This is a genomic window from Rhizocola hellebori, assembly GCF_016862955.1.
In the GTDB taxonomy this organism is placed as follows: Bacteria; Actinomycetota; Actinomycetes; order Mycobacteriales; family Micromonosporaceae; genus Rhizocola; species Rhizocola hellebori.
The window spans coordinates 1-57,671 of sequence record NZ_BONY01000038.1 but is presented as its reverse complement, the minus strand read 5'-3'; the positions used below and the strand labels follow the sequence as shown (position 1 = coordinate 57,671).

Sequence of the window (57,671 nt, the reverse complement as noted above, 5' to 3'; positions counted from 1 at the left end):
CCTCCTACCTCACCGTGCCGATCACCGTTCCCGGCCAGACCGGCGCCATTGGCAGCGTCGGTGGCCGATGCTGGGACACCGTCGGTGGCAGCGCTGCCAACGGCACCGCGGTGCACCTTTGGGACTGCCACGGCTACGGCAGTCAGCAATGGCGCTACAACCTGGACACCCTCACCTTCAAGAACCTCAACTCCAATCGGTGCCTGCAAGCCATGGGTACCGCCAACAGCTCCGCCGTGCAGATTCGTGATTGCACCGGCGGCACCGCCCAGACCTGGGTCTACCAACCCGACGGTTCGCTGCGTAACCTGATCTCCGGGCGCTGCCTGATCACCACCGGGTGGGGGTTGGCCAACGGGACCCTGCTGGCCATTTGGGACTGCCTGGGCGTGTGGAGCCAGGTGTGGCAGCAATCCCCGGCCGGCACGGTCTTCTCCCCGCAGAGCCGTCGCTGCATCGACGCGCTCGGGACGGCCGACCAAAGCATGGTCGCGACGTGGACGTGCTACGGCCCCGCCTCGCAGCAATGGACCTACCAATCCTCCGGGTCGAGCCTGAAGAACCCGGTCAGCGGCAAATGCTTGGACGTCGCGAGCAGCGGCACCGCCAACGGGTCGCTTGTCCAGCTGTATACGTGCAACAACACCGGGGCGCAGATCTGGGTGGCGCAAGCTGACGGGACTTTGAAGAATCCGCAGTCCGGCCGCTGCCTCGACGCGCTCAGCCCGCCGGCACACGGCACTCAGCTCGCCATCTGGGACTGCAACGCCGGAGCCACTCAGCAATTCGCTCACCAAATCACCGACGCGCTCAGCCTGGGCGGGCAGCCGCGCGAGGAGTTCACGCTCGACGGGCCGAGCACGGTGCTGGCCTCCACCATTCACACCTACACGCAGACCCTCACCGGCACCCGGTCCACCCCGGCCCCCGGCGGGCAGGATCTGCGCGCCTACCAGACCCGCGAGACCAACACCAAGGCCCGCACCCAGATCGCGGCCACGTCCTCGTGGCGGTGGACCAACGCTGACACCACCTACGACTCATACGGCCTGCCGGTGGACGCACGCAACTACGCCGACATGGCCATCGCCTCCGACGACACCTGCACCCACACCGACTACAACCGGAATCTCACCTCCTACCTGATCAACACGGCCAAGGAGACCATCACCACCACTTGTGCCACCACCCCCACCGACGCCGACTACCTTGGCGGCACCCATGTCTTCTACGACGGCGCGACGTCCGACACCGCACCCACTCTGGGGCTGCCCACCAGATCCAACCTGCTGTCGTCTGTGGTGGGTGGCGTCAAGGCCTGGACGCAGACCACCCGCAACGTCTACGACAGCCATGGCCGCGTGCTCGACTCCTTCGACGCCCTGAACCGTAAGACTTCTACCGCCTACACCCCGGCCTCCGGCGCGCCGATCACCTCTTTCACCGTCACCGGCCCGATGGGCGCAGGCTGGGTCACCACCACCGCGCTCGAGCCCGGTCACGGCACCACCAAATCGGCGACCGACATCAACGGCAAGGCCACCACCGCCACCTATGACCCGCTGGGCCGACTGGCCAAGGTGTGGCTCGACAACAGATCCACCGCGGGCACACCCAACCGGCAATACACCTACCTGCTGGCCAATCCGAGCTGGGTTCAGACGCAGACGCTGGGCCCCAACGGAAACCAGATCTCGTCCTACGACATCTTCGACGGTCGGCTCCGCCCGCGGCAGACGCAGTCCACCGCGCCCGATGGGAAACGCACCATCACCGACACCCGCTACGACGGGCGAGGCCTGACGGCGAAGCAAACCACCTTCTACAACGGATCCTCCGGCCCGGCCGCGCAAATCGTGGCGTTCTCCGACATCGACGTTCCACGGCAGCTGCGCTTCGTCTACGACACGCTGGGGCGCAAGACCAAGGACCAGATCTACAACGCCAACGTCTTCCAATTCGACAGCACCACCTTCTACGACGGCGACCGCATTGGCACGGTGCCGCCAACCGGAGGCACCGCCACCCAAGACCTGTCTGATGTCCGGGGCAACGTCATCGAGAAGCGGCAGTATCAGTCGGGCTCTTTGAGCGGCACCTTTGCCAAAACCCTCTACGGGTACGACCGGCTGAGCCGGCTCACGTCGATGACCGACCCAGCTAACAACCAGTGGGTCAACAAATACGACCTGCTGGGCCGCAAAACCGAAACCACCGACCCCGACGCGGGCATCTCCTCCACCGCGTACGACGATGCGGGCCAGGCCACGTCGACGACCGACGCTCGCGGCCAGCGCCTCTTCTTCGAATACGACCTGTTGGGCCGCAAGACGATCCAGCGCGCCGACACCGCCACCGGGCCTGTCCTGGCGTCATCCACCTACGACACCCTGGCCAAGGGCCAGCTCACCTCCGCGTCGCGCTTCCAGGGGACCGACACCTACACCTCCGCTGTCACCTCGTACGACGACGGCTACCGGCCGCTGTCCACTATCGACACGATCCCCGGTTTTGGCGCCGGCGGCGCCACCCTGAGCTATCAGGTGAACCGCACCTTCCGCTCAGACGGCACGCCCGCGACAGTCGCTCTTCCCGGCGTCGGTGGCCTGCCCGCCGAGACCCTCACCTACACCTACACCGACCAGGGCATGCCTGACACCGTCAGCTCCGGGCAGGCGGTGTACGTCGCCGACACGGTGCACGACTATGAGGGTTTGATTGTCGAACAGCGCCTCGGTGCCGTCGGCAAGCAGGTCAAGCTCACCAATCAGTTCGACCCCACCTTCCGCCGCCTCCAGGCCCAGAGTGTGTACACCGAGTCCCCAACCACGGTCGGCGACTTCGGCCTCATGCGCCACGGCATTGACTACGGATACGACCGAGTCGGGAACATCGTGTTCGCCGCCACCTATAGCGAAGGTGTCCGCGACCAAGCCGAGTGCTTCCGCTACGACTATCTGCGCCGCCTCACCGAATCGTGGGTCCAGCCCAGCATTGGCGCCGGATGCGTTACCCCGCAACGTGCCGGCAGCGATCCCTACTGGCGGCAATGGACCTTCGACAGCGTGGGCAACCGGCTCACCCAGACCGACAAGAATCCCACCGCAGGTGACTCCGCTTGGACCTACCAGGTCGGCGCTGCCGGCGCGGTCAAACCGCACCAGGTCAAGCAGATCACCTCCACCGGCCCGCTCGCGTCACCGACCCGCACCTTCACCTATGACCCGTCCGGCAACACTCTTTCGCGGACCACCGACACCGGCGCTGCGCAAACGCTGACCTGGGACAAAGAGGGCCACCTAGCCAGCCTCACCGACACTGGGGTCACCACCACCTACGTCTACGACCCGTCCGGCCGCCGCCTAGTCTCGTCCGCCCCCACCAAGAAGACCCTCTACCTGCCCGACGGCACCGAGCTGGAAAAGCTCGGCACCGCCGACCCCCTCGGCCGCCGCCACTACGGCACCGCCGTGCGCGACGCCACCGGCCTCAAATGGGTGTTCGCCAACCACCAAGCCTCATCCACAGTCCAGATCGACGCGATCACCCTCACCGTCGCCCGCCGCCGCTTCCTGCCCTACGGCGAGCCTCGTGGCCCACAGCCGTCGGGTTGGCTTGGCTCCAAAGGTTTCGTCAACGGCACCAAAGACGACACCGGCCTGACCCACCTCGGCGCCCGCGAATACGACCCCGGTCTGGGCCGCTTCATCTCCGTCGACCCCATCATGGACCTCACCGATCCGCAGCAGTGGCACGCCTACAGCTACGCCAACGCCTCACCCGTCATCAATAGCGACCCCTCCGGCGCCTTGAAGAAGGAAGCGAGCGAAAAAGGCGCCGTCACCAGGCCGGTCTTGGAATCCATTGGCCGGGGCCTCTTCAACGGTTGGCGGCGGGTCAACAGTGCTCCCATTGAGGGAGCTTGGTCGATGGTCACCGGCATGTATCAGCAGACCAAGTCGCAGTACGAAGCCGTCATCAATGGCGAGAAGTCCATCGGTCAGGCCTACTTCGATTGGCAGATGTACAGCGCTTCGATGTCCATCCAGGCCCTGATCAGTCCGATCACCACGGTCCAAGAAATGATCGTGGAAGGCAGCCGCGCCATCGACGACGCCAAGTCCGGCGATTGGCAAGCCGCCGCCGAACACGCAACCGTAGCCAGTGCCGACTTCGCGTACACGGTCACGACTGTCGTGGCTGCGGGACAGGGGCTCAAGGCCCTGGTGAAGGGCGGTTACAAGCACAGCGGAGAGACACCAACCAATCTACATGCATTTGGAAATGCGTCGGGTCCACGGGCTCCGCGAGAGGGTATTGATTTCCACGTTGGTGATGACGGAATGGTGATTCCACAGTCGGGGCCATCGCCCTTGGGCGCTTCGACTTTCGGTGATCCTGCCCATGCGCCCTTGTCGGGTCCGTATCACGTCATTCCAGGGGGCACACGATTGCCGAGGGGATTCGGAGTCGTCGCCGATGGAGAGGATGTGCTACCGGGTTCCGGACAGCCACCAACGCACCATACGATATACCCAACCGAACCGATGACGCCCCAAGATTTCATCGATGATTTCCTCGGTCTCCCTTGGACGAGGGCTGGGAAGAAGTGATCATGGATAGTGATTCCGAGCAGCTCTGGCTCGCGTTTGTGCAGGCTGAGCAGGCGTATCGTGAGGCGATGGGGGCGCTCCGGCGCACCAACATGGAGGAGGTGCTTCGCGAGGGCCTTGAGCGGCTGCCCTGGCGGCGCCAAGCCCTAGCTGTTCTTGGCGCGAGCAACGTAGAGATCAGCGAGCGATTACTCCCTGAGCTATTCGAGTTAGCTGGCGTATCCCATTCGCTTATCGACGAGGTACGGCGCTGTATTTCTCGGATTCCCCGTGATGTTTTGGAGCGGAAGCTCCCTGGGTTCGTTGCCGTATTGATAGCTAATCCAAAAAGCGATTACGAGGCATATAGGCGAACCGCAGAACTACTTCGTTTGTTGGAGATGGGTGACCTCCTGAGTGAGCTGGTAGATGCGGCTGCAATGTCACCAGACTCAGATATCCGAGAGGTAGCAGTAGACTTTCAGCGCGGATAGCATCTGATTGCGCAAGGTACGCGCCTGGACATCAAGTGCCGCGATTTGTGGCGCGGGAGGAACTTCGTAGAACGCTAATCCATGAGGAACTTCACCATCGTTGGGTTGCGCGTGGTCTGAGTGACCATCATCCTCGGCTTGGCTCGGGGTCATCTGAGCGGTTCTATAGTATCGTCCAACGATACATGTCTATCAGAGGCTGGTCATGAGTGAACAGGCTGCCAGGCTCCTCGGCAATTGTCAGAATTGCGGGAGACCGTGCGACGGATGGGTTGTGCAATTGATCCGCGACAATCGGATTCGCTGGGAGTCGGAGTGGAATTGTAGCGCGTGCGGAATAGTTTCGGATGATGGGGACTGGGGTCCGGCTCCCGCTGAGTTGCGAGACCAACTGTTAATCCAGAATGGACCCTATTGTCTGCGACTTGTGGACAACGATTCGGTGAGCGGCGGAGTTCTGAAGACGTTTCGGCAGGTCTATAACGGCAGCATAAAAGATGCCTTGGAATCCGCAAACCAACTGAGGCAAGATGGATATCTGGGGACCTATGTGGAAACCAATTTGCTGAGCGTCCTGCTAAGACAAGAGGGTGTGCTAAGTGAGGTACATCGATTATCTATCGGTTAACGCATCGCTTTGTATTCGAGCGCCTCATGTGCAAAGGCGCCATTAGCTGGAGTTCTTCCGGTCATGGCAGGGATCTCGCACTACGTTGATAAACAAGCCCCAAGAAGGCTACTAGTCAATGGATCTGGAGCGACGATGTTCTTGTCCCGCGAGTTCTGAACTCTACAGGATGGTTCAAAGGTCGATTTCTCGAAATAGTCGGAACTAGGGCCGATTCGGGTGGTGCGCGGGGACAATGAGCGACACAGATTTGGGCCAAGTAGTTATTCAACGGGTTGACTGGAGTCGGTATTGGACCAGCACGGGCAGCCCGGAGCTGTTCGGCAACATACTTTCGAAGCTGCTCCAAGCCGGAACCCCGGATGAGTCGAGAGAGGTATGGAACGGCATCGAGAATTCAGTGTTTGCACAGGACACGATCTTTAGTGCGGTGGAGCCCACAATCGACGTGATCCCTGCGGCACTGGTCGAGGACCGCCCCTAGGCACGTGAAAGATCACTCTGGTAGATCTATTGTTCCTAGTGCTCATTGATGGATATCGGTCACATTGGCGGGAAGGTCCGTACGCACGCAGATCTGCTGGGCCGCAGAAGGGCCATAAAATCAAGCTATCGATTGTCATGAGTACGTGAGCCAGTGCGCACTCTACCGGCGCTGTACTGATCTCATAAGCCGACCACAATGTGTCTCGGCCAGGAAATTGGCATTGTCAACGGGCTAGGCCCAGCAACGGCACCAAGGTCACAGGACCGAAACGAACGCAAGAACCAACCCTCAGTCGTTTTCTGGGTTCATTTTGGCGCGGATCGCTTTGACGTCCCAGAGCCGAGGATCGTCCGCCGCCGAGGTCGCGTTCTTGCGCTCGAAGTACTCGCCGGACAAGCTCTTGAGCAGGCAGACCAGGGCAGTCGCGCCCGCCGCCACGAAGATGATCTCCGCCGTGAAGTAGCCCCAAGGGAGCCAGGCGGGGTAGAGCAGATCGCTGACCGTGTCAGCGGTGTCGGGGGATGAGCCGGAGACGAGCATGCCGACCTGGACGACGGCGGAGGAATCGCCGCCGATTTGTAGGAGTTCCAGGCCGAGGGCGACGCTGAGGACGGCGAAGGCGCCGCGGCGGGCCCAGAGGCGGCCCAGGTGGACTGGGCGGAGGATGATCGCGGCGCCCACGACGGTGATGGCGCTGAGGACGATGAGGGAGCGGGCGCTGCCGTTGAGTTCGTCGACGGCCTTGAGGTGTTCGACGCCGGGGAAGGTCCGCAGCAGTTCAGGCGTGGTGCGGGCGAGCTGCGCGAGCTCGATGGAGCCGAACACGATCTGCAAGAGGCTGATCAGGGCGAGGGCGAGCAGCGCCCAGACGGCGATGGTGACCTGCTTCGGGACAGCGCGAATCGTCGACACAAGGGCGAAGGTATCCGGCCCGGCGGCCCGAGCGCGAGCGATATAAGAGACGGTGAGGTGGGCAACACCTAGGGCAGGGGGATGAGGACGCCGGGGTTGAGGATGCCGTGCGGGTCGAGGCGGCGTTTGGCTGCGCGCAGGGTGTCGATGGCCAGCTCTCCGACCTCGCGGACGTACCAGTCGCGGTGGTCTGTGCCGACGCCGTGGTGATGGCTGATGGTGCCGCCGTTGGCGAGGATCGCGTCGCTCACGGCCGCTTTGACCTCGGACCAGTGAGCGGGGCTGATCATGGGGCCGACGGCGGTGAAGTAGAGAGAGGCGCCGGTTTCGTAGACGTGGGAGATGTGACAAAGGAGGAGGAAAGTGTCGCCGAAGGCGTCGCGGACAGCACGGTAGAGCTGGGGGAGGCGGGACCAGAAAGCTGCCGTTTCAAGGGTTTCCACGAAGGCGCCGGCGTCGAGGAGAGCATCGCGAAGGTAGGGGCCGGAATATCGCCCGCGAAGCCACTTCTCACCGATCTCCGGGCCAAGTCCCGTAGCACCGGGGAGGGGGTGGGGGTGGGGGTGGGGGGTGGCGACGATGAGGAGGGCGCCGTCGGTGGAGTATTGGAGGGTGGATTCCAGCTCGTCGGAGAGGCGCAGGACTGTCGGGAGTGGACCGTCTTGGGCTAGGGCTCGCACGGCATCGAGGCCTTCGTCGAAGGTGGGAAAACTCCAGCCGTGGTAGGTGGTTTCGGGGGGAAGCGGCCGCAGGCGCACGGTGACCGAGGTGATGATGCCGAGGGTGCCTTCGGAGCCGAGGAACAGCTGGCGCAGGTCGGGGCCGGCGGCGGAGGCGGGGGCTCGGCCTACGGTGAGGGAGCCGGCGGGGGTGGCGACGGTGAGGGCGACGACCATGGCGTCGAAGCGGCCGTAGCCTGCGGAGGCTTGGCCTGATGAGCGGGTGGCGGCGAAGCCGCCGATGGTGGCGTATTCGAAGGATTGCGGGAAGTGGCCGAGCGTGAATCCTTGCTGGTTAAGGATAGTTTCGGCGTCAGGGGCGCGCATTCCGGCCGAAAGCGTGGCGATGCGCGAAACCGGGTCGAGGTCGACGAGGGAGTTTAGACGCCACAAGTCAATGGCGACCACTCCAGCATATCGGTCCGCTTGCGGCGACAGGCCTCCTACAACCGAAGTGCCTCCTCCGTGGGGTACCACGGCCAGCCGCGCCGACGAGCAAAAGGTAAGCAGGGCCTGCACTTCGTCGTGAGTGGACGGGCAGACCACCACATCGGGCGCGGAGCTGACCTCGCCTGCCCGCTGGCGAAGCAGGTCAGGGGTGGACTTTCCGCCGCTGCGCCGCAGGCGGGTCGCGTCGTCGGTGTGGACGTGGGCCGCCCCGACGATGTCGCGAAGAGGGCCGGGGTCTACCCGGCTGGGGGCGGGACGCAGATCGGCTAGCGGTGTGGCGGGCGCGGGGGCTGTGTTTAGTACCCCCAAAAGGGATTGGATGGAAGGCGGTAAAGCCATCGCGTTGGCCGGGTCGCCCCAACCTCCCCACAGGTGTTCCGCTCGCTCCGCCATGTGTGACATAATGACATCCAATGTCACAGCGACGCAACTCCTCACTCAACAGAGCTCGCCGGGCCCGCGAGCTGCAAGAACTTGCCGAAACCCAGGTGGACGTGCTGGTGGTGGGGCTCGGTGTCACCGGCGCCGGGGTGGCGCTCGATGCGGCCAGCCGCGGGCTGAGCGTGGCCGCGGTCGACGCGCATGATCTCGCTTTTGGCACGTCGCGGTGGAGCTCGAAGCTGGTCCACGGCGGGCTGCGCTACCTGGCGCACGGCGATGTCGGCCTCGCGTATGAAAGCGCGGTCGAGCGCGGGCTGCTCATGCGGCACATCGCGCCGCACCTGGTGCGGCCGCTGCCGGCGATCCTGCCGTTCGCAGAGTCGGTGTCGCCCAAGGCTTTCGCCCAGGCGCGCGCCGGGGTGGCCGCCGGTGATCTGCTGCGGCTGGCGGCGCGCACGCCGCGGGCCATCCTGCCCAGGCCACGCAAGCTGTCCCGGGTGGAGACGCTGGCGATGGCTCCTGCCTTGCAGCGCAACGGCTTGCGAGGTGGTCTGCTGGCCTGGGACGGGCAGCTGTGCGACGACGCGCGGCTCGTGGTCGGTCTGGCCAGGGCGGCAGCGGGTTTCGGGGCGCGCATCATCACGCGTTGCCGGGCCGTGACGCGGGAGACGCTGCGCGATGAGCTGACCGGGTCTACGTTCACTGTGCGGGCGCGGGTCGTCGTGAACGCTACCGGGGTCTGGGCTGCCACTCTTGCCCCGCAGCTTTCCCTGCGTCCATCGATTGGTTCGCATCTGGTGTTGCCCGGGCGAGTCTTCGGTGGGCTTGGGGCGGGCTTGACCATTCCGGTACCAGGGGCGACCTCGCGCTACGTGCTTGCTCTGCCGCAGCGCGATGGCCGCGTCTATGTCGGCTTGACAGACGAGCCTTTCGACGGGCCGATCCCCGACGAGCCGGTAGCCCCCGAGGCCGACGCCGATTTCCTGCTGGGCGTGCTCAATTCTGTTCTGGAGCACAAAATTTCGCGCTCCGACGTGATCGGATCCTATGCGGGGCTGCGGCCGCTGCTTGGCGCCGAGGGCCAGACGGCGGACCTCTCGCGGAGACATGTCGTGCAGGTGGGCGAAGACGGCGTCGTCACCGTCGTCGGCGGCAAACTGACCACGTACCGGCGGATGGCTGAAGACGCCGTGGATACCGCTGTTCGTGTGGCGGGGCTCAACGCCGGCCCGTGCCGCACGAAGCGGCTCCCGTTGCCCGGCGCCCCCGGCGGGGTGGGCCGTAGGGGCGGCGCGGCAGGTGGGGGTGAGGCGGCCAGCGGTCGGGTGGGCGGCGCGCTGAGCAGCGGTGGCGGTGGGCTGGACAAGACGATGGCGCTGTTGCGGGCTCGCTACGGGCTGGAGGCGGAAGCTGTTGCAGCGCTGGGGGTTTCGGAGGTAGCCCCGGGGGTCACCGAGGGAGAGCTGCGCTGGGGAGTGCTGCACGAAGGGGCGCTCGACGAGGCGGACCTGCTGGAACGGCGCACCAGAGCGGGGCTGGTGCCCACCGACCGGGAAGCGGCACTGCCCGCAGCGGTCCGCGTGCTCGCCGAGGGGTGACACGGTGCTGTGGGCGGGGGAGGGGTTGACGGGTGGAATGGGGGGTGGTTAGCGTGATGCTGGCTGATGCGGCCGGCCGCTTGCGCCCGCTTTGGGTTTGGTGAATGCATCGTTTGGGATTTGGCGCACCGATCCATCCGTCGGCGAACGAATCAGCAATGCAGGCGCTGAGACACAGGGACATTCCTGTGGCGTTCGCTGGATCATGGAGGATCGAAGAGTATGCGCACGTTTCGTGATGCGAAGCTGATGGCGAAGGCGCTGCGGGCCGAAGCCTTGGCACGTAAGCAGATCGACCTATCACACAGCGAGTGCCTGGAAATCGTGGCCCGTCAGTTCGGCTTCGACGACTGGAACATTCTCGCGGCGAAAATCGAGCAGAGCGCGAAGAGCCGCATTGTGCGAGCTGAGGTGGACGGCCCTGAGGTCACCGACCCGCGCCGGGCGACCAGCACCACGATCCCGATATTGAGGATCTTCTCAGAGGCGAAGGCGCTGGAGTTCTATCTGGAGTTCCTCGGCTTCGACCTGGATTTCGGCGGCCCATCGGGCGGGCCGGGGACGCCGTTCTACGGCCAGGTTATCCGGGCCCACAGCACTTTTCAGCTGGCCGAGCAGCCCTACGACCCGGGGCACGGTGCGACGGTTTCGATTTCCCTGGCCGACCTCGACGCGTTGCACCACGAGCTCTCGCTGCGCCGCGGCGAGATGGGCAGCCGGGTGTGGGGGCCGGCGGTGTGGGTGCCCGACATCGAGGCCGTGCCGTGGGGCGCGCGGGTGCTGACCATCGCCGACCCGTTCGGCAACCATCTGCGTTTCCTTGAGCCTAACGATCCGTTGGCCCGCAAGGGTTTGCCGCGCTGGATCGGGTAGCCGCAAAAGGCCGCCCGCAAGTGGAGCGGGCGGCCTTTTGCTGTTTGATCAGATGCCGCAGTTGGGCGCGGACCAGAACTGCCCAGACTTGTTGGCCACGTGGGTGTGGTCGTTGTGGTCGGGGTAGCCGGGGCCGAGAATCTCCCGGAAGCCGTGGTTGCGGGCCTGCTGGGCAAGCCTGCAGAACGATACCGAGCCGGTGAGGTCGACAGCGTCACCGTAGAGGTGGCGGCTGGTGGAGGAGCCGCCCGCGGCGTTGTTGCACGCGACGCTGCGGAAGGCGCTGCTGATGGTGATCGGCACGTCGCCTAGTGCGTGCCGCATCGCCTCCAGCTTCCACATGTTCACCAGTGCGTTGAACTTTGCGGTGGCGGCGGATACGTTGCCGCCGGCCCAGGTGCTGTTGCAGTTGTTGAGTTCACCGTAGGTGAAGTGGATGGGGGTGCAGTCGTCGTCTTGCAGGGCATAAATCTTGCTGTAGGTCTGCGGGCCGGCGATGCCGTCGGCGCCGAGACCCCAGGCTTGCTGGAACCGGATTACTGCCGAGCGCGTGGCCGGGCCGAAGACCCCGTCGAGGTCGATGACCGCGCCGTAGCCTGGGTATCCGGACACCCGGATCTGCAGCTGGCGCACGTCCTCGCCCGAGGTGCCCTGGGACAGGGTGCGTCCCCAGGTGTAGCAGCCGTCGGCCAGCGCGGGGCTTTGTGTGGTGACCACCACTGCGGCTGACGCCGCGATGGTCAGCGCAATGGAGGAAAGAACTCTGACTGTGCGTCGAAGCATTTACGCCTCCACATCGGACTGAAACTAGGCTCATCGATAGTGGAAGATGTCCGGCGTTTCGTCAATAATTTTCGATTTAAATTCCTCTAGATGTTGCTAATTAACGGTCCGCTCTGCGAACCGCACGCGATGTGAACAAACGCGACGATGCCCTGGCCGTGGCGATGAGGCTGGAGCCGACCAGGATCCCGAGCGCGACCGAGACGACGGTGAGGAAGGCGTTGATCAGGTTGTCCGCGCCCTGTGAGGTGCCTCCGCCGAGGTCGACCAGGCCGGAGACGCCGGACAGGCCGAGTGCTCCCGGTACCAAGAGCCAGAAAGCGGGCAAGGAGGCGACCTGTGCCGGGGGACCGTGCAGCCGCTGCACCAGCGTCGCGATCGGCACCACCACCAGGCCGCCGGTGAACGCGCCGAACAAGCCGCCCACGGCGACAAGGTTGCCCGCCTGCTGCGCGCCCCAGGCGCAGAACAGCATCAGCATGAGCCACAGCAGCGCCCCTTTCGGCGCGGAGCTGTTGAAATACATGCCGACGCCGAAGACGACGACTCCGACGACCGGCGCCCAAGTGGGAAGGCCGGTCTGCTCGATGGGCGGGTGCGCCGTGCCGGCGATCTGCGCGCCGGCGAAAATACCAAAACTTAGCAATAGAAGCATGTATACGCCTGAGACGATCCGGCTCGCGCCGCTGATCATCGACCGGGTGGCCATCTCCTGCGCGCCGAGGGTCAGGGCGGCCCCGGGCAGGAAGGTGACCAGCGGGGGAATGAGCAAAGTAGACGGTTCCACCCCCATCTGCGGCCCGTACCGGTAGGCCAGCCCGGTCACCAGCATGGCCGCCGCGACGGGCAGGGCGAGGGAGAGCACCAGGACCCGTTCGGCGACAAGGCGCAGCACGCCAACGACGAGCCCAAGCACGGCGAGCGCGATGAGCGCGTTGCGGTCGCGCACCAGCAGCAGACCCAGCCCGACGGTGAGCACGGCATGGCCGAGGATGCGGTTGAACCAGTTGAAGCGCGGCTTGGCCCGCACGATGGTCTTGAGCCGGTCGATCGCCTCGTCGGGCGGGATCGGCTTGCGCTTAACCTCGTCGATGAGCTTGTACAGCGCGTCGACCTGGTCCAGGCGCAGCGGAGGCCCGTCGGCGTTCATGAAGTCGACGGTGACCGCACCGATGTGGTCGTCGACAACGCGCACGAAAACACCGGTCGGCACCACCAGAAACTCGCAATCGCCTATCCCGTAGGCGTCGGCGATCGCTTCCATCTCGTCGGGGATGCGGCTGGCGGCCTCGCCGGCGAGGCAGAGCGCGACTCCGCACCGGCGGAGGAACTCGAGGAGATCATCACTGGGGACCGTCGTCGTCACGACGAGCAGTATTGTCCATCACCCGCCCAGCGGGAAGATCAGACAACTGGAGGTGGCATGGGCGACCAGCCGGCCCGCCTCATCCTTGAGCTCGGCCTGCGCCAGGGCGATACGGCGGCCGCGCTGGATTACCTTGCCTTCGCAGGTGAGCAGGCCTGACTCGAGCGTCACCGGGCGCAGGAACTTCGTCGTCAGATCGAGCGAGGTATATCTCTCGCCGACCGCGAGCGTGCTGTGCACGGCGCATCCGGTGGCGGTGTCGAGCAGGGTGGCGATCACCCCGCCGTGCATGCTGCCTAGCGGGTTGTAGTGGAACTCCTGCACCCGCATGGTCACCACGACCCGGGACGCCTCGGCGTGGAAGCTCGCCATATCGACAAGATCCATGATCGGTGGCCGGGGCGCTTCGCCCGACATCATGGCCTGCAGCTGCTCCAGCCCATTGAGCTGAACCATCTTGGCCAGGTCGACGTCTCCCGGCGACACCCACGAGAAGGTCCTTGTCGGCTGAGTCTGGGTCATAGACGCAGACTCGCAGAGGTTGCTGAGTCTGTCAACGAGACTTAGCCTGAGCGGCATGAGACCTCCAGCACTGCAGTGGTCCGCCGAGAACTGCACCGTGGGAAGGGCGATGGCCATCCTCGGTGAGCGGTGGACTTTTGTCGTGCTGCGCGAAGTATTCAACGGCGTGCGCAGATTCGACGACATGCGCGAGCGCACCGACATCCCGCGGCAGGTGCTGACCAACCGGCTCGCGGTGCTGGTCGAGCAGGGCATTCTGCACCGGGTGCCGTATCGGCCGCCGGGGGAGCGCACCCGCCACGAATACCGGCTCACTGAAAAAGGCTTTGACCTTTATCCGGTACTGGTTGCGGTCTGGCAATGGGGCGACCGTTACCTGGCTGACCCGGCGGGCTCGCCCGTGGAGATGGCGCACAAGGACTGCGGGGCCGTGGTGGGCGCCCAACTGTCCTGTGCCGACGGACATTCCATCGGCTCGCCGCGCGACATCGTGTCCCGGCCCGGTCCGGGCGCGATTCGTCGCAAGTAGACTTCTGCGCGGCGGCTTCCCTGAACTGAGACTTTCTGTCAACATGGCGGACACGCATCGGTGTCGATGTATAGGAGACCCCCGCCATGTTTCTCCGTCGATTGGCCCTAACCGGGGCTGTCATCGTCACGACCGCACTTATCGCCGTGCCACAAGCTCAGGCGGCAGCCCCCGCCTATACGGCGATAGGTGATTCCTACTCCTCTGGAACGGGGACCCGTGAGTACTACGCCGACAGCGGCGGGTGCCAGCGCTCTCCGCACGCCTATCCCGTCATCGACGCCGGGCGGCTGGGCGCTGCATTGACCTTCGCGGCCTGCTCAGGCGCCAAAATTCCGGCCATCCTAAGTGGACAGTTGGGCAGCCTCAACGCCTCGACCGCCTACGTCACCGTTTCCGCCGGTGGTAACGACCTGGGTTGGTCGGCTGTCATCATCCAATGCGCCAAGCCGTGGCCGTACACCTGCTGGGGTGACATCGATCGCGCTGAGGCGTACATTCGCAGCACCCTTCCAGGGCAGCTCGATCAGCTCTACAGCGAAATTCGGCAACGTGCACCGAACGCCCGAGTGGTGGCGGTGGGCTACCCGAACCTGTTCAACGGTCAGGAATGCAATGCGATTGCCCGTATCTCGCCGGGGGAACAGTCCCGGCTCAACGCGGCCGCTGACCTGCTTGCGACGACCACAGCGGCCAGAGCGGCAGCGAACGGCTTCAGCTTTGCCGACGCCCGGCCGGCCTTCACCGGCCACACCGTGTGCGGCAACCCTGAATGGATCAACGGCACCTCATGGCCCATCGGCGAGTCGTATCACCCCAACCGAAATGGGCACGTGGGGTATGCCGCAATAGTCGAAAGCGCGCTGCGGGCGTGAGAAACCCGCGAGCGCCGTTCCCCAAGTGGGAGTGATGTCAATGCGTAAATACGTGGCCGAGTTCATCGGCACGTTCTTCCTCACCTTCACCGTCTGCTGCGCTGTTCTCACGGCGCAGCCGTTGGCCCCGCTCGCCATCGGCGCGGTGTTGGTGGCGATGGTGTTCGCCGGCGGTCATATCTCCGGCGCGCACTTCAATCCCGCGGTGACCCTTGCCGTGTACCTGCGCGGCAGGATAGAAGCCCGCGACGTGTTGCCCTACATGGGCGCACAGCTGGCCGCCGGTCTCATCGCCGCCGGGATCTCCCGGTATGTCGTGATCGAGAAGCCCACGGCGGCGTTGAACCTCTCCGACCGCGCGCTCATCGGCGCGGTGATAGTCGAGCTGCTCATCACGTTCGCCCTCGCCTACGTGGTGCTCAACGTCGCCACGAGCAAGGACCACCCGAACAACTCCTTCTACGGTGTGGCCATCGGCTTCACCGTGCTGGCGGGAGCCGTCGCGGTGGGCACCCTCTCGGGTGGGGCGTTCAACCCCGCGGTCGGCCTCGCGGTCACCGTCGCCGGGTTGGCGAGCTGGAAGATGCTGGTCGTGTACGTGCTCGCGACCCTGGCCGGCGGCGCCGGGGCCGGGTTCGTCTTCCGCTGGCTCAACCCCGGCGACGTCGAGGAGCTGCGGCTGCCCAAGCCGCGAGTGGGCGCGCTGCGAACGGGTGCGTCGCGAAAGTAAGCGCGTTGTAGGCCCCGCCCACGCGGCGCGGGAAGGCCGAGCACACCCGGGCCTTCCCGCGCCGCATACGCTATGCGGATGAGTGAGATCTCCCGTGCCCTCTCGCGGGCCGGCGCCGGCAAGGCCCTCGACCTGGACGAGGCCACTGCGCTGCTGGCCGCGCGCGGCGACGAGCTGGAACAACTGCTCGCCATCGCCGGTGCGGTGCGCGATGCCGGCCTGCGCGACACGGGCCGCCCGGGAGTGATCACCTTTTCCAAGAAGGTCTTCATCCCGCTTTCTCGCCTGTGCCGGGACAGGTGCCACTACTGCACCTTCGCCACCGTGCCGCATCGGCTGCCCGCCGCCTACCTCGACCGCGAGGAGGTGCTGGAGATCGCGCGGGCCGGAGCGGCCCTGGGCTGCAAGGAAGCCCTGTTCACGCTCGGTGATCGGCCGGAGGAACGCTGGCCACAGGCAGCGGCGTGGCTCGATGAGCGGGGCTACGGCTCCACCCTGGACTATCTGCGCGCCGTCTCCATCGCCGTGCTGGAGGAGACCGGGCTGCTGCCACACCTCAACCCGGGCGTGCTGAGCTGGGCCGAGCTGCAGCGGCTGCGCCCGGTGGCGCCCAGCATGGGCATGATGCTGGAGACGACCGCCACCAGGCTGTGGTCCGAGCCGGGTGGGCCGCACTACGGCTCTCCGGACAAGGAGCCCGCGGTGCGGCTTCGGGTGCTGGAGGACGCGGGCCGGGTCAATGTGCCCTTTACCACCGGAATCCTCATCGGCATCGGGGAGACCCCGGCCGAGCGGGTGGAGTCGCTGTTCGCGATCCGCAAAACCCACCGGCAGTACGGGCACCTGCAAGAGGTGATCATTCAGAACTTCCGGGCCAAGCCGGACACGGCCATGCGATCGGCCCCCGACGCCGAGGTCGCCGACCTCGCCGCGACGGTCGCGGTGGCCCGGCTGCTGCTCGGCCCCGGCATGCGGCTGCAGGCGCCGCCCAACCTCATCGACGGTTCGTTCGAGCTGCTGGTCAAAGCGGGAATCGACGACTGGGGCGGGGTTTCGCCGCTCACGCCCGACCACGTGAACCCGGAGCGGCCCTGGCCGCATCTCGATGAGCTGGCGGCGGCCACCGCGGCGGCGGGTTACACCCTGCGGGAACGGCTCACCGCTTATCCGTCCTATGTGGTCGGTGCCGAGCGCTGGATCGACCCGCGGCTGCACGCCCATGTCTTCGCGCTGGCCGATCGGGACGGGCTGGCCGACGAGCAGGCGGCGGTGACCGGACGCAGCTGGCAGGAGCCCTCGTCGGAAGACCTGGTCTTCGGGCGCACCGACCTGCACGCCACCATCGACACCACGGGCCGCAGCGGCGACCGGCGCGGCGACTTCGACAACGTCTACGGCGACTGGAACTCGCTCAATGTGCCCTCGGTGACCCTGCCCACCGGCGACACGGCCGCAGGTTTGCGTCTGGCGCTGAAGAATCCGGCGGCTCTGCTCGATCCAGCCAGCGAAAGCCTTGCGCTGGCGCTTTTCACCGCCGATGGCCCGGCGCTGGAAGAGCTGTGCCGTATAGCCGACGACCTGCGCGCCCAGGTGTGTGGGCCGGACGTGACCTATGTGGTCAACCGGAACATCAACTTCTCGAACGTGTGCTACGTGGGTTGCCGGTTCTGCGCTTTCGCCCAGCGGGAGTCCGACGCCGACGCCTATCGCCTCTCCGTCGAGCAGGTGGCCGACCGTGCGCAGGAGGCGTGGGACTCCGGTGCGACCGAGGTGTGCCTGCAGGGCGGCATCGACCCGAAGCTTCCCGTCACCATCTACGCGGAGCTGGTGCGGGCCATCAAGGCCCGCACCCCCGGCATGCACGTGCACGCCTTCTCACCGATGGAGATCGTCACCGCCTCGGCCAAGGCCGGGGTGTCCATCCGCGACTGGCTGGTCATGCTGAAGGAGGCGGGGCTGGACACCATCCCGGGCACCGCCGCCGAGATCCTCGACGACGAGGTGCGCTGGGTGCTGACCAAGGGCAAGCTGCCCACCTCGGCGTGGGTGGAGGTGGTGCAGACCGCGCACGAGCTCGGCATCCGATCCTCGTCGACCATGATGTACGGCCACGTCGACAACCCGCGACACTGGCTGGGCCACTTCCGGGTGCTGGCCGGGATCCAGGACCAGACCGGCGGTTTCACCGAGTTCGTCGCGCTGCCCTTCGTGCACACCAACGCCCCTATCTATCTGGCCGGTGTGGCCAAGGCCGGGCCGACCTGGCAGGAGAACCGCGCCGTGCACGCGATGGCACGAATCCTCCTGCACGGCCGGATCGACAACATGCAATGCTCCTGGGTCAAGCTCGGTGACGAGGGGACGGTCGCCATGCTCAACGGCGGCTGCAACGATCTCGGCGGCACCCTGATGGAGGAGACCATCTCGCGGATGGCGGGCTCCACCAACGGATCCAACCGCACGATCGAGCAGCTGCAGGCGATCGCCGCCGCGGCGGGCAGGCCGTCGCGCCAGCGCACCACCAGCTACAGCCTCAAAGATCGGTGACGAGAATCTGACCAAGGCTCGCCTTGGCCGGGCAGGCTGATCAAGATGGCAGCCATGAGAGTTAAGGCGATCCTGCTTGCCCTTGCCACCGCGGCGGCGTTGAGTGCCTGCGGCACCGAGACCCCGGTCGCGACGCCGGACACCACCTCCAACCCCGGCGCCACCACCGGCGCCCCGGCGGGCGGCGGTGACCGCGACAGCTGCCTCATGGGCACCTGGAAGGTCGATGTCAACAACATCGCCCAGCAGACCGCGTCGATGATCGGCAGCGGCGCCGTGGGCACGGGCGCCGGCACCCTCACCGTGGCCTTCGGCAGCGAGATGAAGGTCACCTACGGCAACACCGTCTCCATGGACATGAAGATCGGTGACAAGACGATGAACATGAAGAGCACCTTCGCCGGCGACGCCACCAGTACCAACTGGAAGACCAAGGACGGCAAGCTAACCGGCACGATGTCGTCGAACAACGTGACCAACAGCGCGGTCGCCACGGTTGGCGGGGTCACCGTGCCGACCCCCACGAGTGTCCCGTTCAGCGCTCTCAATCTCTCCGAGACGGTGAACTACACCTGTAGCGGCAGCAACGCGACCATCTCCGGCTCGGGTGTCAGCTGGAAGCTGACCAAGGCGTGAGCCCTGCGATGGACGGGTGCCCCCGTGGTGGGAGCACCCGTCCATCGTCTCAAAGGTCGTGCACGGACACCGCGCGAGCCAGCCGGACCAGGCGGTTGGCCTGGGCCCGAGCCGCCTGCAGGGTCACCTCGCCGACCGGGATCGGCGCCGCTGTTCCGAGCACATGTGAAGTCCCGTAAGGGTTTCCGTCGACCAGCTTGACCGGGTCGGAGTAGCCGGGCGGCACCACTATCCCGCCGAAGTGGTAGATCATGTTGTAGATCGCGACCAGCGTGGTCTCCATCCCGCCGTGGATGGTGGTGCCCGATGTGAACGCGGTGTAGGCCTTGTCGGCGAGCCTGCCCTGCACCCACAGTGGACCGAGCGTGTCGATGAACTGCTTGAGCTGGGCCGCCACGTTGCCGAACCGGCTCGGGGTGCCGAAGGCGATCCCGTCGGCCCAGGTCACGTCGTCGGCCGAGACGACCGGTACGTCATGGGTCTCAGCAAGGTGCGCCGCCCACGCCGGCTTGGTGTCGATGGCGGCGCGCGGCGCCAGCTCGGCCGCCTTGCGCAGGCGCACCTGGGCTCCGGCCTTCTCCGCCGACTCGGCTATCTCCTGGGCTATCCGGTAGATCGTCCCGGTGGAGGAGTAGTAGATGACCGCGATGTTCACATCGTTGTTTTCCATGGATGACCTCTCATCAGGCATGGCAGTCAGGAAGACGGCCGTGGTGGGCGACCATTTCTCCGAACGCGGCGGCAACGTCGATCCGTGCGCCGGGGGCAAGCCCGGCCAGCTCGGCGTAGGCCCGGTGGAGGTTGCCGACCAGCCGCTCGGGATCGAGCAGACCGGCGAACTCCCCGAGATCGGTCTTGCTCGCCACCTCCAATGTGGACAGTCCGCTGGCGTGCCCGTCGCGGGCGATATCCTGGATCCACCGAAGGTAGGCCTCGTTCGCATCGAACAGCTCCGGGCCGCCCACATCCCCGTGGCCGGGAACGATGAGCACCGGATCGAGCTCGCGCAGGCGCTCGATGACCTGTAGCGATCCCGCGATCGAACCCATCAGGCAGAAGGGCGTCACCCCGTTCCACAGCACGTCTCCGGCGAACAGCACCCGGCTTTCCGGTACCCACACAAAAATGTCATTGGTGGTGTGAGCGGGACCGAGGTGCATCAGCTCTATCCGGGTCTGCCCGGCATGGATCGTGATCGCGTCGTGGAAGGTCAGGGTCGGCGGGGTAAGCGGCGTCTCGCCCCACTCAACCTGTGGCCAGAGCTGGCGAAGCCCAAGCCCCGCCTCGATTATCTCGGTGCGGGCCACCTCGTGGGCCACGATGGTGGCCGGCGGGCTGAACTGGGCGTTGCCGAAGTGATGATCCCCGTGAAAGTGCGTGTTGACAAGCAGGTTCGGGGTTCGGAGGGAGACCTTGGCGATCTCCTCCCGGAGAAGACGAGCCCGCCGCTCGGTGGCGGCGGTGTCGATGACCACGGTGGTGTCCTCGCCGATCACCACTCCGGCGTTGTTGATGCACCAGCCGCCGTCGGGCTGGACATAGGCATAGATGCCTGGCGCTAGCTGCTGCATTCTTGGGGTCTTCACCGGCACATGGTTGCGGGCCAAACTCGAGGCGCGGTTGAGTTGTCCGCCGCGATTCCAGGGCTTTTCTAGGCCGGTGGCAAAACCTCTGCGGAATGACGTGCACTTCCCTCCGCAGTCGGGCGATCTGCGCCGGCATCCCCCGGCCGGCATTTCCGGCAGACGCCTGACCCGGGTGCCCAGCGCGTCAGCGGCGCTGGGCACCCCACTAACGTTGACGAGGAGTGCCAGCATGCGTTATCCGCTTTGGGAATTGCTCGCCCCACCGAGCCGGTTCGGCAATCAGGCCCGCACCGCGGTGCGGGCGCAGGGAACCAGAATCCTCTACGGGGACGGCACGTGGCGGCTGTGTGCCACCAGCGGGCTGTGGAACGTGAACCTCGGCTACGGCAATGTCGCGGTCGCCGACGCAGTCCATCGCAGCCTCATCGATGCCTCCTACCTGCCCCTGTTTCGGTCCGGCCACGAGTACGCGGTAGCCGCGGCCACGGCGCTGATCGAGGTGGCCGGTCCGGAGCAGTTCGGCCGGGTGCTCTTCTCGACCTCGGGCAGCGCCGCCAACGACATGATGATGAAACTGGTGCGGCAGCACTGGACCGTGCAGGGCCAGCCGCAGCGCAACCTGGTCGTCGGGCTCAAGGGCAGCTATCACGGCCTGACCTACGGCAGCCACGCGCTGACCGGCGAACCCCTCATGCAGGACCTGTACGGCGTAGACCGGAGCCTGGTGCGCCACGTCGAGCACACCAGCGACGGCGAGCTGCGAGCCCTGCTCGCCGCAGAAGGTGACCGGATAGCGGCGCTGGTGATGGAGCCCGTGCTCGGCACCGGGGCGTATCCGGTCTCGCCCGCGCTGCTGGCCTCGGTCGAAGAACTGCGCCGCCAGTACGGCTTCCTGCTCGTGGCCGACGAGGTGGCCACCGGTTTCGGCCGCACTGGCGCCTTCTTCGCCTCGGAGCACTGGCGTCCCGACCTTCTGCTGGCCTCCAAGGGGCTGACCAACGGCACCTGCGCGGCCGCGGTGATCCTGGTGTCGCACGGGGTCTGCGACGTGTTCGACGCCGCGGACGCGATGCTCATGCACGCTGAAACGCAAGCCGGTACCCCCTCGACGTGTGCCGCGATCCTGGCGACACTGTCCGAAATGGAGCGACTAGAGGCCCTGAAACGGGCCGGGGTCGTCATTTCGCAGCTCGACGGGCTGCTGGCCGGGCTCGCCGACCATCCGCTGGTGGCCGGCGACGACGGCCTGGGCCTGTTCCGTGCGGTGAGGCTGGGGCTGCCCGACGGTGGTGGCCCTCTGCCGTTCCCCGCGCTGATCACCGTGCTCAACGAGATCCGGGAAGCCGGCGCGGTGGTCCAACCCGGGCCCAGCTGCGCCCAGCTGGTTCCCGCGCTCGTCTACGAGCAGGAGGACATCGATCAGCTGGCCATGTCGCTGCGACAGGGCCTGGATCGGGCTTTGGAGAAGCTATGACTGCTGTGCTGGAACGTCCCGTCGCGCATGATTCGGCGGAAACCTTTGTGCCGTCTCATGGCCGGGCCCGCCGTGAGTTGGCCGCCGCGAGCGTCGGTGGTGTGGTCGAGGGCTACGACTGGATGATTTACGCTGTGATGGCACCGTATTTCGCCATCCAGATGTTCCCCGGTGACGACCCGGTCGCCAAATTGCTTGCCGCCTATGTCGGCTTCGCGGTCGGTTTCATCGCCCGCCCGCTGGGCAGCATCCTCATTGGACGATGGGCCGACAAACACGGCCGCCGTTCGGCTCTGGTGCTGAGCATGGTGACGATCGCCGCGGCGAACCTGGTCATCGCGCTCACCCCCACCTCGGCCGCGATCGGCTTCGCCGCCGCTCTGGTCCTCGTGTTGTCGCGCATCGTCATGGGGATCTCGTTCGGTGGGGAGCTGCCCAGCGCATCGGCCTACATCACCGAGACCGCCCCGGCCAAGCGCCGTTTCCTTTACAGCGGAATCGCTTCGCTCGGCGGCGTGATCGGGCCCATCCTCGCCTTCATCACGCTCGCCATTTTGCTTGGCACGATGGGTGCCTCCGGGGTCGAGAACGGCGGCTGGCGGATAGCTTTCGTGGTGGCCGCGGTCGCCGGTCTGGTGGCGCTCTGGATCCGTTCCGGCGTCGACGAAAGCCACGTCTTCAAGCAGACCGAGGCTCAGCCCAGACCGCCGGCGTGGCCACTGCTGCGCAGCAACCTGCGGCTGATCACGGCCGTGTTCGTGGGCTGCGCCGGGGGCACCATAGCCTTCTATCTCGGCACCGTCTACCTGCCGGTCTACGCCGACGCGCATGGGGTCATCGAGCGGGCCGCCGCCGAGAAGATGATGCCCGCCGCGCTGCTGGTGATGATGGTGGCGATGGTGGTCAGCGGCTGGCTTGCCGACAGGTTCGGCGGATTCGCAATTTTCCGTCTCGGCTATATCCTGCTGGCGATCGGGACCGGGCCGCTGCTGCTCCTGCTCGCGGCCGGGAAGATTTCCTTCCTGCTCACAGCCGTCATCTACCTCGCCTGCTTCTCGCTCGCACTGGCACAGGCCAACGTGATTTTCTCGCAGCTTTTCCCGACCGCGATCCGGGTCATCGGCTACGGGATCCCTTACACCATATCGGCGGCCATCTTCGGCGGCACGACGCCGCTGGTGGCCCAATCCTTTGCGGCTGCTGGCCACACTTCCTGGCTTATGTGGTACGCGGCCGGCGCCGCCATCGTCTCGATGCTGGCCACGCTGCTGGTAAGGCCCGCAGATATCAAGGTGAAGTCCTAGAAAGATAGGGGTTGGAACAATGTCAGAAAAGCCCTTTGCGGGTCAGACCGTCGTGGTCACCGGTGGTGGCACGGGCATCGGCCGGGCCACCGCGCTGGCCTTCGCCGACGCCGGCGCCGCGCATGTCATCGTCACCGGCCGCCGCCAGAGCCGCCTGGACCAGATCGCCGCGCTGAGCCCGGCCATTGTCAAGGTGCAGGCCGACGTGCGCACCGAAGAGGGCGCGGAGCAGGTCGCGCAAGCCGCTCAGAAGCACGGCGGCAAGGTCGACGTGCTGGTGCACAACGCGGGCATCTACCGGCAGACGCCGGTCGGCGAGGCCGACATCCAGCTGGCCCGGGACATGGTGGAAACCAACATCATCGGGCCGGTGCTGCTGACCAAGGTGCTGTTGCCCCTGATCACCGCCCCCGGCGGGAGCATCGTCTTCGTCTCCAGCGTGGCCGGGCACAACCCGGAGCCGTACGCGGCCATGTACGCGGTGACCAAGGCGGGCGCGCACAGCCTGACTCTGACCTGGGCCAAAGAGCTTGCCAACCGGGGCATCAGGGTCAACGCGGTCGCGCCGTCAGCGGTGCGCACCGAGGTCTACGACGCCAACGGCCTGACCCCCGACCAGATCGACGGCATCTTCAAGATGTTCGCGTCGAACAACCCGCTCGGGCGGACAGGTGTGGTCGAGGACGTGGCCCCGTGGATCCTGCACTTCGCGAACCCGGCCAACTCCTGGGTGACCGGGCAGATCCTCACCATCGACGGCGGCTTCGACCTGACCTCGTCGTCGGACAGCCCCTATTCGCCCTACACCGGCCCCTCCGAAGCGGCCTGGTGATCGGCATCCGGCTCGGCCGTCCCACCTTCGTGGGGTGGCCGAGCCGATCTCTAATGCGGCTCGAGTCCAGTTGCGCAGGGTGAGGATATGAAGCTTGACGTGCTGCGCCCAAGGGAAGACATTGACCTTCCAGCCCGCCTAGCCGAATCGGTCGAGGCACGTGACGGCGTACAGGTGACGCTCAAGCAGTTCGACACCTGGTTCGCCCAGCGCAGGCGGGCCAACGACTTCGAGATGGTGCGCATCCCGTTCAGCGAGCTCGACGGCTGGAGTTTCGCCGAGGACACCGGCAATCTGGGCCACAAGAGCGGCGGGTTCTTCTCGGTGGAGGGGCTGCGCGTGCTGTCCTGGACCGGCCCGATCCGCGAATGGCACCAGCCAATCATCAATCAGGCCGAAACCGGCATGCTCGGCATCGTGATCAAAGAGTTCGACGGTGTGTTGCATTGCCTGATGCAGGCCAAGATGGAGCCGGGTAACCCCAACCTGGTTCAGCTCGCCCCGACCGTGCAGGCCACCCGTAGCAACTACACGCGGGTGCACAAGGGGTCAGCTGTGCGCTACCTCGAATATTTCGTCGGTCCCGATCGCGGCAACATCATTGTCGATGTGCTGCAGTCCGAGCACGGGTCGTGGTTCTATCGCAAGAAGAACCGCAACATGGTCGTCGAGATCACCGACGACGTGCCGCTGCACGAGGACTTCTGCTGGCTGACCTTCGGTCAGATCAACGAGCTGATGAAGCGCAACAACGTCATCAACATGGACGCGCGCACCGTGCTGTCGTGTGTGCCTCCGCCCAAGGTGCGCGTGCCGGAAGACGCCGATGGATTCCAGCAGGCGCTTGCCGCGTCGCGGGATCGGCGGGCCGGCGCGCTGCACACCAGCGCCGAGGTGATGAGCTGGTTCTCCACCCAGCGCAGCCTCTATGAGCTGGAAATCTCGCGGATGCCGCTCAAGGACGTGCCGCACTGGCACCGCACCGACAAGGAGATCGCCCGCGCCGACGGCAAGTACTTCAGCGTGGTGGCGGTCTCGGTGCACGCCGAGAACCGTGAGGTGTCCAGCTGGACCCAGCCGCTTTTCGAGCCGCGCGGGCACGGGCTGGTGGCGTTTGTGCTGAAGAACTTCGGCGGTGTCTTGCACGTTCTGGTCAACGCGCGGATGGAGGGCGGCTTCACCGATGCGGTCGAGCTCGGGCCCACTGTCCAATGTATACCGTGGAACTACGACGACTACGAAGGTGCCGACCGGCCCTATCTGCTGGACTATGTGCAGACCATCGACCCTAAGTGGATCCGGTACGAGGCGGTGCATTCCGAGGAGGGTGGCCGTTTCCTCAACGCCGAGTCCCGGTACCTGATAGTGGAAGCCGACGACCGGTTGCCCTATGACATCCCAGCGGATTACAACTGGCTCACGCTTGGTCAGCTCACCGATCTGCTGCGGCACGGCCACTACGTCAACGTGCAGGCCAGGACCCTGGTCACCTGCCTCAAAGCGCTGTCGTGACTCAGGTAAGGCTCGGGGTTCTCGGCTGCGCGGGCATCGCCACCCGGCGCATGCTGCCCGCCTTCGCCGCCGCGCCCAGCGCCCACGTGGTCGCGGTGGCCAGCCGCGACCACGACAAAGCCGAGCAGGTGGCGCGGCAGTTCGGCTGCGAGCCGGTGACCGGTTACGAGAAGCTGCTGTCCCGGCACGACATCGACGCGGTCTACATCCCACTGCCCGCCGCCCTGCATGCCTCGTGGACCGAGCGGGCCATCGGGTGCGGCAAACATGTGCTGTGCGAGAAGCCGCTGACCACCTCGGCCTTCCAGACCGAACGGCTGGTGCGCATGGCCGACGAGAAGGGCCTGGTGCTCAGGGAAAACTTCATGTTCCCGCATCACAGCCAGCACGAGCAGGTGCGCCGGCTCATCGACAGCGGTGTCATCGGCAAGGTGTGCGCCTTCGCGGCGGTGTTCGCGATCCCGCCGCTTTCCAAGGACGACATTCGATATCAGGCGGAGCTGGGTGGCGGGGCGCTTTTCGATGTCGGTGTCTATCCGCTGCGGGTGGCGCAATACTTCCACGGTCCCGACCTGGCGGTACGCGGCGCCAGCCTGCGCTATGACCACGGTGTCGACGTGGGCGGCGAGGTGTTGCTGTGTTCGCGTGACGGAGTCACCGTCCAGGCCACGTTCGGGATGGAGGGCGTCTACCGCTCCTCGTACGACTTCTGGGGCAGCGCGGGCCATCTGCGCCTTGGCCGCGCCTACACACCCGCTGCCGACCACCAGCCGCATGTGCAGCTCTGGCTGCGCGACGAGGAGCGCGAGATCGTGTTGCAGCGCGACGACCAGTACACGAACGCGGCCGAGTCGTTCGCTCGCGCGGTGCTGACCAACGCGCATGGCGAAGGCGACAGCCAGATCACCGCACTGGCCGACCTGGTTGACCGAGTCAGAGCCGCGGCCGCCCGCGCCTAGCCAACTCGCGCCCATCCGGGTAAGGTGCCCTCTCGCGTGTGCTCAACACCAACACGACGGGGGCGTTCAGCGGTGAAGCGATGGAAAGCGGCTATAACGATCACGTTGGCGTTGCTTGTCTCCGCCTGCGCGGAGCTGCCCAGCGGCGCCGACGGCAAGCTGGTCAACGAGTGGCCGGGCATAGCGGATCCGGCCGGCTGGACGCCGGAGGCGGGCAATTGCCACGACGAGTTCCAGAATTTCCCGTCGCGGACCAATTACCGGCCAATGGATTGCAGCAAGCTGCACCGCTACGAATTCGTCCATGTGGGACAGTTCACCGGGGCTGACGCCAATCTCGCCAACTCACCCGACGCGGGCACGCCGGCCTATCGCAAGGCGTGGGCCGAATGCGACGCGAAGACCACCGAGTTTCTGGGCGGGCCGTGGCGTGATCGCAAAATCACGATAAAGGTCGGCTTTCCCACCGGGGAGGCTTGGGGCGGCGGAGCGCACTGGTTCCTCTGCTGGGTCGCACAGCTGCCCCAGCTCAATCGCGCGCCGATTTTCGCCAGCGGGTCCCTCAAAGGAAAATTCGCCGACCCCAACCTCGAGTACGGCTGCTATCAGCTGACCACAGCCGACGACAAGGTCACCGACTTCACCTCGACAGCATGCACCGCCCCGCACAACGCGGAATTCGTTGGCGGCGTGGACTGGAACGTCGAGTGGAGCGTCGTGACGGCCGAGGCCGAGAAAGAAGCGAGCAAGCAGCACTCGATCTGCGTCAACGCGGTCCAGGGATTCGTCGGAGCGTCGGTGAACACCGGCACGTGGACATGGACCCCCGGTGAGGCCGATTGGAAAGCAGGCGACCACTTTCTGCGCTGCTACCTGTACACAGGCAAAATCAGCCTCAAGCGATCGATGAAGGGCGTGGGGGCAAAAGGCTGGCTCAAATGACCCGGTGGCGGGCGGCAATTGCAGTGGCCCTAGTCCTCCTGACGTCAGCCTGCGCGACCCCACCACCCAAGGGCACCGACGGCGATTTGGGCAACGAGTGGCCGGCGATGGCCGAGACGGCGCGATGGGTGCCCCAAGCGGGTACCTGTTGGGACCAAGCGGACGATACCTTGCTTCTTGCGGCCTTCAAGCCACGCGAATGCGCGAAGGAAGAGCACAACTACGAGATTATCTATGTGGGAGACGCCGGCGAGTCGCCACAGCCGCCGGTGCGGGCTTCGGCGAACTACGCCAAGGCGTGGTCGGAGTGCGACGCGAAAGTCACCGAGTTCTTCGGCGGGCAGTGGCGGGAACGAAAAATCAGGATAGCGATCGCCCATCCCGGATCCGACGCATGGGAAGCGGGTGCTCGTTGGTATGTCTGCATGCTGACCCGCGTCTTGCGAATCAACGACAATGGCAACGTCAGAATCGCCGGAACTCTCAAGGGAAAGTTCATCGATCCCGAGCTGGAGTTCGGCTGCCATCAGGTCGACAGCGAAGGTGAGTACCTCGACAGGAAGTGCACCGAGCCACACAACGCCGAATACGTGGGCATAGCGAACTGGGACGCCAGCTGGGAAAGCCTGGTGGCGGAGACCCAGAAGCCGGGCGCCGGCCATGACTACGAGCTGTGCCGCCGGCTGGTCAGCAGCTATGTGGGGGTGCCCAACATCCAGACAGGCACCTGGTTCTGGCTGCCCACCGAGAAGAACTGGAGAGCCGGCGACCGCACCTTGCGCTGCCACCTCTACCTCGGTGAGACAAGCGTTTCCACCTCCATGAAGGGTGTCGGAGCGAAGGGCTGGCCAGTCAAGTAGGGCAAGACCGGCCATCCCCGCGCGGGTTAGCGGCGCACCTGGCCGAAGAAGGCGCGTAGGTCGTCGACGAGGTAGCCGGGTTGTTCCAGGGCGGGGAAGTGCCCGCCCGTGGTGGCGTCGGTCCAGCGCCGCAGGTCGGTGAAACGCCTTTCGCACCAGGCTCGCGGCATGCGGGCGTCCTTGGGGAACAGCAGGCAGGCCGTGGGGACCTCGACGCGGACGTTGGGCACCTTGTAGTGGCTTTCCCAGTAGAGCCGGCCGGCCGACGCGGCGGTCGCGGTGAGCCAATAGAGCGTGACCGTGTCGAGTAGCTGGTCGCGGGAGATGACCTTTTCGAGGTCGCCGGGATGGTCGGTCCACGTCCAGAATTTTTCGGCTATCCAAGCCATTTGGCCGACCGGTGAGTCGGTCAGGCCGTACCCGAGAGTCTGGGGTTTGGTGGACATGATGGCCGAGTATCCGGATTCGGTCTGCTGGAAGGATTTCATGTAAGCCAACCCGGCGTAGTCGCGCTCGGTGAGCTGAACCTGCTCCTCGGGCGGTGGCGCGTCGGCGAACACCATGGTGATGTGGATGCCCGCGACGTGGGTGGGGTCGATGTGGCCGAGGTGGGCCGAGACGAACGAACCCAGGTCGCCGCCGTGGGCGCCGTAGTACTTGTAGCCGAGTTGCTGCATCAGCATGCCCCACGCCTGAGCGATGCGCTCCACCTTCCAGCCGGGAGCAAAGGGCTTGCCACTGAAGCCGAAACCGGGCATCGACGGAACCACGACATGGAAGGCGTCGGCGGGGTTGGGCGGGTTGGTCAGCGGCTCGATGAGGTCAAGGAATTCCAAGACCGAGCCGGGCCAGCCGTGGGTCAGCAGCAGCGGCAACGCGTTCGGGTGCGGGGATCGGGCGTGCAGGAAGTGAATGTCGACGCCGTCGACCATCGTCACGAACTGGGGGATGGCGTTGAGCCGGGTCTCGACCGACCGCCAGTCATAGCTTTGGGCCCAGTAGTCGGCCAGGTCGCGTGCGTAGGCCAGCGGCACCCCCTGCGACCAGTCGTCGACTGTTTCGCCTTCCGGCCATCGCGTCCCGGCGACCCGCAGCCTGAGGTCAGCCAGGTCCTCATCGGACACTCTTACCTGAAATGGCGTCATGGCCCGAATGCTCTATCAGCCGCCTATAGCGCGGGTCCACTTTGACTCTGCTCGCCGATGGGATGTTCTCGCTCGCGATCCAGACGAGAAGGAGTGTCCACGCCATGACCGCACCCCCTGAATTCGGCCTGTTCCCGTGGCACCGGAGCTGCCCGTTCCAGCCGCCGAAGGAGTACGCCCAGCTGCGTGAGACCACACCGGTCGCGAAGGTCGAGCTTTCCACCGGGCTGCCCGCCTATGTGATCACCCGTTACGATCACATCCGCCAGGTGCTGACAGATCCGCGATCCAGCTCGGACCGGGCTCACGAAGGTTTTCCTTACTACATTCCCATTCCTCAGCAGTTTCGCACCGAGGCGGGCTTCATCGGCTGGGACCCGCCCAAGCACACCCTGCACCGCCGCCTGGCCGCGGTCTCGGGTGAGTTCACCAAGGTGCGCGTTGCCGCGATGCTGCCCCGCATCGAGCAGATCGTGAACAACGCGGTCCAGTCGATGATTGACCACGGGCCGCCGGTGGACCTGGTGTCCAAGCTGGCGCTCGATGTGCCGCTGCACGTGGTTTGCGGTGTGCTGGGCATCCCCAGCGCCGACCACGACTATCTGCACCACCGCACCGACATCCTCTTCGGCGGGCGGTCATCGGCGGAGGAACGCGGCTTGGCCATCACGGAGGTCAACAAGTACCTCGGCGATCTGATCGAGCTCAAGGCCGTCGAGCCAACCGACGACCTGATCAGCCGCATCGTGCAGCGGTATAAAGAAGAGGGCATGTACGACCTGCGGGATCTGGTCAACACGATCCGCCTGCTGCTCAACGGCGGTCACGAGACCAGCGCCGCGATGATCGCGATCGGCACCATGACCCTGCTCGAGCACCCCACCGAGCTGGCCAAGTTCAAGGCCGACCCGGACGGCATGGTGCACGACGTCGTGGAGGAGCTGCTGCGCTTCCTGTCCCCGGGCGACCTCGCCACGTCGCGGGTTGCCTTGGAGGACATGGAGGTTGGCGGCGTCACCATCAAGAAGGGCGAAGGGATGATCGTGCTCGGCTTCGCGGCCAACCGCGACCCCGAGGCGTTCCCGGATCCGGACAAGTTCGACGTCAGCCGCAGCGACCGCAGGCACATCGCCTTCGGGCACGGGCTGCACCACTGCATCGGCGCCGAGCTGGCCCGGGTGGAGCTGCAAGTCGTTCTCAAGACGCTGTTCCGGCGGATCCCGGACATCCGGCTTGCCAAGCCGTGGAACGAGTTGAGCTACAAGGACGGCAATATCATGTACGGCGTCTACGAGATGCCCGTTACGTGGTGAGGGGCTAGCGATGGGCCCGCTGAGCGGCGTGAAGGTGGTCGAACTCGCCGGCATCGGGCCCGCACCCTTCGGCTGCATGGTTCTGGCTGAGATGGGCGCCGAGGTGATCCGGGTGGACCGCATGGACGGCCGCACCTATGCCCAATGGCATCGGGTGCTGGATCGCGGCCGTCGGTCCATCGCCCTGGACCTTAAGCACCCCAACGGTCGCGAGGTCGCGCTGCGCCTGGCCGAGAACGCGGATGTCATGGTGGAGGGGTTTCGCCCGGGGGTCGCCGAGCGCCTGGGCATCGGCCCGCAGGACTGCCGGGAACGCAATCCCGGTCTTATCTATGCCCGGATGACCGGATGGGGCCAGACCGGCCCGCTGGCCCACACCTCCGGACATGACATCAACTATCTGGCGCTTTCCGGTGCGCTGCATGCGATCGGCCACCAGCCGCTGAACCTGCTGGGCGACTTCGGAGCCGGCGGCATGCTGCTCGCCAACGGCATCCTGGCGGCTCTGCTGGAGCGCCATCGCTCCGGGGTGGGTCAGGTCGTCGATGTGTCCATTGTGGATGGCGTGGTTTCCTTGCTCGCCATGCATGTGGGCATGCTGCAGTCGGAACAGTGGCGCATGTTCACCGGCCAGGCCCCGTTCTACGGGCTCTACGAATGCGCCGATGGGGGAAGGGTCGCGGTCGGGGCGCTGGAGGAGCCGTTCTTCCAGGCGCTGGTGGACCAGCTCGGGATCGGCGTGGCGGGCGACCGGTGGGATCCGGTCACCTGGCCGGCGCTCAAAGAGCAGCTGGCGCAACGCTTCGCCACCCGCACCCGCGACGAGTGGGCGCAGCTCTTCGAAGGCACCGATGCCTGTGTCACGCCCGTGTTGAGCGTGAGCGAAGCGGCGAACCACCCGCATCTGGTGTTCCGGCGGAACTACGGCGAGGACTTTGTTCCCGCGGCGGCGCCACGCTTTGCCCGAACGGTTGCGGACCCGCCGACCCGCGCCCCGGAACCCGGCGCGGACACGATCCAGGTTTTGGTCCAATGTGGAATGTCGCGCTCCGAGATCGAGGCCCTGCTTTCCGCTGGCGTTGCTAGGAGTAGCTGAGATGGACTTCCATCTGTACGACACCACCCTGCGCGATGGGACACAACAGGAAGGGCTGGTGCTGACGGTCGGCAACAAGCTCGAAGTGGCACGGGCGCTGGACACCTTCGGGGTGAGCTTCATCGAAGGCGGCTGGCCGGGCGCGATCCCCAAGGACACCGAATTCTTCCGCCGCGCCCGCCACGAGCTGAAGCTGCGCAAGGCCGAGCTGGTGGCGTTCGGGGCGACCCGCCGCCCAGACCTCGCAGTGCACGAGGATCCGCAGGTGGCCGCGTTGCTGGCGGCCGAGACTTCGGTGGTGACCCTGGTGGCGAAGGCGGATGCACGTCACGTCAATCTGGCGCTGCGCACCACCGAGACCGAAAACCTGGCCATGATCCGCGACACGGTCCGGCATCTCACTCGGGAAGGCCGCCGCGTTTTCCTTGACGCAGAACATTTTTTCGACGGGTACCGGACCAGCCGCGGCTACGCCCTGCGCGTGGTCGAGGTCGCGGCCGAAGCGGGCGCCGAGGTGGTCGTGCTGTGCGACACCAACGGCGGGACTTTGCCCGACGAGCTTGGTGACATCCTGACCGTCACCGCCACCACCGGGGTGCGGCTGGGCATCCACTGTCACGACGACAGCGGCTGTGCGGTGGCCAACACCCTGCTGGCCGTCGACGCGGGTGCGACCCACGTTCAGGTGACCGCGCACGGCTACGGCGAGCGGTGCGGCAACGCCAACCTGTTCACGGTGGCGGCGAACCTGGCTCTGAAGAAGCGGATCCCGGTGGTGAGCCAGGACAGCCTCAGCGAGATGTCGGCTGTGGCGCAAACGATCGCCGACATCACCGCCGCGCAGCCGGTGCGCGCCGCGCCCTACGTCGGTGTGGCCGCGTTCACGCACAAGGCAGGCCTGCACACCTCGGCGGTGCGGGTAGACCCCAGCCTGTACCAGCACATCGACCCGGAGGCCGTGGGCAACTCGATGCGCACCCTCATCTCCGACATGGCCGGCCGGGCCGCGATCGAGCTGAAAGCCAAGGAGCTCGGTTACGACGTGGCATCCACGTCGGAGGTGGTGAGCCGGGTCGCCCTCCGGGTGAAGGACATGGAGCGCCTCGGCTACGCCTTCGAGACCGCCCCCGCCTCGTTCGAGTTACTCCTCCTCGACGAGCTGGGAATCAAGCGGCCCTTCGAGATGGACTCCTGGCGCATGACCATTTCCGGGGGCCGGGTCGACGCCAGTGTGCGGCTGGAGGTCGAAGGCGGGCACGGCCTGGGCGCCGGCCTCGGCTTCACCCCGATCGCGGCTCTGGACCAAGCGTTGCGCGGCGCGCTCGCGCCTTCGCATCCAGACATCGTCGAGTGGCGGCTGGTCTCCTGCCAATGCTGGTCATTGGATGGCAGCCTCGGCAAGCCGGCGGCGACCCGGGCGGTCGTCACGGTGACCGACGGGCAACGCCGAGTCAGCACCGTTGGTGTGGATGACGATGCGGTCACGGCGTCATGGCTGGCTTTGCAGGACGCGATTTCCCTGGTCCTGCTCACCCGCGAGCCAATCGCCGGTTGAGTTCGAGCGGGGTGCATGAGCATCAGGGTGCAAAAGGCACCGGATTGGATGGGAGAAGCCATGTCAGCACGTACCGCCTTATCGATCGGAGACCGACGATGAGCCGCCGGGCCGTTATCACCGGGGTGGGCGCGGTGGCACCGGGCGGCATAGGCAAGAAGGCCTACTGGGACTTGCTTGCCGCCGGCCGTTCGGCGACCCGCTCAATCACCCACTTTGACGCCTCGCCTTACCGCTCCCGGATGGCGGCTGAGGCCGACTTCGATCCGGTGCGCGAAGGCCTTACCCAGCAAGAGATTCGACGGCTCGACCGGGCGGCGCAGTTTGCCGTGGTGGCCGGCCGGGAAGCCGTCGCCGACTCCGGCCTGACCTTCGCCAAACTCGACCCGACCCGCCTTGGCGTCGCCCTGGGTAGCGCCGTGGGCTGCACGACAAGCCTCGAGCGTGAGTACATCGTCGGCAGCGATGTCGGCAACAAATGGGAGGTGGACCAGACCTATGCGGTGCCCCACCTCTACGACTACTTCACGCCGTCCTCGATGGCCGCGGAGCTTGCCTACCTCGTCGGCGCTGAGGGACCGGTCAACGTGGTGTCGACCGGCTGCACCTCGGGTCTGGACTCGGTCGGCTACGCGGCCGAGCTGATCGCCGAGGGGACAGCGGACGTCATCGTCACCGGTGGCACGGAAGCGCCGCTGTCGCCGATCACCGTGGTCTGCTTCGACGTGATCCGGGCCAGCTCGACCCGAAACGACGACCCCAACACGGCCTGCCGCCCGTTCGACAAGACCCGCGACGGGCTTGTGCTCGGCGAGGGCTCGGCCATCATCATCCTGGAAGAGCTCGAGCACGCCCGCAAGCGTGGCGCGCACATCTACGCGGAGATCGCGGGTTTCGCCTCGCGGTGCAACGCCTACCACATGACCGGCCTGCACCCGGACGGCAAGGAGATGGCGGAAGCCATCAACGCCGCGATGACCCAGGCCAAGCTGGAATCCGAGGCGATCGGCTACATCAACGCGCACGGATCCGGTACCAAACAAAATGATCGCCATGAGACAGCGGCTTTCAAGCGCAGCTTGGGCCAGCATGCCTACGCCACGCCGGTTAGCGGCTTCAAATCGATGATCGGGCACTCGCTGGGCGCGATCGGCTCGCTGGAGATAGTCGGCTCCCTGCTGGCCATCGAAGAAGGCGTCATCCCGCCCACGGCGAACCTGCACGAGCCCGATCCCGAATGCGATTTGGATTACGTGCCGCTGGTCGCGCGCGAGGCGCAGGTCGATGCCGTGCTCACGGTCGGCAGCGGCTTCGGCGGCTTCCAGAGCGCCATGGTGCTGCGGCGAGTAGAGGAGGCCGGCAGGTGAGCACCACCACCAGCACTGAGAAGGCAAGAACAGTTGTCACAGGCATCGGCCTGTGCGCCCCCAACGGGTTAGGCCCGACCGCCTACTGGAAGAACACCCTGCGCGGCCAGAGCGGCATCGGCCCGATCACCCGCTTCGACACGTCCAAATACTGGTCGAAGATCGCGGGTGAGGTGCCCGGATTCGAGCCGGCCGAACACCTTCAGGGCAGGCTGCTACCGCAGACCGACCACATGACCCGGCTGGCGCTGGTGGCGACCGACTGGGCGTTATGGGGGGCGGGTCTTCGCTCGACCGACGTGCCCGAGTACGACATGGCGGTGGTGACCGCGGCCACCGCCGGCGGGTACGAGTTCGGTCAGCGCGAGATGCAAAAGCTGTGGCAGCAAGGCCCCGACTTCGTCAGCGCATACCAGTCGTTCGCCTGGTTCTACGCGGTGAACACGGGTCAGATCTCGATCCGGCACGGCATGCGGGGGCCGGGTGCCGTTCTGGTCACCGAGCAGGCCGGTGGCCTGGACGCGGTCGGGCACGCGCGGCGGCAGCTGCGCAAGGGCGTGCGCATGGCGCTCACCGGCGGCATCGACAGCTCCCTGTGCCCGTGGGCGTGGGTGGCGCATCAGGTTTCCGGATCGCTGTCGCGCAGCAACGACGCGCGAAAGGCGTACCTGCCCTTCGACGAGGACGCGAACGGCTACGTGACCGGTGAAGGCGGGGCCATCTTCGTACTGGAGACCGCCGACTCGGCCGCGCAGCGCTATCCTGTTCGCGTCTACGGCGAGATCGCCGGATACGCGGCCACCTTCGACTCGCGCGTCCCCGGCCGGGAACCCGGCCTGCGCCGCGCGGCCGAGCTGGCACTGGCCGACGCCGGAATGTCCACTAAGGACATCGATGTGGTCTTCGCCGACGCGGCGGGGACGCCGGAACTCGACAAGGCGGAGGCGGAAGCCATCAACGGCCTGTTCGGCCCGCACGGGGTTCCGGTCACCGCGCCCAAGACGATGACCGGCCGGCTCTTCGCCGGCGGGGCCTCGCTGGACCTGGCCTCCGCGCTGCTGTCGGTCTGGGACGGCGTCATCCCGCCGACGGTCAACATCCGTCACCCCAACAAGGACTACGAGCTGGATCTCGTCCTGGACGACCCCCGCCATCAGCGGGTCCGGGCCGCGCTCGTGCTCGCTCGCGGGCGCGGTGGCTACAACTCCGCCATCGTGGTCTGCGAATACAACCGGTAACACCTTGAACCCCAGAGGCCGCCCGCATCCGGGCGGCCTCTAACCATGCTTCCGGCGACTTCCATCAGCTAAGTCGCTATGGAAAGCTCCATCCGTGGCCAAAGACATCGGTACCGGCACAAAGATCACCTTCGCTGGGATCAGGGAGCTTGCCTCCAAAGACCGCTGGGACAGGGAGTGGATAGATCATCTCGATCGGTTTCTGGGCATCTCTCTCCTTGTTGCCGGAGTGGTCACCGGTCCAATCGGGAAGATTGCGCTGGACCTGTTGCAGCCGAAGGCCGAGCTGATCAATATTGTCAGGGCGGCCGCAAGGCGGTTCGTTGCAGGCAAGCCCAATGACTTCCTCGGCCGGCACCGCAGGCTTGCGGCGGCCCACTCGCTGCTCGAGTTCAGCGCCTTCTTCGAAGCGGTGGAAATTGAGGTGCCGCAACTGGCCACGGAGGTGGCGCTGACCGATGACGAGCGGCACCGTCTCGTGAAAAGGTCGCTGTCCAATGAGTCCTATGACTCGGTCGCCTCGTTCGCCCTGGCGCACCCAGCGACGAATCCTGCAGATAAACGCGATTGGCGGACCCTGCACTACCGCGCGATGATGATCCGCTACCTCGACTTCATCAGGGGTCTGGCGGCCTGGGAGCTGAAGTCCACCGCTGAGCGCGCAGCCATTACCGAGAACCTGAATCGAGTGCCGTACGTGGCGGCCGAGCTGTTCGAGGCCCAATATCTGGAGCTGCTCATCGAGGTGCCTGCCTTCGCCAAGTGGGCAGAGGTGTACGAGTTCACGCGGCTGCGCAGCCTCACCGCCGGGCTCTCGGCCAAGACGATAGAGCGCCTCAACGAGCTGGCCGAGTCGGCAGAATCCGTTGACGTAGGGCTCAACAACCTGCGCACGCTGATTGAGTCCGGTGGGGTCGCGCAGAACAGATCGCCGCAGGCGCGCAAGGTGGCGCAAGGGCTCGCGCGGGCGTATGAGGCCAGGATCGCTGAACCGGTCATCGTCGACAACTTCCGCGATGACGAGCTGACCGTCACCTACCCGCGACGGCGGGAAATCTATTTGCCACAAGCCTTTCAGACCTTGCTTTACACCGATCTTGCGCAGCGGCTCGAGCTTGAGGCCACCTGGGAGCGGCTGGCAGTCCACGAGGATCTTGGTCACTTCATCGTGGCCTACCTGGAGTCGGCGTTCAGCACCGAGACCCCGCTGCTGGTGCTGGGCCATCCGGGTTCGGGCAAGTCGTTGCTGTCGGAGGTGCTGGCAGCCACCCTCGGCGAGCAGTTCCATCCCGTCCGCATTGAGTTACGCAACGCCGACGCCGAGGCGGAGTTCCAGGATCAGATCGAGCATGAGATCCGTAGGGTCACCGGGCATGACGTCAACTGGGCGAGCTATGCCGAGGAGCTGGCGGACAGTCCACCTGTGATCATCCTCGATGGCTTCGATGAGCTCCTTCAGGCCAGCGGCAAGACCTACAGCAACTATCTGAATCGGGTGCAGGGCTTTCAGCGTCGCGAAGCCGTTCAAGGGCGCCCGGTGCGCGTCATGGTCACCAGTCGGCTGACCCTCATCGACAAAGCCGCCATCCCCGCTGGCGCCACCATCCTGCGCCTGCTCGACTTCGACCGGTCGCGCCAGGAAAAATGGGCCGCCATCTGGAATGAGGCCAACCTTGGCTACTTCCGCGCCCGCGATCTCGAGCCGTTTGCGCTGCCCCAGGAGCCGCGGATCACCCAGCTCGCCGCGCAGCCGTTGCTGCTCCTGATGCTCGCTGTCTACGACTCGGCCGGAAACGGGCTTCGCGATGGGCACCTGGACCGCACCAGCCTCTACTACAGCCTGCTGACCCGCTTCATCACCCGGGAACGGGCGAAAGGCGATGGTGCGGAGACGTTTGCGGCCTTGACCGCCGAGCAGCGGAGCCAGCAGATCGAACAAGATCTTGAGAGGTTGGGGGTGGCAGCGATCGGCATGTTCAATCGCCGCGCCCTGCACATCCACCGCGACCAGCTTAACCGGGACATCGCGCACTTCCATGCCACGCAGCACATCGAGGTTGGCCATGGCCACCCACTGACGCAGGCCGACCTTCTCTTGGGCAGTTTCTTCTTCATCCACGAGTCGAAGAGCTGGAGCGGCTCCGGGCAGGAGAGTTCGCCGACCGCATTTGAGTTCCTGCACAACACGTTCGGTGAGTTTCTCAGCGCTGATTTCCTTTTGCGACGGGTACTGAGCCAGACTTCGGTGGTGCGAAAGCTGCTCGGTGACAAGCAATTCGAGTTGTTGCTCGCCAAGCATCTGGCTGAGCCGCCCGCCGACTGGTATTCGTGCACCTCTACACCAGCCTGCACACGCGCCCGGTCGTACTGTCGATGATGCGGGAGTGGTTGCCGCACAGGCTTTCCGCGGCGGGACGCGCACCTTCGGAGTTCGAGGCCGATCTCGCCGCGCTGACACTGCGCCAGCTCGATCTCGTCCTCAACGGCGATGTTTCCCCTATTCAGCGTGCTGCCGATGCTGCATTCGACGGCCTGCCCGCCCTGGGACACGCAGCCGTCTACAGCCTGAACATGGTTCTTCTGTTGACACACCTGACCCGCGACCCGGTGCCATTCGACGAGGGCACGCTGTTCTCGGACCATGCCGATTGCCGCCCCTGGGACAGGTTGACCCAGCTGTGGCGTTCGTGGTTTGGCCTGGATACGCTCGGCTCACTGCCCAACTCGCTGACCGCTGAGCGAGACATGGCCACCGTCCGGCTTAGCCTGCCCCATATCGTTGGCGAAACTCAGGACAGGCTGTCGTTGGCCAGCTTCGTTGCCCACGGCCTGGCCGATGACATCGGGTATGGGACGGCGATGACCTCCTATCTTCTGGCAGGGATGGCCGGCCTTTCGACGCTGCAGGCCGCGGCGCAAAAGCTGGCGAAGGAAGGGATCTCGATCGAGCCCATCGTGAATTGGCGGCGGGCTCAGCTGGGCGAGCTGTCGGCGGTCGAGTTGGCCGATCGTCTTTCCGTGGTCGGCCATCCGCCTGGCCTCACTGCGGAATCGATCGCCTTGATGGAGGTATTTCTCCGGATTGGCTCGGTCGAACTGGCCGATGTCCTTGCCGGGCAGATGGTTCAGGTCGGAGCCATCATGATGACGCTGCCTCGATACGAAGCTGCGCTATTGATAGCGAGTGTGAGTCAGAGTGATCCGCACTTTGTCGTGGAAGGCTTCAGCGGAATAACTAGTACGGTCGCTGTCAACTACCTACTCAACAGACCGGCCGCGGAGCCGATGCTCAGGGCGTTGATTGGTTTTGAACCGCGATCCGACCTCCTCCGCGTCTTAGAGGAGGGGTGGAGCGACGGCTGTACCTTGGACCTGCAAACAGATCTCGCCGTCTACGCCCTGGCGACCAGCGGCGATGTCCCTGGGCTCAGAGCGATGGCGTGGGAAGCGATCAAGAACAGGGTGCTTCGGGCGGAGGGCATTGGGAGTCTGACGGAGACGCAGTTCCTCGAGGTCGGTGAGGCTGCGTTGGCCGAGACCGCCTCACCCAGCGTGCTGCGCGATATTGCGGGTCACCTCTATGAGGCCACGGACCCCCGCGCGCATACCCTCGGCACCTGGCTCATGACGCGCAGGCTTGTGGTCAGGGCCAGCCCTGGCAAGCCGCTACGCTCGATGGTGCAGGGGCATCCAATTGTGTATCCATTGCAGTGGGTTAGTCGTTCCGATCTCGCCCAGGTGCTGAGATTGTGCCGGGAGCTCGATCCTGAGCTCGTCATGCGAGCAGCCTTTGGTGAGCCACTTGGCGCTGCCGTGGACCAGCTGACCGCCCGCTTGCGGCGGCTGCCGCAGGCCTCCATGACCGTCCAGGAAGCGTCCGATTTGGAATTCTTGACCTCGATGGCGAGGAAGTAGCTGGGCAGCGCGGTTCGTGACAATCGAGTATGCTCGATGCACTGATTTTTGGCGCGCCGTCCGGGCTCGGCTGTGCCCTGCCACCGAAGGGGTGCACATGCATAGATCAAGCCTGGGTGTCGTGCTGGCTTTGTTACTCGCGATTCTGCCGCTGGGGGTGGACTCACCGGTCCACGCCAATCCCGACGGTGTGGCGACCACGCCACCCATGGGCTGGAACAGCTACGACTCGTACAACTGGAATGTCACCGAATCGGTGGTACGCGCCAACTCCGACTACATGCGCGACAACCTGCGCCAGTTCGGCTGGCAGTACATCGTCATCGACTGGGCCTGGTACTACCCGGGCAGCGGCACCGGCAGCCCGAACCAGGACGCCAACCTGCAGCCCCGGCTGCGGATGGATGCCAACGGGCGGCTGTTGCCCGACACCACCCGATTCCCGTCGGCCACGGGCACGAACGGCTTCAAGCCGCTGGCCGATTACGTACACGCGGCCGGCTTGAAATTCGGCATCCATCTGATGCGGGGGATTCCGCGCCAGGCCGTCGCGGACAACGTTCCCATTCTGGGGACCAGCTACCGCGCCAACCAGGTCAACAACAGCACCACCGCGTCGTGGCTCAACCTTATGTGGGGGCTGAACATGAGCCATCCCGGAGCACAGGCCTATCTGGACTCGGTGTTCCAGCTCTACGCCAGCTGGGGCGTGGACTTCGTGAAGATCGATGACATCGCCGCGCCCACCTACCGGCAGGCGGAGGTCGACGGCTACCGGCTGGCGATCCAGCGCAGCGGGCGGCCCATGGTGATCAGCCTCTCGCCCGGCCCGACACCGCTGGCCAGCGGGGCACACGTCGCCGCGAACGCGCACATGTGGCGCGTGGTGAACGACCTGTGGGACAACTGGGCGTCCCTTGATGCCCTGTTCGACAAGCTGCGCGACTGGACCCCGTTCCGTTCTTCCGGCGCGTGGCCTGACCCCGACATGATCCCGATCGGGCGGCTGTCCAAACAGGGCCCGGTCGGGTCGCCGCGCTACTCCGCACTGACCGCCGACGAACAGCGCACCCTGATGACGCTGTGGTCGATCACGCGGTCCCCGCTGATGTGGGGCGGCAACCTGGTGGAGAACCGGGCCGCCGAGCTGGCGCTGATGACTAACGCGGCCGTCGTGGCGGTCGACCAGAACAGTGCCAACAACCGCCAGCTTTACGGTGGTACCCAACCGGTGTGGGTCGCCGACGTGCCGGGTAGCAACGCCAGGTATGTCGCCTTGTTCAACCGCGGCAGCGCCTCCGCCAACGTCGCGCTGAACCTGGCCGACCTGGGCATCGGCTCGGCGACGGCGACCGACCTGTGGTCGGGCGCGGCCCTGGGCACCTTCACCGGCACCTTCACCCGCAGCCTGCCGGCTCACGGCGCGGGCCTCTACCGGATCACTCCGCAGACCACCGTCCCACCGGCGACGCCTTACACCCTCACCGCACGGCACAGCGGCAAACTGGCCGACGTGTTCAACGCGTCCACTGCCGACGGTGCCAACGTGGTCCAATGGGCGGCCAACGGCCAGACCAACCAGCAGTGGCGGTTCCGCGACCTGGGCGGCGGCTACTTCGAAGTCACCAGCGCCAACAGCGGCAAGTGCCTCGATGTTTTCGGTGGCAGCAGCGCCACCGCGGACGGGGTTCGCGTCGTCCAATGGGCCTGCGGCACGGGCACCAACCAGCAGTGGCGGATTCAGGACCTGGGCACCGGCTACCTCCAGCTGATCGCCCGGCACAGCAACAAGTGCCTTCAGGTTTCGGGCGCCGCCACCACCGACGGCGCGCAGCTGGTCCAATGGACCTGCGGCACCGGCACCAACCAGCAATGGCAGCGCCGGCCATAGCCCGGTGAACCATCACCCGCCATGGGCGGCGGTAACGGGCCCATGGCGGGTGCGCCACTCACGTCCTACGGGTGGCCTCTTATCCCTGTCTCTCCAGCCATTTCCCTCGAGACGGTGACAGCCTTCCATCGACTATGCAGCCATGGAAGGCTGAGTTGCATGGTCAAGGACGGATGGGTCGGCTCCAAGATTAGCTTCGCGGAGATCAAGGATCTCGCTGCGAAGGATCGCTGGGACCAAGAATTGATCACCGGGCTGGATCGATTCCTGGGTGTGTCCCTCCTGCTGACCCCGGCCGTAATGGGCCCGACCGGTCTGTTTGCGCTGGAGCTGTTGCAGCCCAAGGACGAGCTGATAAAGCTGGCCCGCGCGGCAAGCAAGCGCCTGCTCTCCGGCAAGCCTGGCGATTTCCTTGCCCGGCACCAGCGCCTCAACGCCGCCCACCTGCTGCTGCACTACAGCGCCTTCTTCGAGGCGATCGAGCTGGAGGCGCCTCAGCTGGCCCGTGCGATGGCCCTCACCGATGAGGAACGTCAACGCCTTGTCGAGCGAGCATTGAGCAACCCGGATGAGGCGATGGGGGTACCGGAATTCATGCCTCCGGCCCAAGGATCGGTTGGTGAGCACGGGTGGCGCCATGAGCGCTACCGGCTGCTCGCCCTGAGGTATCTAAAATTTGTGTCTGAGCTCGCCGCCTGGGAAGCGATCGACGCCACCACCCAGAGGTCTCTAGAGCTTATGTTGTGGGACAAGGTAGTCGCGCGCGCCATGGAGCTTTTCGATGCCCAATATCTGGAGCTGCTCATCGAGGTGCCCGCCTTTGCGAAGTGGGCCGAGATCTACGAATTCACCCGGCTGCGCAAGCTCACCGCCGACCTGTCCGAAGCCACCTTGGCCCGCGTCGCTGAGGTGGCCGAGTCGGCCAAGACCATCGACGTCGGGCTGGCCAACCTGCAGTCGCTCATCGAGGCCAATGCCCTAGCCGTTGCCGATCGTCCAGAGCAGGCACAGAAGGTGGCCCGAGCCTTGGCCAAGGCCTACGCGGCGCGGATCGAAGAGCCGGTCATCGTCGACAAGTTCCATGACAGCGGGGTTCGGCTCACCTATCCGAAGCGGCGGGAAGCGTATGTCCCGCAAGCATTCCAGGCGCTCCGCCACCTCGATCCGGCCAGCAAGCTCGAGCTGGAGCCGGCCTGGCTGGACACTCCGGTCCACGACGACCTGGGCCACTACTTGGTGACCTGCCTGGAGTCGGTTCTCAGCACCCAAACGCCGTTGCTCGTGCTGGGCCACCCCGGCTCGGGCAAGTCGCTGCTTACCGAGATGCTTGCCGCCACGCTCGGCGAGCAGTACCACCCGATCCGGATCGAGCTGCGCGACGCGGACGCCGACGCCGACCTGCAAGACCAGATCGAGCTGCGCATTCGCCACCTGACCGGTTACGACGTGAACTGGGCGAGCTATGCCGAAGCGCTGGCCGTCACACCACCGGTGATCATCCTGGACGGTTACGACGAGCTGCTGCAGGCCAGTGGCAGGGTGTTCAGCAACTATCTGAACAAGGTGCAGAGCTTTCAGCGGCGCGAAGCGTTGCACGGCCGGCCGGTGCGGGTGATCGTCACCAGCCGGATCACGCTGATCGACAAGGCCGCCGTGCCTATCGGGTCCACCGTGGTGCGCCTGCTTGACTTCGACCAGTCGCGCCGCGACCTGTGGACCCGGGTGTGGAACGAGGTGAATCGCGGATTCTTTGCCCACCAAGGGATCGAGCCGTTCTTGGTCGACGCGGGCTCGCGCGTGATCCAGCTGGCCGCACAACCGTTGCTGCTGCTCATGTTGGCCGTCTACGACTCGGCCGGCAACGGGCTGCGCGACGCACAGCTCGATCGCACCAGCCTTTACCACAGCCTGCTCACCCGGTTTATCGAACGGGAGCGCACCAAAGGCGATGGTGCCGAAGCGTTTGCGGCGCTGAGCGCAGACCAGCAACGCCAGCAGATCGAGCTGGATCTTGAGCGGCTGGGCGTGGCGGCCATCGGCATGTTCAACCGCCGCGCGTTGCACATCCAGGGCAACGAGCTCAACCGCGACATCGCCCACTTCAAGCTTTCCCAGCCGGTGGAAGTTGCCCACGGCCAGCCGCTCACCCAGGCGGAGTTGCTCCTGGGCAGCTTCTTCTTCATCCATGAGTCGAAGAGCCATGTCGTGTCCGCCGAGCCGGTCGCATTTGAGTTCCTGCACAACACGTTCGGAGAGTTTCTCACCGCCGATTTCTTGCTTCGTCGGGTACTGAGTGAAACTTCGATGCTGCGCAAGCTTTCCGGTGACAGGCAGTTCGAAGCCCTTCGCCTGCAACGGCTTGCCGAGCCCGAATCCGACTGGTACTCCCGGACCATGTTCACCAGCGTGCACACGCGCCCGGTCGTGCTGACCATGATGCACGAATGGCTGCCACACCGGCTCGCTGAGGAAGGCCGCTCGCCCGAGCACTTCGAGGCCGACCTTGCGGCGCTCGCGCTTCGTCAAACCGACTTGGTGCTCAACGGCGTTGTCCCCGGTCCGATCGCGCGTCCCGCCGATAATGGCTTCGGAAGCCTGCCGCTGCTAGGACATCTCGCCGTCTACAGCCTGAACATGATTCTGCTGTGGGCGCACCTGACCCGCACCGAGGTCGAGTTCGACGAACGCATGATGACTGTCGACACCGCGGATTGCCGGCCCTGGGATCGCCTGACCCACCTGTGGCGCTCGTGGTTTGCTCTCGACACCTTGGCCTCGCTTCCGCACTCCCTGCGGTCCACACGCAACGGGGGGCGGGTTTGGGTGAGCCGTCCGGTGGTAGCCCGCGATACTTCGAACCGACTGGACGCGGCCTGGGCGGTGGCCGGCGCGCTGGCCGACGGAATCGCTTATGGCACAGCCGTTGTCTGCGCTTACGAGGCCGGCAATGTGAGCCACGAGATGCTTCCCACCGCGGCCCGAACCCTTGCCCAGGAAGGCATTTCGATCGACGCTGTGGTGGAGGCCAAGCTGGCTCAGCGCGGTGTCGTGTCGGTGGCCAAAGATGCCTTCGCGCTGCCCGAGGTTGTCGCCCCCGGACCGCACCTGCGGCCCACCCTGGTGACACTGCTGGAAGTCGTCGACCGCGCCTGCTCGGTCGACGAGCAGGCGTCGCTGGGCTCGATGCCAGGTCCTAGCTTTTCCGACTGTATGGCCCATTCTCGATACGAGAGTGCTCTGATGGTCCGCCACTTCACCCAGTTTCTTGGTCCTGGTTGGGCGCACAGGTTCCTGAGTGCGATTATCGAGAGTGATCCTGGGAATGTGAGCACGCTGTTGCGAAGTCCCTTTGCCGCGCCCCTGCTTCTCCAAGCAGCCCACAATTGTGATCCATTCCGTGACGGCCTAGATTCTCTGGGAGATGCTGCTGACGTGGCGGGTGCGGCACAGGATCTGGCCACGGCTGTCGCCCTTTGCCTGTATGCCCAGGCGGCCGGCTTCCCCGAGCTGGAAGCGGCGGCTTGGCAACGGACCGAGGGATTGCTGAGCGCCGGAGCCAGACTGCACAACCTGCAAGCGGAGCCGCTCACCGAGATTATCGAGGCTGCGCTGGACGGCCGTGAATTGGCGGACCTGTCCCGGCAGGCTCAGATCGAGACACTGGCGGCTGCGATGCTTGCCGAGGCGGACACCCGAGCCCGCAGCCGCAGGCTTCAGGTGCTGGAATTGCGGCTTGCCGCACGAACGTCATCGGGCCTGGCCAAACTCGACGCCGACCACCGCTATCTGTCCGCGAGCAATCTGGTGGACCGGGGCGACCTGGCGGCGATACTGCGGCTGTGCTGCGAGATCGACGACGCCCACCCGATCCGGGCGCTGTTCGGTACGCACGCAACGATGGCCCAGACCGCAATCGTCAAGTATTACGAGCGCGTGCGGCCTGAGGCGCTGACCGTTCAGGAGGCAGCGGATTTGGAGCGGCTGTCCTTGACCCCTCGTTCGGGGGGCCGCGGGCCTGGACTTCGTTCCGTTCGCCCTCAGCGCGTGCCCGCACCCCGGGATGATCCCGATCGGACGGCCGCCCGATAGCCTGTCCGTTATGAGCGAAGACGATCCACTCACCTACTTTCGCCGGGCGGCGGCCGACTCGCTGGCCGCCGCTGACCCGACCGCGTGGTTCGAAAAGGTTTACGCGGCGGCGGAGAGTGGCGCCGCCGTCGTGCCGTGGGACCACCATGAGGCGAGCCCGCTTTTCGTGCAGTGGGCGCAAGAGCTCGACGGCACCGGCAAGCGGGCGGTCGTGGTCGGCTGCGGCCTCGGCGAGAACGCTGAATTCGTTGCCGCGCTTGGCTTCGCGACCACAGCTTTCGACATCTCAGCCACCGCCGTGGCCGCCGCCCGGCGGCGGTTCCCGCAATCGCTGGTCACCTATGTGGTGGCCGACCTGTTCGAGCCGCCGGCCTCGTGGCTGCCCGGCTTCGACCTTGTGGTCGAGGTGGCCACCGCGCAAGCGCTTCCGGCCACGGTTCGGCCGCGGGCCATCGCGCAGATAGCCAAACTGGTCAAGCCGGGCGGCGTTCTCTACGTGGAGGCACGCGCGGCCGATCCTGGCGCGCCGCCGAAGGAGCTGCCGCCATGGCCGCTCACCCGGGCCGAGATCGAGTCCTTCGGCACGCCCACGCTCCTGGAACGGGTTGGGCCACACTGGCGTGCGGTGTTCAGCGGGCAGCCCGCGTGAGGATGGGCCATGATGGTGACGGCCGGGCGCCCTAGGACTCAGGAGCGGCGGAGCTAGACCCAGCCGGGGTGGGCGATGATGTCGACGACCGCGCAGCCCCAGGTGTAGCCCGCGCCGACGCCGACCATGAGGCAGCGGTCACCTGGTTTGGCGCGGCCGGTGTCGACGAGATAGCCGAGCGAGGCGAACTGGTCGCCCGCGCCTAGGTGCCCTATGGTGCGGCTCCACTCCCAGGTGGTACGAGCGGGATCGATGCCGAATTCGCGGAAGTAGCCGACTTCGAGGCGGCGGTGACCGAAGTGGGGCAGGATCACCCAATCCATCTCGGCCAGCTCGGCGTCGGCGTCGGCGCAGGCCTGTTTGATGGCGAAACGCTGGCTGGCGTTGACCCGCTGGATGGCGAAGGAGAGCCCGAACTGGCGGGTGAAGGCCTGTTTGGCGGCCTCGAAGTCGACCGGGATGCGGTGGCTGAACGGTGCCGGGCTGAATGGCTCGTCGCCGCGGTGCACACCCTCCAATTCGGAGTCGGCGTACATGACGATCGAGCGCAGTTTGGCGTACCCACCGCGGGTGGACAGGACGATGGCGGTGGCGCCGTCGGCGTAGGGAGTGCCCGGGTCGGTGCTCCACCGGTTGACCCCGGGCAGGCACATCCGGTCGGCGGTGGTCAGCAGCGCATCGGCGCGGCCCGGCTGTGCCGTCAGGTAGGAGGTGGCGAGGTCGACCGCGGCCATTCCGCCGCACGACATCTGACGGATCTCAATGGCGGAGCAGGTGTTGCGCACGGTTTCGCGCTGAATGTAGGAGGCCACCGGCCACAGGTCCTGGCCCTGGTGATAGGTATCGGCGTGCAGGATCAGGTCCACGTCGGCGGAGGTCGACCCGGCGCGCTCAAGCGCGACGCGGGCCGCCACGACGGCCATCTCGGCGGCGGACTCCCGCGGCGACACTGCCACGGAGACCACCTCGGTGCGCCGGACCAGGCGCGGGTCGCATTCACCGGAGGCGATCGCGTCTGAGACGAGGAGGGTTTCGGGCAGCCGGGTTCCGTTGCCTCGTACAAAGATGTCCTTCTCCACTCTCACGCGCTCCATGCTCTTGCGTGACCCTCGAGAGGCGTTCGGGTGGTCCTCAAGGCCGCGAAGCCACCGTGTGGGCATGGTGACGCCTCACTTGTGGACCAGAACCATCCGCCCCGGCGGGCCCCGGCCGGTGGTGCTGCTGCTGCCCGGGCAGGGCTCGCAGTTCACCGGCATGGCCACTGAGCTCTACGGCCTGGACCCGGTGTTCACCTCGACCATGGACGAGGTGCTCGCCCTGATGGGCCCGGAGGGCGGACAGATCCGGTCCGACTGGCTCGGCCAGACCTCCGACATCGACATCGATGACGTACGCAGGGCACAGCCGCTGCTGTTCGCGGTCGACTATGCGCTGGCCAAAATGGTGGCGAGCTGGGGCGTGGAACCGGTGGCGCTGCTCGGCCACAGCGCCGGGGAGATGGTGGCGGCCACCCTTGCCGGTGTGTTCTCGCTGCCTGACGCGGTGCGTTCGCAGATGAAACGCGTGCACGAGGCGGTGCTGATCCCACCTGGTGGGATGTTGGCCGTGGCGGCGACCGAGGCCCAGGTGCGCCCATACCTGTTCGGCGATACGGCTATCGCGGCGGTCAACGCCTCGCGTCAGGTCATGCTCGCTGGGCCGGCCGACCAGCTTCGCTACGTGGAAAGCCGGCTCCGCGAGGACGAGTACATCGTCGCGCTTGTGCCCGCCACGAGCCCCTTCCACTGCCCGGCCATGGCGCCCGCGGCCGAGGCGTGTCAGCAGGACCTGGGGACCATCCAGCTCAACGCCCCACAAATGACCATCTATTCGGGCTACACCGGCGATATCCTCACCCCCAAGGAAGCGGTCATGCCCGAGTTCTGGGCGTGGCAGGTGGTCGACACCGTCTACTTCGGACAGGCTCTGGAGCGGATGCTCGGCAACAGCGACGCCCTGATGATCGAGACCGGGCCGGGCCAGACGCTGACCGCCTTCGCGCGGCGGCATCGCGCGGTGCGAGCCGGGGCCAGCGACATCGTCTCGCTGATGCCCGGCCGCAAACGGGAGTGCGAAGCGGCGCTCACGGTGGCGAGGAAGATCTGGACCGAGGGCTACGACCTCGATTTCGACGCGCTCACGCCACTTCTGAAGGCCGCCCACGAAGTCCTCTGAGCACGGCCGCCCCGGCGAGCATCCCGGCCGCGAGAGCGATCAGCACCCGCGCGCCGGTGGTGTGTGCCAGAAACGCCGCGGGCAATCGCATCGCCAGAGCGATGCCCGCGCCGGCCACCGCCGCCGCCACCGGCCAGAAAACCACCGGGGCGCGGGCTGCCCGGTGCGGCGTGGGGGTGTCTGTCGTGGGTGGATAGCGCAGGAGGAAGTAAAGCGCCACCGCGCCACCGATCGCGGTCGAGGGGAGGTCGAAGGGGCCGATGGCGAGGCTGTCCCAGATGAGGTGGGAGGCGGCGCCGATGATGGCTGACGTCGCGGTCACGAGCAGAGGCGGCCGTGAGCAGCCTAGGATGCCGTAGGCGGTGAGACGGCCCGGTAGGTGGGCCGCCACTCCTGGCGCGGCCCATCGCACCAGCACGCACGCCAAGAGCGTCACCGGCAGGCAGAACAGCACCAGGCCGGGCCATTGGTGCGACAGCGGATAGACCGGCAGCCCCGACCCGTCCAGCGCGTAGGCGAGGTCCGGCGAGGCCGACCCGATCACCAGGGCCACCCCGTCAAACCAGGCGGGGCGCCATCGTTTGAGGGGTAGCACCGCGGCGGCGTGCGAGGGGAAGGTCAGCGGCATCCGCTCAGCTTAGGTATTCGTCGATGCCAGCTCGGACTCTTCGCGGCCGGTGGGAATGGTGGCCCGCAACCGGAAATATCCGTCCGGGCTGTTGCTGGTGGTGAGCGAGCCGTCGAGGTAGGCCACCCGGTTGGACAGGTTGTGGATGCCGCTGCCGCTGTCGAGCAACGGCTCGCGAGGCCCGGGTGGAACGCCGTCGTTGACGATCTCGATGGTCACGTCGCTGTCGGTCTGGCGCAGCGTGATGTCGCACCGCTCCGCCTTGCTATGGCGCAGGATGTTGGTCACCCCTTCCCGCAGCACCGTGGCGAGCACCGTGCGCACCCTGGGCGGCAGGTCCCGATGCAACAGCTCCATGTGCACATCGACATCGGCGGCGGAGAGCACCGAACGGGCCGACTTGGCTTCGTCGTCAAAGGACAGTTCACGATATCCACTCGCGACAGCTCGCACGTCGGCCAGGGCCTGTCTGGAGATCTCCAGGATCTGGGCCAGCTCCTCCTCGGCCCGGCCCGGATTCTTGGTCACCAGGCGGTGGGTGAGCTCGCTCTTGAGGGAGATCGCGGAAAGGCTGTAGCCGAGCAGATCGTGCAGGTCGCGGGCAAAGCGCAGCCGCTCGGCGGCGACCGCGAGCTTGGCCATCTCGGTGCGGGCGGCATGCATCGCGGTGACAACGCTGGCCAGCCGGGTCAATCCATAGATGACTAAGCCAGTGATGATGGTCGATATGATGGCATACGAGATTGAGATGACCAGCGGTTCGCCAGGGATGATCGTGAGCGCCTGGATGTAGCCGACGCTCGCGGCGACCAGGCCCAGTATGGTCCAGCCCCAGGAGGGGGAGAGCACCAGCAGCGCCCCGCCACCGACGAAGCCCGGCAGGCTGATCCAGGCCGGGCCGTATATGAGCATCGGTGGGTAGACGATGAGCGCCTGTCCTAACAGGACCAAGTGGCCCAGGTTCGATCGGCGCAGCTTCGGCCCATGTGGGCTCAGGTGCAGCATTTGCAGCCCGAACAGCGCCAGCATCAGTACCAGACTGAGCAATGTCAGGCTGACCGAGAGCTGACCTTCATAGAGTACGTGCAGGAACCCCAGCAAGCAGAAGCCCCCGAAGACCGTCATAACAATCGTCCTGGCCAAAACGGGCGCGAAGCGCGTCCCGAGGCCATCGGCGGGTTCCCCCCGAGCGATATCCACGGCCCCTCCTCCCCAATGTGTCTCTCCTATCGGTCGGCGGCATTTGCCCCCAATATGTATCCCCCTTGGAAGGCGCGCAGCTCCTGCCTGTCGATATTCAATACAGCAGTTTATCGGTCACCTTCACGTGACGCTTAGTGTCGGTGAAGCATGGCATTTCCAGCGGTCGATTTTTTTTGAGCGAGTCCACTTCGGGTCTGACCCCGAGAGCGATCTCGCCCACGCTAACCTCCGCGGGCCAGTCGATAAGAAAGGCGTCACTTGCTATCTCACTGTCACCGAAGGCTAGTGCGCAAGGTGCCAGGCCCATCGCAGTGGCGACAAGATGCAACGTTTGCTGCAGCACGCCGACGTGTTCCAGCACGGTGGAATAGGCGATTCCGCCATAGGAACAGGCAAATCTGGCCATCCGCGCGGTCATGGTGATGAGCACCGGCGGCCGCTGGCGCGACCCGGCCGCCACCATGGCGACGTCGAGCAGCTCCGCCAGCTCTGTTTCGGACCTGTTAATGAGCGTGAGCGCGTGTCCCTGCGGGTCGTAGTGGTAGATCCCGCGGGAGAGCCCGGCGCAGCTGTTCACGGTCACGTAGAGGTCGAGCTCGTAGCGGTCGGCGACGCTCGGGTAAGGACGGTCGGTGACCAGATAGCTCAGATCGTCCTGGCCGACCTGTGTCATCGAACGCACCCGTGCCGCGCGAAACAGCAGCTCACCGAGCTGCTGTTGGGTGGGGTCGCCAGCCGAGAAATCCCGGATCGCCCTGTTGGCCTCGATGACTTCGGTGAAGGGCGGGTCCATCGCTGCCAGCTCGGCCAAAGTGGGGCGATAGAGCGGAAAGCGCGGACCGTCCGGTACCGGTTTGACCGCGGGCGCCACCTGAATCTGGCGCATGTCCGAGGGCATGGCGCCGAGCGGATTGTCGTGCCGGCCGATCCGGCTTCGGCTATGAAACAGCAGCTCATGATGAGTCCAAGGGGCGAGCAGTGGATCGTTGTCCTCGGCGAAGCGGGCTGACGTGGGGGAGTCGCCGATGCCGATGAGCACCATTCCCGCTGCGACCAAATAGGAAACGATCTCCCGCACCATTGGCAGACCGAGGTTGGCCGCGGCGGCCAGGTCGGGCAGCACGGTGGCCCGGCCGAGCAGGGTGACCACCTGAGACGCGATCGGCCGGTGCAGGATCAGGCGATGCCGGGCGAGGGGGGACTCGAGGACCAGCTCGCCCTCGCTTGCCCGCATAGCGGCAAATTTGGATAGTTTAATAGGTCGATGGCGCTCGATCTTCGGCAGGATGAAGCGGGCGCGCCGCGCGATGGGCACCGCGGAAAGCACCGGACCCGACATCTCCTCATGCCCCAGCGAATGCACCACCACCCCGTTGAGCAACTCGAGCACACGTTCGACCCGGCGGCGTTCGGCCGGATCGCGCGGCAGCACGTTGTCCAACCGCACCGGGCCAAGGCTCATCCGCTCGAGGGACTCGCGGACCGCCTCGGTCGGCTGGGCGATGGTGGCGTCCCCCCAGTGCGTTGTGAGCATGATGAAATCGCCGCCGCCGTCCACCTCGACCATCACGTCTTCGCGCAGCGAGCAGAGCCGATAGCTGACGGGTTCGCTTGTCACAACTGTCTCCTGGGAGCGGCCTGGCACCAATTGACTTATACGAATATAGGGAACGGATTGAGCTTCTCATAAGGGGTCTGTTGACGCAGCCGGCCGAGTCGGACCGGTACCTCGAAGAGGCGCCCGGGGGCGAAACGCGCCCAGAATTGGCGCATCCCAGGGACGATGACCTTCACGACGGGCAGGCCGATGTCCGGTCGCGTCTGGTCGAGGACCAGCAACTGCAAGCCTTGCTGGCGCAGCCGTTGGTGGATGGCCTCGATGTCGTCGCGCAGATCGCTGGAATGCGACGAGTGGTAGTCCGCCGGCCGCCGGGCCGGGGCGTCTGGATCCGGGCTCAGGTAAGGCTGGTTGGCGCGGGTGGCCGTGCGCCACCAGCGCAGCGCATCGGGATCCTTGCTGTGGTACCCGCCAATCACCGCCGGCATCAGCTGGTTCATCTCGGTGAGGGCGCGGCGCAGCGCGATGGCCGGGTCCAGATGCGCGCCGAAGCCGAGCATGACGTCCTCTTCCGGTTGGTCCACGCGGCGGGAAAGCGCGACCGTGGTGGGAATGCCAAGATCTGCGGTCAGGTCGAGCGCCCACACCTCGCGGTGCATCCCGGCGTAGACGTCAATTAGCTCTGCTATCCAGGGATCGCGGAAGGCGCCGAGGTCGACTGCGGGCTGAATCGTGCGGTTGTACCACCACAGGCTCACCGCATCGCGCTCCACCACCTCGAGAAGGCCTTGCAGCACAGCATCTTCCAGGCTCGTGCCGGCCGCGTTGCCGTTGGAGTCGGCCCGTACCATGAGCGGGCCAGGCTCGCGCGGAGCTCCGAAGTAGAGCATGCCGGTCGGAAGCAGCCGGTGCCGCTGCTCGGTGAGCGACCACACCGGAGTCCAATTGAGTTCGGCCTTCTCGTCGAAGGGCGCGCAGATGTGCTGGAACGGGCCGTGTGTGTCGTTCCAGGCGTCGCGCTCGTCGAGCTGGCGCGGATGGAAAAGCTGGCAACGATCGGGATGGATGGCCTGATCGCCGAGGGCGGCAAAGCTGGCTCTGCGGGTCTGTTCGTCTCCCTGAAAAGTTGCACAATGCCGCTCCAGCGCTTCGCACAGGGCGCTGGTCTGGGCGTGCACGGCGGTGACTCCTTTGCCGCCGCTCTGCAGCCCCAAGGCGCTTCGCAACCCCTCCACGCAGCCCACGCGGGCCTGCATGGGGCCGGATTGGAAGACGTTGAGGAACGCCGGGCCCCGATGGTCACGCCGGATCTCTTTCACCACCCCGGAAACCGGGCTGATCAGATGCTGGTAAAGGTCGAGCACCTGTTCCGGGCCAAGGGCCCGATGGCCCCCACCCGAAAGCGAACCCTTCGGGCGCGCGCTCAACTGCACCGGCCGCCGAGCCTGCGTGCGAACAAGAGTGGGGTCGCCGCAACTGGCGCACTGCGGTCTCTTGCGCACATCGTGCCGCTGGCCCTGCATGTTCAAACTGTCCAGGGTCCAGATGCAGCTTTGTCCTTGGTACCGGTAGCCGGCAAGCCATTTCGTCGCCTCAACGGCGACCAGGCTCAGCGCGGCTGTCATCAACGGCGTGATGCCGGCCGTGGGCCGGGGCACGGGCCTGCGCCGGCCAAGCATCGTCTGCACGTGAGCCTCGGCCGGCCGGTGTCCCCACAACCGGTGGGCCAGGCAATGCCAGCAGGCGTTCTGATCGCGCTCCGGCTGAAAGACCGGACCGATCCAAATTCTTTCCCCGGCCGGCCGTGCCAGCAGCCAGGGCCGTCCGGCTCGCCGATGTGACGCGTCCACATCGGCGAGCTCGGGCGAGAGATAGTCGTCGCAGAGCACGACCGACAGGCCGGGATGAGTGCCCGGGGCGGCAATGGCAAGGCCTGCCGCCTCCAACGTGCGCAGCGCATAAGACCTGTTGACGCTCCCCGTGGTGAGGAGCTGGACCGGAGCGCAGGCCGCGCTGACTGCGGCGTCTGGGTCCAGGCCGGCGGCTTCCCAATAGGTGTAGGCGGGCTCGTCGCTGATCTCCGCTGGTGAACGGCGTCCCACCAAGCCTGCGGTAGCCAAGCGGGTGATGAGCCCTTGCAGCTGCTCCTGCGAGATCCCAGGTGTAGCTGTCTCGCGCAGCAGCGTTTGGAGATCGCGGGTGCCGTCAAGCAGTGGAGCCACGGCTTCGATCCGCCCGCCCTCCAGCGCGGTGACTCCGCGTTCGGAGAACAGGTATACAGCATCTCCGGCCACCACCTCGGCGCGTAAATGCCGTTTGAAGCCGATCCTCTCCCTGGGGGCACCCGAGGTCATGCTTATCGCCTCCGGACCACCACGTCGGCGGCGCACCAGGTACCGCCGCACGGCTGTACCAGTGTGTCGGGCAGGGTCCAGTGGTCGAATTCGTCGATGATGAGCTCGACCTGCGAGTCGGGGATGGAGTTGAGGGTCGCGGTAGTGGCTGGTCTGTCAATGGCTGGTGAGTACATGGGTCACTCCATGATCGATTGTTGGCATGGAACCGATCGGTGGTGATTGGAGTTTCAGCCTCTGCTCCGGCCCATCGCCAGTGTCAGGCTCATGAGACGGATATGCATTTTTCACGTCCCGCACCCGGCGTTCTTCATACCGCTTCAGTGGTCTGCACACTGCCGCCGGGCCGGTCGAATGGGCAGTCTGTATCAAGCAGCACCCTAACCATCTATGCCCACGCGGTAGGGGAGGTCTTACGTGGACATCAAGGTCCTCGGACCACTAGAGGCTTATCAAAACGGCCGCACCATCGCTCCCAGCGCTGCCAAGCCACGACAGATCCTCGCCCTGCTGGCGCTCCAGGTTGGCCAGGTGGTCACGGTTCCCGCGTTGATCGAGGAACTGTGGGGGATGAACCCGCCTCGCAGCGCGCTCACCACCCTGCAGACCTACATCATGCAACTGCGGCGGAGGATCGAGGCCGCGCTATCCACCACCAGTGCCGGCGGTGCAAAAGAGGTGTTGGTCACCAGGTACGGCGGCTACATGCTCGATCTGACGCCCGAAGACGTTGACGTGCAACGCTATGAGCGGCTGGCCGTGGCCGGCACCCGCGCTCTGGAGCAGGGCGACAACGAGGCCGGGTCGCGGTTGCTTCGGGCCGCGCTGGAGATCTGGCGCGGACAGGCCCTGGTCGACGTCCAAATTGGACTGAGGCTGGGCATCGAGGTGACCCGGCTCGAGGAGAGCCGCCTAGCCGTGCTGGAGTCCCGCATCGAGGCCGATCTGCGTCTCGGCAGGCACAACACCTTGCTCAGCGAGCTGGCCGTGTTGGCGGCCCGCTATCCGATCCACGAAAACCTGTGCGCGCAGTACATGATTGCGCTGTACCGGTCGGGCCGGCAATGGCGTGCGCTGGAGATATTCAAGTCACTTCGCCAGACTCTCGTCGACGAGCTCGGCGTCGAGCCTTCGGCGCGCCTGCAACACCTGCAGCGCGCGATTCTCAACTCGGACCCGTCCCTGGACGAGTCGATGTTCCTGACCCAGGCCGGGCTGGCCTTCACACCCTAAAAGCCAATCCCGACCTCAACCGGCGATGGGGGGACCCTATGGGGCCCCCCTTAACGTTGTCCTCACTCGCGCTTGGCGCCGCCCGGGGCGAAGGAAGCCGGGATCAGGCTGACCAGCAGGAAGACGCCGGAGACGGCAAAGGCCAGCAGATAGCCGTTGCCCAGCGAGCCCTGCGAGTTGGCGATGGCGACCAGCATCGCCAGGCCGACCGCGCCACCGAGCTGGCGGGTGGTGTTCAGCACTCCCGAAGCCAGGCCGGCCTGGTGATAGGGCAGGTCCGCGGTGGCGGCCAGGGCCGTACCCGTGGTCACCACGCCCTGGCCCAGCCCGAGCAGGATGGTGGGCCCGAACAGGTCGGCGAAGTAGGAGACCGGCGCGGAAGCGGTGGCGAGCCAGAACATTCCGGCGGCCGACAGCGACAGTCCAATCAGGAGCACCCGTTTCGGGCCGAGCGAGGTCACGTGCGGGGCCAGACCGCGCGCGCCGAGGAACACCCCAACCGTCAACGGCAGATAGGCCAGGCCGGTATGAATCGGTGAATAGCCGAGAACCTGTTGCATATAGAGGGTGAAGAAGTAGAAGACGGTGAAGATGGCACCGCTCGCCACCAGGGCAACCAGATTGGCCGCCGTAACGGAACGGTTCCGGAAGAAACTCAGTGGCACCAACGGTTGCTTGGCCAGCTTGGCCTGATCGAGCAGGAAGAAGCCGAGCACCACCAGGCCCACGACGATCGCCGGCAGCGAGCCCTCAGCGATGCCGTAGACGAGCGCCATCAAGCCCGCCGTGATGGAAAGCGCACCGGGGATGTCGAGCTTGTTGTCCGCCGCCGAGCGCGATTCCTTGACCGAATAGGCGGCCATGCTATACAGCGCGATTCCGATCGGCAGGTTGATCAGCAGGAGCCAGCGCCAGGACAGCCACTCGGTGAAGATGCCGCCCAGCAGAACCCCGATCGCGCCACCGCTCGCGGCCGCGGCCCCCCACAGCCCGAACGCCTTCGCGCGGGCCGGCCCGTCCGTGAAGGTGGTGCCCAGTACCGTCAAGGATGCCGGCGCCATGATGGCGGCGCCCAGACCCTGGAAGCCGCGGGCGATCACCAGCGTGGTGGCGTTGAACGCTATCCCGGCCGCCATGCTGGCCACCGTGAAGATGACGATGCCGATGAGCATCAGCCGCCGCCGCCCGTAAAGGTCGGCCAGCCGCCCGCCGAGCAGCAGGCATCCCGCGTAGATGATGGCGTAGGAGTTGGCAACCCATTGCAGGGTGTTGCCGCGGAAGGTGAACGTCTCGTTGATGACGCCTAGTGCGACATTCATGACCGAGCCATCCAGGATGATCATGAATTGGCCCAGACAGCAGGCGGCCAACACCACGGGAAGCCGAGACGGCGACGAGGTGCGGGGGGCGACGGTAACCATAGATAGACCTCCGGTTGGCATGCTTGTGACGCGCCAACCGGAGGCTGCGGCCGAGGGGTGAGTCAGGCCGTGGCGGCAGGGGGCGGGTCACGCCTCAAGCGCTTGCGCCCAACAATCCTTGGCATTACTAGACAAACAGCAGCGCCCCACCCGAGCACTCACAAAACCCACGCGGCGCTGCCCGCGCGTTGCTTTAGCGCGCGCCAATATA

Annotated in this window: 44 protein-coding genes (1 of these 44 running past the window's edge); 29 read left to right on the top strand and 15 right to left on the bottom strand. The window is 65.9% G+C overall.

The window, feature by feature from the left end; all coding sequences use genetic code 11:
* The 3 genes in view from Rhe02_RS28185 to Rhe02_RS51010 are tightly spaced (at most 35 nt apart) and all read left to right on the top strand, a layout consistent with a single transcriptional unit that may run on beyond the window.
* Positions 1-4,613, top strand: partial view of a ricin-type beta-trefoil lectin domain protein gene (locus Rhe02_RS28185; protein ID WP_203911404.1) — the 3' portion only. Its footprint begins 2,407 nt before the window's first position; the window shows 4,613 of its 7,020 coding nt (coding positions 2,408-7,020); its start codon lies beyond the left edge, outside the window; the stop codon is at positions 4,611-4,613.
* A 2-nt stretch (positions 4,614-4,615) separates the two neighbouring features.
* The gene (locus Rhe02_RS28180) at positions 4,616-5,086 is read left to right on the top strand and encodes a hypothetical protein (protein ID WP_203911403.1); all 471 of its coding nucleotides are present in this window, start codon (positions 4,616-4,618) and stop codon (positions 5,084-5,086) included.
* Positions 5,087-5,121: 35 nt separating this feature from the next.
* A complete protein-coding gene (locus Rhe02_RS51010) occupies positions 5,122-5,295 on the top strand; it encodes a hypothetical protein (protein ID WP_203911402.1) in 174 nt (57 codons plus the stop codon).
* A gap of 1,194 nt (positions 5,296-6,489) precedes the next feature.
* On the opposite strand, the gene Rhe02_RS28170 is transcribed toward Rhe02_RS51010, so the two are convergent.
* Together Rhe02_RS28170 and Rhe02_RS28165 are read right to left on the bottom strand one after the other, a co-directional pair.
* Positions 6,490-7,113 (bottom strand): hypothetical protein, encoded by a 624-nt coding sequence (locus Rhe02_RS28170; RefSeq protein WP_203911401.1) that lies wholly within the window; start codon positions 7,111-7,113, stop codon positions 6,490-6,492.
* A gap of 68 nt (positions 7,114-7,181) precedes the next feature.
* The gene (locus Rhe02_RS28165) at positions 7,182-8,684 is read right to left on the bottom strand and encodes an FAD-binding oxidoreductase (RefSeq protein WP_373320712.1); all 1,503 of its coding nucleotides are present in this window, start codon (positions 8,682-8,684) and stop codon (positions 7,182-7,184) included.
* Between the two features lie 11 nt (positions 8,685-8,695).
* On the opposite strand from Rhe02_RS28165, the gene Rhe02_RS28160 reads away from it, so the two are divergent.
* Positions 8,696-10,261: a glycerol-3-phosphate dehydrogenase/oxidase gene (locus Rhe02_RS28160; RefSeq protein ID WP_203911399.1), complete on the top strand. Its 1,566-nt coding sequence runs from the start codon at positions 8,696-8,698 to the stop codon at positions 10,259-10,261.
* A gap of 222 nt (positions 10,262-10,483) precedes the next feature.
* Positions 10,484-11,134, top strand: coding sequence for a glyoxalase superfamily protein (locus Rhe02_RS28155; RefSeq protein ID WP_203911398.1), 651 nt, complete (start codon positions 10,484-10,486; stop codon positions 11,132-11,134).
* Positions 11,135-11,182: 48 nt separating this feature from the next.
* Here the strand turns inward: Rhe02_RS28155 and Rhe02_RS28150 are convergent, their stop codons facing one another.
* The 3 genes from Rhe02_RS28150 to Rhe02_RS28140 all read right to left on the bottom strand — a co-directional run bounded on the left by Rhe02_RS28150 (position 11,183) and on the right by Rhe02_RS28140 (position 13,805).
* Positions 11,183-11,917 carry a D-Ala-D-Ala carboxypeptidase family metallohydrolase gene (locus Rhe02_RS28150; RefSeq protein WP_203911397.1) on the bottom strand — a complete coding sequence of 245 codons (735 nt, stop codon included), beginning with the start codon at positions 11,915-11,917 and terminating at the stop codon, positions 11,183-11,185.
* A gap of 100 nt (positions 11,918-12,017) precedes the next feature.
* The gene (locus tag Rhe02_RS28145) at positions 12,018-13,283 is read right to left on the bottom strand and encodes a threonine/serine exporter family protein (protein ID WP_203911396.1); all 1,266 of its coding nucleotides are present in this window, start codon (positions 13,281-13,283) and stop codon (positions 12,018-12,020) included.
* A gap of 18 nt (positions 13,284-13,301) precedes the next feature.
* Positions 13,302-13,805: a PaaI family thioesterase gene (locus tag Rhe02_RS28140; protein ID WP_203911395.1), complete on the bottom strand. Its 504-nt coding sequence runs from the start codon at positions 13,803-13,805 to the stop codon at positions 13,302-13,304.
* 55 nt (positions 13,806-13,860) lie between these two features.
* On the opposite strand from Rhe02_RS28140, the gene Rhe02_RS28135 reads away from it, so the two are divergent.
* The 5 genes from Rhe02_RS28135 (at position 13,861) to Rhe02_RS28115 (ending at position 19,122) form a co-directional block, all read left to right on the top strand.
* A complete protein-coding gene (locus tag Rhe02_RS28135; RefSeq protein ID WP_203911394.1) occupies positions 13,861-14,334 on the top strand; it encodes a winged helix-turn-helix transcriptional regulator in 474 nt (157 codons plus the stop codon).
* An 86-nt stretch (positions 14,335-14,420) separates the two neighbouring features.
* Positions 14,421-15,209, top strand: a complete 789-nt coding sequence (locus tag Rhe02_RS28130; protein ID WP_203911393.1) for an SGNH/GDSL hydrolase family protein — start codon at positions 14,421-14,423, stop codon at positions 15,207-15,209.
* Positions 15,210-15,249: 40 nt separating this feature from the next.
* Positions 15,250-15,939: an MIP/aquaporin family protein gene (locus Rhe02_RS28125; protein ID WP_203911392.1), complete on the top strand. Its 690-nt coding sequence runs from the start codon at positions 15,250-15,252 to the stop codon at positions 15,937-15,939.
* Positions 15,940-16,017: 78 nt separating this feature from the next.
* Positions 16,018-18,486 carry a bifunctional FO biosynthesis protein CofGH gene (locus tag Rhe02_RS28120; RefSeq protein WP_203911391.1) on the top strand — a complete coding sequence of 823 codons (2,469 nt, stop codon included), beginning with the start codon at positions 16,018-16,020 and terminating at the stop codon, positions 18,484-18,486.
* Between the two features lie 54 nt (positions 18,487-18,540).
* A complete protein-coding gene (locus tag Rhe02_RS28115) occupies positions 18,541-19,122 on the top strand; it encodes a hypothetical protein (protein ID WP_203911390.1) in 582 nt (193 codons plus the stop codon).
* A 49-nt stretch (positions 19,123-19,171) separates the two neighbouring features.
* Here the strand turns inward: Rhe02_RS28115 and wrbA are convergent, their stop codons facing one another.
* Together wrbA and Rhe02_RS28105 are read right to left on the bottom strand one after the other, a co-directional pair.
* On the bottom strand, positions 19,172-19,792 hold the full coding sequence (gene wrbA / locus Rhe02_RS28110; protein ID WP_203911389.1) for an NAD(P)H:quinone oxidoreductase: 621 nt from the start codon (positions 19,790-19,792) through the stop codon (positions 19,172-19,174).
* Positions 19,793-19,805: 13 nt separating this feature from the next.
* Positions 19,806-20,708, bottom strand: a complete 903-nt coding sequence (locus tag Rhe02_RS28105; protein ID WP_239124088.1) for an MBL fold metallo-hydrolase — start codon at positions 20,706-20,708, stop codon at positions 19,806-19,808.
* 229 nt (positions 20,709-20,937) lie between these two features.
* Between Rhe02_RS28105 and mpaD the strand changes: the two genes are divergently transcribed.
* The 7 genes from mpaD (at position 20,938) to Rhe02_RS28070 (ending at position 28,591) form a co-directional block, all read left to right on the top strand.
* Positions 20,938-22,182, top strand: coding sequence for a daptide-type RiPP biosynthesis aminotransferase (gene mpaD, locus Rhe02_RS28100; protein WP_203911388.1), 1,245 nt, complete (start codon positions 20,938-20,940; stop codon positions 22,180-22,182).
* Entirely contained in the window at positions 22,179-23,486 is a 1,308-nt protein-coding gene (locus Rhe02_RS28095) for an MFS transporter (protein WP_203911387.1), read from the top strand. Before mpaD ends, Rhe02_RS28095 begins: the two co-directional genes overlap by 4 nt.
* A 19-nt stretch (positions 23,487-23,505) precedes the next feature.
* The gene (locus Rhe02_RS28090) at positions 23,506-24,318 is read left to right on the top strand and encodes an SDR family NAD(P)-dependent oxidoreductase (RefSeq protein ID WP_203911386.1); all 813 of its coding nucleotides are present in this window, start codon (positions 23,506-23,508) and stop codon (positions 24,316-24,318) included.
* Between the two features lie 87 nt (positions 24,319-24,405).
* Positions 24,406-25,830, top strand: a complete 1,425-nt coding sequence (locus Rhe02_RS28085) for an NDP-hexose 2,3-dehydratase family protein (protein ID WP_203911385.1) — start codon at positions 24,406-24,408, stop codon at positions 25,828-25,830.
* Positions 25,827-26,789 carry a Gfo/Idh/MocA family protein gene (locus Rhe02_RS28080; RefSeq protein ID WP_239124087.1) on the top strand — a complete coding sequence of 321 codons (963 nt, stop codon included), beginning with the start codon at positions 25,827-25,829 and terminating at the stop codon, positions 26,787-26,789. Before Rhe02_RS28085 ends, Rhe02_RS28080 begins: the two co-directional genes overlap by 4 nt.
* A 72-nt stretch (positions 26,790-26,861) precedes the next feature.
* Positions 26,862-27,731, top strand: coding sequence for a septum formation family protein (locus Rhe02_RS28075; protein WP_203911384.1), 870 nt, complete (start codon positions 26,862-26,864; stop codon positions 27,729-27,731).
* On the top strand, positions 27,728-28,591 hold the full coding sequence (locus tag Rhe02_RS28070; RefSeq protein ID WP_203911383.1) for a septum formation family protein: 864 nt from the start codon (positions 27,728-27,730) through the stop codon (positions 28,589-28,591). Before Rhe02_RS28075 ends, Rhe02_RS28070 begins: the two co-directional genes overlap by 4 nt.
* 26 nt (positions 28,592-28,617) lie before the next feature.
* Here Rhe02_RS28070 and Rhe02_RS28065 read toward each other — a convergent pair whose 3' ends face one another.
* On the bottom strand, positions 28,618-29,736 hold the full coding sequence (locus Rhe02_RS28065; protein WP_203911382.1) for an epoxide hydrolase family protein: 1,119 nt from the start codon (positions 29,734-29,736) through the stop codon (positions 28,618-28,620).
* 104 nt (positions 29,737-29,840) lie between these two features.
* Between Rhe02_RS28065 and Rhe02_RS28060 the strand changes: the two genes are divergently transcribed.
* From Rhe02_RS28060 to Rhe02_RS28015, 10 genes are all read left to right on the top strand, one after another.
* Complete coding sequence (locus tag Rhe02_RS28060) at positions 29,841-31,049, top strand: cytochrome P450 (RefSeq protein WP_203911381.1); 1,209 nt, start codon at positions 29,841-29,843, stop codon at positions 31,047-31,049.
* Between the two features lie 10 nt (positions 31,050-31,059).
* Positions 31,060-32,145: a CaiB/BaiF CoA transferase family protein gene (locus tag Rhe02_RS28055; protein ID WP_203911380.1), complete on the top strand. Its 1,086-nt coding sequence runs from the start codon at positions 31,060-31,062 to the stop codon at positions 32,143-32,145.
* Position 32,146: 1 nt separating this feature from the next.
* Positions 32,147-33,700, top strand: coding sequence for a citramalate synthase (gene cimA, locus Rhe02_RS28050; protein ID WP_203911379.1), 1,554 nt, complete (start codon positions 32,147-32,149; stop codon positions 33,698-33,700).
* A 98-nt stretch (positions 33,701-33,798) separates the two neighbouring features.
* Positions 33,799-35,067: a beta-ketoacyl-[acyl-carrier-protein] synthase family protein gene (locus tag Rhe02_RS28045; protein ID WP_203911378.1), complete on the top strand. Its 1,269-nt coding sequence runs from the start codon at positions 33,799-33,801 to the stop codon at positions 35,065-35,067.
* Positions 35,064-36,305 (top strand): ketosynthase chain-length factor, encoded by a 1,242-nt coding sequence (locus Rhe02_RS28040; RefSeq protein WP_203911437.1) that lies wholly within the window; start codon positions 35,064-35,066, stop codon positions 36,303-36,305. The genes Rhe02_RS28045 and Rhe02_RS28040 overlap by 4 nt, the downstream gene beginning before the upstream one ends.
* A 94-nt stretch (positions 36,306-36,399) precedes the next feature.
* On the top strand, positions 36,400-38,682 hold the full coding sequence (locus tag Rhe02_RS28035) for an NACHT domain-containing protein (protein WP_203911377.1): 2,283 nt from the start codon (positions 36,400-36,402) through the stop codon (positions 38,680-38,682).
* Positions 38,634-40,220, top strand: a complete 1,587-nt coding sequence (locus Rhe02_RS28030; RefSeq protein WP_203911376.1) for a hypothetical protein — start codon at positions 38,634-38,636, stop codon at positions 40,218-40,220. Before Rhe02_RS28035 ends, Rhe02_RS28030 begins: the two co-directional genes overlap by 49 nt.
* Positions 40,221-40,317: 97 nt before the next feature.
* A complete protein-coding gene (locus Rhe02_RS28025) occupies positions 40,318-42,111 on the top strand; it encodes an RICIN domain-containing protein (RefSeq protein ID WP_203911375.1) in 1,794 nt (597 codons plus the stop codon).
* A gap of 159 nt (positions 42,112-42,270) precedes the next feature.
* The gene (locus Rhe02_RS28020) at positions 42,271-46,200 is read left to right on the top strand and encodes an NACHT domain-containing protein (RefSeq protein ID WP_203911374.1); all 3,930 of its coding nucleotides are present in this window, start codon (positions 42,271-42,273) and stop codon (positions 46,198-46,200) included.
* A gap of 10 nt (positions 46,201-46,210) precedes the next feature.
* Positions 46,211-46,849, top strand: a complete 639-nt coding sequence (locus tag Rhe02_RS28015) for a class I SAM-dependent methyltransferase (protein WP_203911373.1) — start codon at positions 46,211-46,213, stop codon at positions 46,847-46,849.
* 53 nt (positions 46,850-46,902) lie between these two features.
* Here the strand turns inward: Rhe02_RS28015 and Rhe02_RS28010 are convergent, their stop codons facing one another.
* Positions 46,903-47,934 (bottom strand): ketoacyl-ACP synthase III family protein, encoded by a 1,032-nt coding sequence (locus tag Rhe02_RS28010; RefSeq protein ID WP_203911372.1) that lies wholly within the window; start codon positions 47,932-47,934, stop codon positions 46,903-46,905.
* Between the two features lie 73 nt (positions 47,935-48,007).
* Here Rhe02_RS28010 and Rhe02_RS28005 point away from each other — a divergent pair, with 73 nt between their 5' ends.
* Positions 48,008-49,063 (top strand): acyltransferase domain-containing protein, encoded by a 1,056-nt coding sequence (locus Rhe02_RS28005; protein ID WP_203911371.1) that lies wholly within the window; start codon positions 48,008-48,010, stop codon positions 49,061-49,063.
* On the opposite strand, the gene Rhe02_RS28000 is transcribed toward Rhe02_RS28005, so the two are convergent.
* The 5 genes from Rhe02_RS28000 to Rhe02_RS27980 form a co-directional block, all read right to left on the bottom strand.
* Positions 49,026-49,691, bottom strand: a complete 666-nt coding sequence (locus tag Rhe02_RS28000) for a DUF4184 family protein (RefSeq protein ID WP_203911370.1) — start codon at positions 49,689-49,691, stop codon at positions 49,026-49,028. The genes Rhe02_RS28005 and Rhe02_RS28000 overlap by 38 nt on opposite strands.
* Before the next feature lie 9 nt (positions 49,692-49,700).
* Complete coding sequence (locus Rhe02_RS27995) at positions 49,701-50,816, bottom strand: sensor histidine kinase (protein ID WP_203911369.1); 1,116 nt, start codon at positions 50,814-50,816, stop codon at positions 49,701-49,703.
* A 172-nt stretch (positions 50,817-50,988) separates the two neighbouring features.
* Complete coding sequence (locus Rhe02_RS27990; RefSeq protein WP_203911368.1) at positions 50,989-52,512, bottom strand: SagB family peptide dehydrogenase; 1,524 nt, start codon at positions 52,510-52,512, stop codon at positions 50,989-50,991.
* Between the two features lie 35 nt (positions 52,513-52,547).
* The gene (locus tag Rhe02_RS27985) at positions 52,548-54,806 is read right to left on the bottom strand and encodes a TOMM precursor leader peptide-binding protein (protein WP_203911367.1); all 2,259 of its coding nucleotides are present in this window, start codon (positions 54,804-54,806) and stop codon (positions 52,548-52,550) included.
* Between the two features lie 2 nt (positions 54,807-54,808).
* Entirely contained in the window at positions 54,809-54,982 is a 174-nt protein-coding gene (locus Rhe02_RS27980; protein WP_203911366.1) for a hypothetical protein, read from the bottom strand.
* A 241-nt stretch (positions 54,983-55,223) separates the two neighbouring features.
* Here Rhe02_RS27980 and Rhe02_RS27975 point away from each other — a divergent pair, with 241 nt between their 5' ends.
* Positions 55,224-56,039: an AfsR/SARP family transcriptional regulator gene (locus Rhe02_RS27975; protein WP_239124086.1), complete on the top strand. Its 816-nt coding sequence runs from the start codon at positions 55,224-55,226 to the stop codon at positions 56,037-56,039.
* Between the two features lie 62 nt (positions 56,040-56,101).
* Here the strand turns inward: Rhe02_RS27975 and Rhe02_RS27970 are convergent, their stop codons facing one another.
* Positions 56,102-57,460, bottom strand: a complete 1,359-nt coding sequence (locus tag Rhe02_RS27970; RefSeq protein WP_203911365.1) for an MFS transporter — start codon at positions 57,458-57,460, stop codon at positions 56,102-56,104.
* Positions 57,461-57,671: the final 211 nt, after the last annotated feature.

Coding starts and splice junctions, on each gene's coding strand:
- Rhe02_RS28165 (WP_373320712.1), bottom strand. CDS start 8,684: ATGTCACACATGGCGGAGCGAGCGGAACACCTGTGGGGAGGTTGGGGC.
- Rhe02_RS28045 (WP_203911378.1), top strand. CDS start 33,799: ATGAGCCGCCGGGCCGTTATCACCGGGGTGGGCGCGGTGGCACCGGGC.
- Rhe02_RS28025 (WP_203911375.1), top strand. CDS start 40,318: ATGCATAGATCAAGCCTGGGTGTCGTGCTGGCTTTGTTACTCGCGATT.
- Rhe02_RS28055 (WP_203911380.1), top strand. CDS start 31,060: ATGGGCCCGCTGAGCGGCGTGAAGGTGGTCGAACTCGCCGGCATCGGG.
- Rhe02_RS28090 (WP_203911386.1), top strand. CDS start 23,506: ATGTCAGAAAAGCCCTTTGCGGGTCAGACCGTCGTGGTCACCGGTGGT.
- Rhe02_RS27970 (WP_203911365.1), bottom strand. CDS start 57,460: ATGGTTACCGTCGCCCCCCGCACCTCGTCGCCGTCTCGGCTTCCCGTG.
- Rhe02_RS28000 (WP_203911370.1), bottom strand. CDS start 49,691: ATGCCGCTGACCTTCCCCTCGCACGCCGCCGCGGTGCTACCCCTCAAA.
- wrbA (WP_203911389.1), bottom strand. CDS start 19,792: ATGGAAAACAACGATGTGAACATCGCGGTCATCTACTACTCCTCCACC.
- cimA (WP_203911379.1), top strand. CDS start 32,147: ATGGACTTCCATCTGTACGACACCACCCTGCGCGATGGGACACAACAG.
- Rhe02_RS28140 (WP_203911395.1), bottom strand. CDS start 13,805: ATGACCCAGACTCAGCCGACAAGGACCTTCTCGTGGGTGTCGCCGGGA.
- Rhe02_RS28065 (WP_203911382.1), bottom strand. CDS start 29,736: ATGACGCCATTTCAGGTAAGAGTGTCCGATGAGGACCTGGCTGACCTC.
- Rhe02_RS28005 (WP_203911371.1), top strand. CDS start 48,008: ATGGTGACGCCTCACTTGTGGACCAGAACCATCCGCCCCGGCGGGCCC.
- Rhe02_RS28135 (WP_203911394.1), top strand. CDS start 13,861: ATGAGACCTCCAGCACTGCAGTGGTCCGCCGAGAACTGCACCGTGGGA.
- Rhe02_RS28150 (WP_203911397.1), bottom strand. CDS start 11,917: ATGCTTCGACGCACAGTCAGAGTTCTTTCCTCCATTGCGCTGACCATC.
- Rhe02_RS28085 (WP_203911385.1), top strand. CDS start 24,406: ATGAAGCTTGACGTGCTGCGCCCAAGGGAAGACATTGACCTTCCAGCC.
- Rhe02_RS28125 (WP_203911392.1), top strand. CDS start 15,250: ATGCGTAAATACGTGGCCGAGTTCATCGGCACGTTCTTCCTCACCTTC.
- Rhe02_RS27985 (WP_203911367.1), bottom strand. CDS start 54,806: ATGACCTCGGGTGCCCCCAGGGAGAGGATCGGCTTCAAACGGCATTTA.
- mpaD (WP_203911388.1), top strand. CDS start 20,938: ATGCGTTATCCGCTTTGGGAATTGCTCGCCCCACCGAGCCGGTTCGGC.
- Rhe02_RS28115 (WP_203911390.1), top strand. CDS start 18,541: ATGAGAGTTAAGGCGATCCTGCTTGCCCTTGCCACCGCGGCGGCGTTG.
- Rhe02_RS28060 (WP_203911381.1), top strand. CDS start 29,841: ATGACCGCACCCCCTGAATTCGGCCTGTTCCCGTGGCACCGGAGCTGC.
- Rhe02_RS28120 (WP_203911391.1), top strand. CDS start 16,018: ATGAGTGAGATCTCCCGTGCCCTCTCGCGGGCCGGCGCCGGCAAGGCC.
- Rhe02_RS28070 (WP_203911383.1), top strand. CDS start 27,728: ATGACCCGGTGGCGGGCGGCAATTGCAGTGGCCCTAGTCCTCCTGACG.
- Rhe02_RS27980 (WP_203911366.1), bottom strand. CDS start 54,982: ATGTACTCACCAGCCATTGACAGACCAGCCACTACCGCGACCCTCAAC.
- Rhe02_RS28130 (WP_203911393.1), top strand. CDS start 14,421: ATGTTTCTCCGTCGATTGGCCCTAACCGGGGCTGTCATCGTCACGACC.
- Rhe02_RS28095 (WP_203911387.1), top strand. CDS start 22,179: ATGACTGCTGTGCTGGAACGTCCCGTCGCGCATGATTCGGCGGAAACC.
- Rhe02_RS28160 (WP_203911399.1), top strand. CDS start 8,696: ATGTCACAGCGACGCAACTCCTCACTCAACAGAGCTCGCCGGGCCCGC.
- Rhe02_RS28015 (WP_203911373.1), top strand. CDS start 46,211: ATGAGCGAAGACGATCCACTCACCTACTTTCGCCGGGCGGCGGCCGAC.
- Rhe02_RS28155 (WP_203911398.1), top strand. CDS start 10,484: ATGCGCACGTTTCGTGATGCGAAGCTGATGGCGAAGGCGCTGCGGGCC.
- Rhe02_RS27995 (WP_203911369.1), bottom strand. CDS start 50,816: ATGACGGTCTTCGGGGGCTTCTGCTTGCTGGGGTTCCTGCACGTACTC.
- Rhe02_RS28180 (WP_203911403.1), top strand. CDS start 4,616: ATGGATAGTGATTCCGAGCAGCTCTGGCTCGCGTTTGTGCAGGCTGAG.
- Rhe02_RS28020 (WP_203911374.1), top strand. CDS start 42,271: ATGGTCAAGGACGGATGGGTCGGCTCCAAGATTAGCTTCGCGGAGATC.